Genomic DNA, 54,482 nt, shown 5'->3' with positions numbered 1-54,482 from the left:
CAGACCATTTAGGTGTAGTTCTTTCTGATCTAAGTCGCAGGAACGCAAAGGTGGTATCCATCTTTGAGGCTGTGGCAGGGAAGAGTCACTTAAAAGCCAATGCATCGGCCCAAAACCTGCTTGGCTTTTCAGGGGCTCTTAGAAACATGACCAAAGGGATTGGCATTTCTTGGGAAAGGACTGCTTTTACCTCTGAATTTTATGCAGTTCTAAAGGAGTAAAGAACCGAATATCGGGTCTTGCACCACGATTGAGGAGTAGATTCTAACAATGGCTAAAGAAAAATTTGACCGTTCAAAACCACACTTAAACATCGGAACTATTGGTCACGTTGACCACGGTAAAACTACGCTAACAGCGGCGATCACTACTACCCTTGCGAAAGCGATTGGTGGAAAGAACAAAGCTGTTGCTTATGACCAAATCGATAACGCGCCAGAAGAAAAGGCTCGTGGGATCACTATTGCAACGTCTCACCAGGAATATGAAACTCCTAACCGTCACTATGCACACGTAGATTGTCCAGGTCACGCTGACTATGTAAAAAACATGATCACTGGTGCTGCTCAGATGGACGCTGCGATCCTCGTAGTATCTGCAACTGACGGTGCTATGCCACAAACAAAAGAACACATCCTCCTTGCTCGCCAAGTTGGTGTTCCTTACATCGTGGTTTATCTCAACAAAGCAGACATGCTTGCTGCTGATGAAAGAGATGATATGGTTGAGATGGTAAAAGAGGAAATCAAAGACCTACTTAACAAATACAACTTTCCAGGTGACAAAACACCTTTCATCTCTGGTTCTGCATTAAAAGCTCTAGAAGGTGAAGATTCTGACCTTGGAATGAAATCCATTTTAAAACTAATGGAAGCTGTTGATACTTACGTTCCAAACCCTACTCGTATTGTTGACAAACCTTTCCTAATGCCAGTTGAGGACGTGTTCTCAATCACTGGTCGTGGAACTGTTGCAACTGGTCGTGTAGAACAAGGTGTTCTTAAGATCAACGACGAGATCGAGATTGTTGGTATCCGTGATACTTCAAAATCAGTTGTTACTGGTATTGAAATGTTCCGTAAACTTCTCGACCAAGCAGAAGCAGGGGACAACATTGGGGCACTTCTCCGCGGAACGAAAAAAGAAGACATCGAAAGAGGTCAAGTTCTTGCGAAACCGGGTACAATCACTCCACACAAAAAGTTTAAAGCGGAAGTTTACGTTCTTACTAAAGACGAAGGTGGACGTCACACTCCATTCTTTAACAACTACCGTCCACAATTCTACTTCAGAACTACTGACATCACTGGTGTTTGTAACTTACCTGGTGGAATGGAAATGGTTATGCCAGGTGATAACGTTACGATGTCAATCGAACTGATCCACCCGATTGCTATGGACCAAGGTTTGAAGTTCGCTATCCGTGAGGGTGGAAGAACGATTGGTTCTGGTGTTGTTGCGGAGATCGTTGAGTAATCGCAATGGCTGGACAAAGAATTCGCGTTAAGTTAAAAGCTTTCGATCATCGGTTGATTGACCAATCAACCTTTGAAATCGTTGCGACTGCGAAGAGGACCGGAGCTACTGTCTCCGGTCCAATCCCACTCCCAACGAAAAAAGAAATCTACACGGTATTACGTTCTCCGCACGTGAATAAAAAAGCTAGAGAACAGTTTGAAATGAGAACTCACAAGAGACTCATCGATATTTTAAATACGAATGAAGATACGGTAGAAGCCCTGATGAAGCTTCAACTCCCTGCTGGAGTTTCCGTAGATATTAAATCCTAAGGATAGGATCCATGGCTAAAGGTTTAATCGGCGAAAAATTGGGCATGGCCCACATATTCAATAACGACGGTAAGATGGTTACTGTAACCGTTTTACGCGTGGGTCCTTGTTTTGTGTCCCAGGTAAAAACAGAAGCAAATGACGGCTACGAAGCTGTGCAATTAGCATTTGGTGATGCCAAAGAGAAACACTTAACAAAGGCCGAGTTAGGACATATTAAAAAAGCGAATATCGCGACTCCTAAAAAAACTTTGGTTGAGTTCAAAGGGTTTGAAGGTGTGGCAGTGGGTTCAGAAGTGAAACTCGCAGATATCTTTGCTTTAGATGATACAGTAAAAGTGACCGGAACTTCTAAAGGGAAGGGAACACAAGGTGTTGTAAAACGCCATGGATTTGCTGGTGGTCCTGCAGGACACGGTTCTCGTTTCCAAAGACACCCTGGTTCGATTGGTTCGAACACAACTCCTGGACGTGTGTTCAAGGGTTTGAAAATGGGCGGAAGAATGGGTTCTGAGCAGACAACTGTTCGAAACCTGAAAGTAGTAAAAATTGATGCAGACGCCAATTTGGTATTTGTATCCGGTCCGGTTCCAGGAAGGGAACGTGGTATCGTTACGATAGAAAAAATCGGATAGATAGGTAGAACATGAAAGCGCGTAAATACAATAAAGAAGGCGTATTCGTAAGCGAAGTTGAACTTCCGGCAGAATTATTTGCTACCGGCATTTCGCTTGGAGCCATCTATGATGCGGTTAAAGCTGAAAATGCGAACAACAGACAAGGGACACATTCTACAAAGGATCGTTCCGAAGTTCGCGGTGGGGGAATCAAACCTTGGGCTCAAAAAGGAACTGGTCGTGCAAGACAAGGATCCATCAGAGCTCCACATTTCGTTGGTGGTGGTATCATTCATGGACCAAAACCAAGAGATTATTCTTCAAACCTGTCACGCAGCGTAAAGAAAAAGGCTGTTCTCTCCATCCTTAACAAAAAGGCAGAAGAAAACAGAATCGCGATCATAGAAGACGTAGAACCTTCTTCTTACTCCACAAAGTCCATCTACAACATTTTGAAGAACATGGACATTGCAGAGAAGGGTAACGTGGGTTTTGTGGTAGCTGGTGAAAACCAATTCCTCAAAAAATCCACTCGCAATATAGAGAACCTCAAATATGTGAACAGCAAACGAGTCGTTTGCCGAGACATCCTCTATAATAACAATTTAGTAATCTCTGAAAGCGCTTTAAAAGAGCTTCAGGCTCAGTATTCTAAGAAGGGATAAGACAGTGAACCTAGAGAATGTAATCTTATCACCAGTTGTAACGGAAAAGTCGCAAGACCTTCAATCAATTGGCGAACGTATGGGAAAAAGAACTGTCAAGTATACGTTCAAAGTCCACCCGGATGCGAACAAAACTTTGATCAAACAGGCTCTGAAACAAATGTATAACGTAGTTCCAACAAACGTAAACGTTGCCGTTTACCGTGGGAAAATGAAACGTTTTAGAAACATGCCGTCACAAAGACCTCACTACAAAAAAGCCGTAGTGACGTTCGCTGACGGAGCAAATTTGGATTTTGCTAAGGTTTAATTATGGGAATTAGAAAACTTAAACCCACAACGCAATCTAGCCGGTATTATTCCGTTTTAGATTTCAAAGAAATCACAGAAGTGGTTCCTTACAAACCGCTCACTGCCAATTTTTCATACAAGGCTGGCCGTGACAACAAGGGACGGATTGCTGTTAGACGCAAAGGTGGACGTAACAAAAGAAAGTTTCGTATCATCGATTTCAAACGTAACAAATTTGGAATCCCTGCAACGGTCAAAACAATTGAATACGATCCAAACCGCTCTGCATTCATCGCACTTGTTTGTTATGCGGATGGTGAATACCGATACATTTTAGCACCTAACGGTTTAAAAGTTGGTGATAAATTGGAATCAGGTCCAAATGCAGAAATCAAACTAGGGAACACACTTCCTTTAGATAAAATCCCTGCAGGAACAAACGTTCACAACATCGAACTCCATATCGGTAAGGGTGGCCAGATCGCAAGAACGGCTGGATCCTTTGCTGTGATCTCCGCAAAAGACGGAGACTATGTTTCACTCAAACTCCCTTCTTCGGAAATCCGAAAAGTTCGGAAAGAGTGTTTGGCGACTGTTGGAGAACTCTCCAATAAAGACCATAACTTAGTCATCATTGGAAAAGCCGGTCGTAACCGTTGGTTAGGAAAAAGACCGAAAGTAAGAGGGGTCGTTATGAACCCTGTGGACCACCCACTCGGTGGTGGTGAAGGTAGAACTTCCGGTGGACGTCACCCAGTGACTCCTTGGGGTAAACCTACGAAAGGATTTAAAACACGTAAGACAAGACCGTCTGATCGTTTTATTGTCCAAAGACGTAAGAAAAACAGGAATAGGTAGGGTCTAGATACTCATGGCTAGAAGCTTAAAAAAAGGTCCGTTCATCGACGACCACCTCATGAAAAAAATTACCAAGTTAAATTCTGAAGGGAAAAAAACACCCTTCAAGTCTTGGTCCAGAAGAAGTACCATTTATCCAGATATGATTGGTCATACAGTCATGATTCATAATGGCAAAGCGTTTGTTCCGGTGTATGTAAACGAAAACATGATCGGTCACAAACTTGGTGAATTTGCTCCCACTAGAACCTTCAAAGGTCATGGTGGAGACAAAAAAGTAGCGAAGAAATAGGTAGAGTGATGGAAGCAAAAGCAGTTGGAAAACACCTAAGAATTTCTGCCAGAAAAGCTCGCCTGGTTGCTGACGAAGTTCGTGGATACGATTACAAAGAAGCAATTGATATCTTGCGTTTCACAAACAAAGCAGCAAGTTCAATGATCATTAACCTTCTCAATTCAGCAGTGGCAAATGCCATTCAAATGAACGAAAGTTTGGATCCAAATTCACTTTTTGTTAAAAAAATCTATGTGGATGACGGCCCTATCATGAAACGTTTCCGCCCAAGAGCACGAGGTCGTGCATCTAGGATCCGCAAACGCCTGAGCCACATCACAGTTGTTGTATCTGAAATCGAAAAGAAGGTTAGCTAATTTATGGGTCAGAAAGTAAATCCAATCGGACTACGAATCGGAATCACACGTAACTGGGATTCGGTTTGGTTTTCCAAACAAGATTACATTAAAAATCTTCACGAAGATATCAAGATCCGTAGATTCCTTCTGAAGAAATTCAAAAATGCATCCGTTGTCAAAATCATAATCGAAAGATTCCCTGAAAAAATCAACGTGAACCTCCATACTTCTAAACCAGGTATGGTGATTGGTCAAAAAGGCCAAAACATCGAAGCGGTAAAACAAGAACTGAAAAAGTTCGCTGATAAGCCGATTGGAATGAACATCATCGAAGTGAAAAAACCAGAAGTAATTGCACAAGCGATTGCGGAAACAGTGGCGCTTCAAATCGAACAAAGGATGCCTTTCCGTCGTGTGATGAAAGCGGAACTTCGTCGTGCGATGCGCGGTGGAGTAGAAGGAGTCAAAATCCAAATCTCTGGACGTCTCAACGGAGCGGACATGGCAAGAACAGAAAAGTATATGGAAGGACGAGTTCCACTCCATACACTTCGTGCCAAAATTGATTTTGGATTCAAAGAAGCTCTCACGACTTTCGGACAAATTGGTGTGAAAGTATGGACTTATACAGGTGACTACTTCCCAACGAAGGAAGAGTCCGATGAAGATAAATACGCTGTAAAACGTAGAACGAGTTAAGAAGTACTAAAGAGAAACCATCATGTTAGCACCTAAACGAGTAAAATTTAGAAAACGCCAAAGAGGGCGCTTAAAAGGTAAGGACGAAAGAGGTTCTTACGTTGCGTTCGGAGAATTTGGTTTAAAAGCCATTTCTTCCGGTCGTATCACGGCGCGCCAAATTGAGGCTGCAAGGATCACCATCAACCGCCAAGTCAAACGAGGTGGGAAATTATGGATCAGGATCTTCCCTCATTTACCAATCACTAAAAAACCTGCCGAAACTCGTATGGGTAAAGGTAAAGGTAACCCTGAGTTCTGGATTGCTGAAATCCGACCAGGACGAGTTCTTTTTGAAATGGCTGGTGTTGATGAAGACACTGCTAGAAAAGCACTCCACCTAGCGGCGTTCAAACTGCCAGTAGAAACTTCATTTGTTAAGAGGAACGTTCTATGAAAGACGATTTCAAATCACTTTCTCCAGAAGATTTGAAGAAAGAAATTCTTTCCTCTTCCGAAGAAGTAAGAAAAGCAAGATTCCAATTTGGTGTTACAAGATCACTTGAGAACCCAAAAGTAATCCGCAATCATAAGAAGAGAATTGCCCAAGCACTCACTGTCCTTCGCGAGAAGGAACTCAGTGCAAAAGGTAAACTCAAACAAATCGCACCAAAGGCTGGTTCAGCTCCAAAAGCTGCCAAAACAAGCAAAGGTAAGAAGAAGTAGGTTATGGAAGATAAAAACTCTAAAAAGTCTTTAACCATCCAAGGTGTAGTTGTGAGTGATGCTATGGATAAAACCGTAGTGATCGAAATCATCACAAGAAAAGTACACCCACGGTTTAAGAAGATTATGACCAGAACTTCCCGCGTGAAAATTCACGATGAGAAGAACGAGTGTCAAGTTGGTGATCGAGTCATCGCTGTGGAAACAAGACCACTTTCTAAACAGAAACACCATAAACTTGTAAAGGTAATTGAGAAGGCGAAATTAGTATGATCCAACAAGAAACTATTTTACAAGTAGCCGATAACTCGGGTGTGAAAAAAGTCATGTGCGTTAAAGTGCTTGGCGGTTCCAAAAAACGCTACGCAACGCTTGGTGACGAAATCATCGTCGCTGTGAAGGAAGCACAACCTGCATACGGTCTTCGTGACGGGCAAGGGAAAAAAGTGCATAACAAAGCGGTTCAAAGAGCCGTTGTCGTAAGAACGAAAAAAGAAGTTCGTCGTCCAGACGGAACCTATATCCGTTTTGATGACAATGCGGTTGCCATCATCGATGATAAAGGCAATCCAAAAGGAACAAGGATCTTCGGACCTGTTGCCCGCGAACTTCGTGATAAAAAATACATGAAAATTATATCTCTAGCTCCGGAGGTTCTCTAAGATGGCGACTAAGTTAGCATATAGAGGTTCCGAGCCTACTAAATTCAAAAAAACAAAAATCAAAAAGGACGATGAAGTCCTTGTGATTTCTGGAAAAGAAAAAGGAAAAAAAGGGAAAGTTCTCGCTGTTGATAAACGCAAAGACCGCGTTTACATCGAAGGTGTGAACAAACGAAAAAGATTCGTTCGCCCAACTCAGGAAAACCCTGGTGGTGGTGCGATTGAAATCGAATTCCCAATCCATATTTCCAATGTGATGTTTCACGACGCAAAAGCAGAGAACAAAGCGAAGCCTAAGAAGAAAATTAAGGCTGTACGCTTGGGCTTTGCCAAGAAGGATGGTAAATCCGTACGAGTGACTCGACCTGAAGGGAAAGAAGTATAGATATGGTACCTAGGCTTAAATCAAAATACGAAAAGGAAATTCGTCCTACACTCCAAAAGTCACTCGGCTTTCAAAGTGTGATGCGAGTTCCTAAACTCGAAAAAATCGTAATCAACGTAGGGATGGGCGAAGCTCATACCAACCCAAAAGCAATGGAAGCATGCCTTGTGGAGATTGGCCAAATCACTGGCCAAAGACCGGTAAAAACCTTCGCAAAGAAATCAATTGCTGGTTTCAAAGTGAGAGAAGGTATGGTGCTCGGTTGCAAAGTGACCCTTCGTGGTCATCATATGTATGAGTTCCTTGATCGTTTTATCAACGTAGCCCTTCCAAGGGTTCGTGACTTTCGTGGTGTAAGCCCGAAAGGTTTTGATGGAAGAGGGAATTACAACCTTTCTGTCAGAGAACAGATCATTTTCCCAGAGATCCAATTTGATAAAATCAATACGATCTATGGAATCAATATCACTTTCGTAACGAACACGGAAGTGGACAAAGAAGCGTTCGAATTATTCCAAGCCTTCGGTATGCCTTACCGAACGGCAGGTAAGTAGGAGATTATTCATGGCGAAAAAATCAATGATGGAACGCCACGCCAAAGAGCAAAAATTCAAAGTGAGAGAGTACAATCGTTGCCCTCTTTGTGGTCGATCACGCGCTTACTTGCGCCGCTTTGATATGTGTCGTCTTTGCTTCCGGGACCTTGCTAGCAAGGCTCAGATCCCCGGTGTGAAAAAGTCCTCCTGGTAATTAGGTTAAGGTAAGATATGAGTCTTTCAGATCCAATCGCAGATATGCTAACAAGAATCAGAAATGCACAACAAGCGAAACATGAGCTTTGTGTGATTCCTGGTAGCAAAATCAAAAAGTCCATCCTAGATCTTCTAAAAGAAGAAGGTTTTGTAGATGATGTCCAAACTGTAAAAAATGGAAGTTTTGATGACTTCCAAGTAAAACTAAAATATGACACGGAAAAGAAACCAGTGATTCGTATGATCGAACGAGTATCCACTCCAGGTCGTCGCGTTTACATCCAATCTGGTGAAATCCGCCCGTTCCGTAACAATATCGGAACTCTCATCCTTTCGACTTCGAAAGGGGTGATGACTGGGAAACGTGCTCGTAAACTCAGAGTAGGAGGGGAAGTTCTCTGTAAGGTATTCTAGAGAACGATAACACTATGTCTCGAGTTGGAAAAAGTATCATCAAATTGCCTGCAAAGGTAGAAGTAAAAGCAGATGCAGAAGCCCTTACCATTAAAGGGCCGTTAGGGGAATTAAAAACTCCTATTTACGAAGGTGTCAGTGCCAACGTAGAAAACGGAGAATTGGTTTTTACTCGTAAAAGTGAAGACCAAAAGACTGTGGCACTCCATGGTCTTGTTCGTTCCCTTGCGATGAACTGCGTAAAAGGAGTCACTTCCGGTTGGGAAAAAAACCTAGAAATCACTGGGGTCGGTTACCGTGCACAAAAACGTGGTAAGGATCTCGTGATGGCACTTGGTTATTCTCATGAAGTGGTTTTCCCAGAACCAAATGGCATCAAAATTGAAGTCGCAGATCAGCTCAAAATCAAAGTATCGGGGATAGACCGACAACTGGTTGGACAAGTTGCGGCTGATATTCGTTCCAAAAGACCTCCTGAGCCTTATAAAGGCAAAGGGATCAAATACGCGAATGAATACATCCGTAGAAAGGCCGGAAAAACCGGTAAGAAGTAGAACGTCATGATCAACAAGACAGCTAAAAATACGAAAAGATTGAGAAGAGCGGAGAGAGTTCGATACAAACTCCGCCAAACATCGGAAAGACCTCGGTTAGTGTTCAACAAAACGAACCGTTACCTCACTGCACAAATCATTGATGATGCAAAGGGTGTAACATTAGTTTACGCAACTACCCTCGAGAAAGATTTTCCGAAACATGAAAATTCTAAGAAGAGTAAATCGGCTGCAACCGAACTCGGTAAAGTAGTCGCTGACAAGGCGAAAAAAGCAGGTGTTTCGCAAGTGGTTTTAGACCGTTCTGGAATGGTTTACCACGGAAGGATCGCTGCGTTTGCTGATTCTGCCCGCGAAGGTGGATTGGAGTTCTAAATGATGTTAGAAGAAGAAACAAAAGAATTTACTGAGAAGGTCGTAAAAATCGACCGAGTTGCCAAAGTTGTGAAAGGGGGACGTCGTTTCTCCTTTAACGCACTTTCTGTTGTGGGTGACTCCAAAGGGAAAGTAGGAATTGGTTTTGGAAAAGCAAATGAAGTTCCAGATGCCATCCGTAAGTCCATTGAATCGGCAAAAAAGAATTTAAAATCCATTCACTATATCGGTCACACTGTTCCACACGATGTGGTAGGACAGTTTAAATCGGCTCGAGTGATTTTGAAACCAGCTTCTCCGGGAACTGGGATCATCGCGGGAGCTTCTGTTCGTTCCGTATTGGAAAGAGCAGGGATCCAAGATGTGTTAACAAAATCATGGGGATCTTCAAACCCGATGAACATTGTTAAGGCGACTATGGATGCATTACAACAGTTGGAAACTCCGTCTATGGCGGTAAAACGACGTGGTGTTAGTCTCAAACATTTGTTTGGGCAAGATCTATAAAAAGGGAACTGACTATGGAAGAAGTGATCGTAACGCAAGAAAGAAGTTCTATTGGCATCATTCCAATGCACAAAAAAACTCTGATTGCTCTCGGCCTTAAAAAGAAAGGTCAATCCAAAAAACACAAAATGACTCCCCAATTGAAAGGGATGTTACGACAAGTAGGTTACTTGTTGAAAGTGGAAAAGGTATAATTGTATGGCACAAGATAGAATTGAACAAGGTCGTGGGTTCGGCGCAAAACGTCCGAAAAAATCCACATCTCTCGGCAACAAAAACTTGGTTCCGGTTCCGGAAGGTGCAAAAACATCTCCGAAACGTGTGGGCCAAGGCCCTGGATCTGGGATGGGAAAAACTTCCACTCGTGGGTCCAAAGGACAAAGAGCCCGTGCTGCTTCGATGAGACGTGGATTTGAAGGGGGACAGCTCCCTCTCCACAGACGTTTGCCAAAACGTGGTTTTACCAATATTTTCTCAGTTGAATTCCAACCAGTAAACCTAGTAGCATTGGCGAAAGCTGGTCTTACGGGGGAAGTAACTCCTGCCATTCTCAAAGCGAAGTCTTTGATTAAGTCCGAAGTAGGACCGATCAAATTACTCGGAACGGGAGAAGTGACAGCTGCCATCACCATTACGGTTGATGCTTTTTCTGCCTCAGCAAAAGAGAAAATCGAAAAAGCTGGTGGAAAGGTCATCATCAGAGAAAAGAAAAAAGAAGAGAAAACAAACTAGATAAACTATGTTTCAAACCATCGCTAACATCTTTCGAATCCCGGAATTAAGATCTAAAATCCTATTTACAATCGGTATGTTGTTACTTTTCAGAATGGGAACACATGTGACCATTCCTGGTATCAACAGTTTGATTGTGTCGGGCATTACTGCCGATTCCAGTGAAGGTTTCCTTGGAATGGTGGATTTGTTTGCTGGTGGTGCTCTTCTCAAATTTTCTATTTTTGCTCTTGGGATTATGCCTTACATCTCCTCATCCATCATCATGCAGCTTGTGATGGTTCTCATCCCTAGTTTGCAAAAGATGCAAAAAGAAGGGGAAGAAGGCAGGAAAAAAATCCAACAGTACACAAAGTACGGAACTCTCATCCTCTGTGCAATCCAGTCCCTTGCTGTGATCCAACTTGCAAATTCCTATTCAACAGGTGCTGGCAATAACGGAGCAGCAAGATACCCGGGTTTGATCAATCCATCCGTGGAAGGATACTTTTTACCGATTGCGATGCTTTCCATCACAACGGGAACGGTTCTTCTCATTTGGCTTGGGGAACAAATCACTGAGCGTGGGATCGGGAATGGAATCTCCCTCATTATCTTTGCTGGTATCATTGGTCGTATGCCGGAAGCACTCATTGCGATGTTTACCTCGGACACTTCTGACGCTCTTAGCATCCTTATCCTTATCATTATCTTTATCGTTCTCATCTCCCTTACGGTGATTTTGACCCAAGGGGTTCGCCGGGTTCCACTGAATTATGGAAAACAAATGGTAGGAAGGAAGATGGTTCAGGCTCGTAGCCAATCCATTCCTTTCAAAGTGAATAGTGCCAACGTAATGCCAATTATCTTTGCATCATCGCTGATCCTATTCCCACAAACAATTGTTCAGTGGTTGTCTTCGAAAGGCGGACAGTGGGCTGGTTGGGCTGTGATTATGGACTATTTCAATCCATTTTCACAAATCTGGTACCATGCCTTATTTTACTATGTGATTTATACTTCTCTCATCATCTTCTTTGCGTATTTTTATACAGCGATCCAGTTCAACCCGCAAGAGTTGGCTGATAACCTAAAAAAATACGGTGGGTTTATCCCAGGAGTCCGTCCAGGAAGCCAAACCAAAGAAATGATTGAGAAAATTTTGAATCGAATCACCTTACCGGGTGCTCTTTTCCTTGCAGGTCTTGCTCTTGCTCCTTATCTCATCATTAAGTTCTTAAACCTCGGTTCCAACACCGGTGGGGGAACATTGGTGTATACATTCGGAGGGACTTCTCTTCTCATTATGGTGGGTGTGGCACTCGAAACCTTAAAACAAATCGAAGCCCAACTCCTCATGAGAAACTACGAAGGATTCATGAAAAAGACTAAAATCAAGGGAAGAGTGTAACGAATGAAGAGACTCATATTTATGGGCCCTCCAGGTGCTGGTAAGGGAACACAAGCTGACATCATCAAAGAGAAATACAAAATCCCTCAGATTTCCACTGGCGATATCCTTCGGGCAGCCGTAAAAAATGGCACGGCTATGGGGATTGAAGCGAAAAAATTTATGGACGCGGGAGACCTTGTTCCAGATGCTGTCGTTATAGGCATAATTCGCGACCGGTTGGTCGAAGCAGATTGTGCAAATGGATTCATATTGGATGGATTTCCAAGGACGGTGGAGCAAGCAAAGGCTCTCGCGGAAATCCTCAAAGAGCTTCACATGGAGCTCGACTCCGTTGTCAACCTAGACGTTCCTGACGAAGAACTCGTCAAACGGTTGCTAGGTAGAGCGATCAAAGAAGGGCGCTCGGATGACAACGAAGAGACCATCAAAAACCGTCTGCATACTTACAACACCAAGACGTTGCCCCTGATTGACTTTTATAAAGGCACGGGGATCCTTCGGCAAATCAATGGTTTGGGAAGTATGGAAGAAATCACTAACACTATTTTAAAATCAATCCAGTAGGAGATAGACTCTGGCTAAGGAAGAAGCAATTACCATTGACGGGACCGTTTTAGAACCGTTACCAAATGCGATGTTCCGTGTGGAACTTGAGAATGGTCACAAAGTTCTAGCGCACATTTCAGGAAAGATGCGTATGCATTACATTCGTATTTTGCCTGGAGACAAAGTCACTGTGGAACTTTCTCCTTATGACTTAACCAAGGGCCGTATCACTTACAGAAAGAAATAGGAAACTATAATGAAAGTTAGAGCATCAGTCAAAAAAATCTGTCCAGAATGCAAAGTCATTCGCAGAAAAGGTGTAATCCGAGTGATTTGCACAAACCCAAAACACAAACAAAGGCAAAGATAGGAAGATATGGCACGTATCGCGGGTGTTGATTTACCATCAAACAAAAGAATTGTAATCGGTCTTACATACGTATTTGGTATTGGTAAGACCTCCTCTCAAAATATCCTGAAAAAAGCAGGAATTGACGAATCTATCAGGGTGAAGGACCTTTCGGACGAACAAGAAGCCGCGATCCGACGAGTCATTGAAGAATCATACCAGGTAGAAGGGGATCTTCGTTCTGAAGTCAACCTCAACATCAAACGATTGATGGATGTGGGATGTTACAGAGGTTTCCGTCACAGACGTGGACTTCCAGTCAATGGACAAAGAACCAGAACCAACGCAAGGACCCGTAAGGGCGTCAAGAAAACCGTAGCGAATAAGAAAAAGGCTACGAAGTAGAGGACTAATCCATGGCTGAAAAAGACGCAAAGAATAAAAAAGATACCAAAAAGGTTAAGAAAAAAGAAAAGAAAAACGTTCCACGGGGTAAGGTTTATATCCAAGCTTCGTTTAACAACACTATCGTATCCATTACGGATATGGCTGGTAACGTTCTTTCTTGGTCTTCTTCTGGAATGATGGGATTTCGTGGATCTAAAAAATCCACTCCTTATGCTGCACAAGTTGCGGCAACGAACGCTGCCGACAAAGCAATTGAAGCAGCTGGTTTATCAGAAGTGGATGTAATGGTTTCAGGTCCTGGGATTGGACGTGAATCTGCCATTCGTTCTTTGACCACAAAAGGTCTATCAATCAAACTCATTAAAGACGTAACTCCGCTCCCGCACAATGGGTGCCGACCACGAAAAAGAAGAAGGGTGTAGGAATTAGATATGGCACGTTACCGAGGTCCAGTTGTTAAATTGATGAGAAGAGAGGGGCTTAACCTCTTTCTCAAAAATAGTCATACATTACATAAAGAAAAATCTTCCCTTGAAAAGAGAAAGTACCCACCAGGCCTTCCTCCTAAGAAAAAAGGAAAGATCACGGAATACGGGGCACAGCTTCGTGAAAAACAAAAAGTCAAACGCGCTTACGGTGTTTTAGAAAAACAATTCCGTAGATACTTTGAAGAAGCATCTCACACTCCAGGGATTCCTGGTGAGAACTTACTCCAATTCCTCGAAAGAAGATTGGACAATGTTCTCTATCGTATGGGTTTCGCTGTGACTCGAAGGCAAGCTCGTAACTTTGTGGCACACAGACACATCCTTGTGAATGGCCACCGAGTGGACATTTGTTCTTATCGTGTGAATGTTGGTGATAAAATCGAAATTCGTGAGAAATTCCAAAAATCTGCGTTTATCGAAGAGAATATCAAACTAGCCCAAGCAATCAATCGAACTGCTTCTTGGGTGAGTGTGGATTATACCAAGTTCTCCGGAGAAGTGTTATCACTTCCAACAAGAGAGCATATTGATATCCCTGTGAAAGAACAGGTAATCGTAGAGTTGTACTCGAAGTAAGAATTTAGAGAAGAAGGATACGACATTGTCTCCAAAGAATTTATTAAAAGGTTTTAAAAGACCCAAAAAAATCGAATTCACAACTGATGTGAATACACCAAACTACGGTAAGTTTGTTGCAGAACCTTTCGAAAGAGGAATTGGTACTACGATTGGGAACTCCCTTCGTCGTACGCTAATGTCTTCGATTGAAGGTGCAGCAATTTCCGCGATTCGGATTGAAGGAGTCTCTCATGAGTTCTCCTATATTGAAGGTGTAGCAGAAGACGTAACTCGTATCATTCTTAACTTAAAACAAGTTCGAATCAAATACGAGCCGGAAGACAAAGAAGCAAGTAAAGTAATCCACCTTGAACTAAAGGGTGCAGGTTACTTCCGTGCGGCTGACCTTGCCGTAGATTCTTCCATTGAAATCATGAACCCAGACCTTCATATTGCGACTCTCAATGAGGATGCCAATTTGATTATGGATTTGGAAATCCAAAGAGGGCGCGGTTACGTCCCAGCGGAAGATAAAAAGAAAGACATCGAAGTTTTGGGAACGATCCCAATCGATTCTATCTTTTCTCCAATCCAAAAAGTATTGTTTGAAGTATCAGAAACTCGTGTTGCACAACGTTCTGATTACGAAAAACTTACTATGGAAGTTTGGACTGATGGATCTGTGTCCCCTGAAGACGCAGTTGCACAAGCTGCTAAAATTTTAAAAGACCACCTCACTGTTTTCATTAATTTCGAAGAAGAAATTGAAGAGGAAGAAGAAGAATTAGATGAAGCGGATGAAAAACTGAAAGCTGCTTTATCTAAACACGTGGAAGAATTAGAACTTTCAGTTCGTTCGACAAACGTGCTTCGCAGTTTGGAAATTGACTTCATTGGTGAACTCGTGAAGAGATCAGAAGATGAGATGACTAAATCAAAACATTTCAGCGAACAAAGTTTACAAGAATTGAAAGCAAAACTTTCCTCTATGGGACTTTCGTTCGGTATGAGAGATTTTTAAGATGAACAAACGAAATAAAGTTAAACAACTCAATAGATCCGCAGATCATAGAAAAGCTATGATCCAAAATATGGTAATCTCTCTCCTCCGTCATGAAAGAATTGAGTCTTCTGTGGCGAAGTTAAAAGTGGCTCGTTCTTATGCAGAACGAATCATCACTAGAGCGAAAAAAAATCTAGATGCCAACTTAGCAAATTTGGATGAACAAAAGAAAAATGCTGCGATCCTTCACAATACAAGATACCTTTACAGCCATCTTGGTGACCAAGAAATCGTAACAAAACTTTTGAAAGATCTTGCCAATCGTTATGCAGAAAGAGTGGGTGGGTATACAAGGATCATTCGACTTGTGAACCGTCCTTCAGATAACACTGCGATGGGCATTTTAGAACTTGTGGATCGCAAAACGCAAGACGAACTAAAAGCAGAAGTTAGAGCAAAACGTGAAGAGAAAAAACCGGCCAAAAAGGAAGAAAAACCGAAAAAGGCTAAAAAAGAAAAGGTAGCGGCTGCTAAATAAATTTAGTCCGCTAACACGAATTCTTTGCTAGAAAAACCTACTTAAGGGAAATCTTAGGTAGGTTTTTTTATTGCCTCAATCCATACTTCCATTAGCCTTTAACCTCCGAAAACTATGGAATCCTCTCTTCCTATCTCAGACCGAATTTGGTTTACCAGCTTTTCCGAAAGCCCGATTGGGATGGCCATCACTGATTTGCAAACGGGACTTTATGTGGAAGCAAACGAAGTCTACTGCCAGTGGCTTGGGAGAAAAAGGGAAGAGGTGATTGGAAAAACGACAGTTGATTTAGGGATTTATTCCAATCTTTCCGATCGCGACGTGATCCTCTCCAAACTAAAAACAGATGGATTTGTTTTAAACTTTGAAGTCCCACTGGTGACGAAAACCGGTGAAACCGTTACTGTCCTTTTTAGTGGAAAAATTGTGGAAGGTGGTAAATACCTTCTCAGTGCAGGGCAAAATATAACGGCTTTAAAAGAAAAAGAGAACTTGGCCAATGCCCTCCAAAAAGAACTCAAAATCAGCAAAGAATTATTTGAAAGTGTCTTCCGTTTGAACCCGGCGGCGGTGAGTTTATCCAATGCTGAAACGGGAAGGTATGATGATGTCAATGAAGCGTATTGCCGGCTAATTGGATTTAGCCGAGAGGAAATCATTGGTCGCACTTCCCACGATTTGAATATTTGGATCACAAAATTGGACAGGGCTCGGCTGATGGCGGAAGTCCAAAAGAAAGGTTGGAGCACAGGGATGGAGGCGAGTATCCGCATGAAGTCTGGTGAAATACGCCATGTGGTTTCTGGAAATACCCTTCTCAACCATGATGGAAGGATTACCTTACTTGCAATCTTAATCGATATCACAGAAGCCAAACAAAATAAGGAAGCTTTAGAGTTTGCCGTAAAAGAGCGAACCAAGGAACTGAATCGTATTCTAGAAGACCTTCAAAAAACCCAAGACCAATTGATCCTTTCTGAAAAAATGGCCACCCTTGGCCAACTGGTTGCGAGTGTGGCCCATGAAATCAACAACCCACTTGCCGCAATTTCTGCGTTTAGTGAACAGTTGCAAAACCGATTGACTGGTTTTGGGGAAAGGTTACTGGAAATTAGACAATGTATGGGAAAGTATTCGGATTCGGATGCAGACGAAATCATACGATGGATTACCGAACTTTTCCAAGTGAAACCCAAAACCCATAACTTTGCGGAAACCCGTAAAATCAAAAAGAATTTGGAGTCTCTCTTCCATTCAACAGGTATCGATACAGCGTATGATTTGGCAGACCGGATTGTCGATTTGGGTGTCTCTGACTATATATTAGAAAATACGAATTTCGTTTTGAAACTAAAGAATACTCCGATTCTCAGCATCATCCTAAATGAACTCCATGCCCTACGTAGTATCGAATCCATCCGTTTGGCCGTTGAACGAACTTCCAAAATTGTTTATAGTTTAAAAAATTATGGTAGGATGGATAGGGGATCGGTTAAAATTCCAACCAATGTTGTTGAGACAATTGAAACCGTACTTACCCTCTACCAAAACAAAATGAAATCAGGGATTGAATGCATTCGTTTGTACAATGCCAATCCAGTGGTTTCTGGTTACCCTGACGAACTCATCCAAATTTGGACCAACTTAATTTACAATGCCTTACAAGCGATGCAGTTCAAAGGAAAACTCACCGTGCAAGTAGAAGAAACAAACACCGATGTGGAAGTGTCCATCAAGGACAATGGTCCAGGGATTCCAACACCCATCCAAAAACGAATTTTTGAACCATTTTACACCACAAAAGAAAAAGGGGAAGGGACTGGACTTGGGCTTGGGATTGTAAAACAATCAGTGGAAGAAAGGCATAAAGGCCAAATTCGTTTTTATTCCGAACCTGGCCAAACGGTTTTTATCGTTTCGATCCCTAAACTCTAGCCAATTGTTTTTGTAACTCTTCGGCTACGAGATCAAAATCTTCATTTTGAATCACAGTTTTGTATGCGGACGCAACAATTGGGTGGCGTTTTTCATCGAGTTGGATGAGGTTTGGCAATACCTTTAATCCATAAAAACCGTTGGTGATTTTTTCGGGTCTTGTGCCATAGGCAAGGTCATACCCATACTTTCGATCCCTCGTGTCTGATCCAAAACAAGCCAACATAAAATCTGTCATACCCGACAAACCATTAAAAGTGGTAGGGTCTCCTCCTAGTAAAACTCCAATGGATACCATTTCATTAAAGAATCGGTTACTCAAATGGAATAGGGTATTGTCTACGTTTCCACCTAATTCACGTTTGAAATAACCTTCTACGAGTCCCATCGCAAGTGCATAAATAGTTTTCAATGCACCACCTAACTGTACTCCTTTGGTATCCCTAGAATTGATGGCAGGCCTAGTGAATACATAATTATTTGTCAAAAGTTCTTTTAGTTTGGGGATCAGGGAATCTTCAAATGCTGAAATTTCAAATCCGGAGATTTTTCGTTCCATGATTTGGTCTGGGTAACATGCTCCAGAGACCACAGCCAACCGATCCCTTTCGATCAGAAGCAGTTCGTTTAAATCTTCTAGGATGAGACCTTTTTTCGAACCAGTAAATCCTTTGATCACATTCACCATTGGGGATTTGTTTTTTTGTAAGTAGGTCCTGATTTTGGAATAAACTGCATCAAATTCCCATGGGTTTGTCCCTTGTACAAAAAGGGTTGCGGATTCTAAAACATCGGGACTATCCGAAAACTCTATGTTTGGTGGGAGTTTGTAAATTGGGTAGTGGATGATATCTCGCCTTTCTTCATTGCTACGAGTTACCATTTCCGAATCGGGATGGTAGATCGTAACTTTTACATTTTTGTTGGCAAGGATACAAGCGAAGGCCACAGACATGTTGGAAGAACCAATGATGACTACGTGTTCGTCTGGTTTTTTTGGTAGGGAAATGAGTTGGTTTGTTTCCCTTACATCACCCCGGTATAAGTTTCGATAGGTTCCATGTTTGTGTTTGTTGAGGTTACTGCCAACAAGAAGTGCCAGGTTATCGATGATGAACTGTTTTTTATCACCCGTTCCTGGAAATGAAATTTGTTCGATATGAGATGGAAAACTCTCCATCTCCTTTTTGGTTAATTCTCCAACTAGTACGGGTTTGCCGATGACAAGTTTTCCTACGGCTTGGTTGAAGAGAAGTCCTTCGATGGGTAGGATTTTTTCCGTTCCTTCCAGGGAAATGGGTAAAATGACTTTGTTGGCAACATAATGGTACACGGTGTCCACAAATGGCATGAGCCTTCCATCCCTTGACCTTGTACCTTCTGGGAAGATGGAGATGACCTTCCCATCGGACTGTAGTTTTTGGGAATTCCGAAAGGCACGCATATTGATCTTCGTCATTACATCGGAAAGGGAAGGATTGTCTGCCATGTCCTTTTTGGAACAAACAAGTAAGGTCCCGAACATATAAAGCCCAAGCCGAGTGAAGTCTGGTTCAAAGGCAAGGCGGCCTGCAATGAAGACTAGGGATTCCGCAATTTTACGGCCCTCGGGTCCTGAATTGTAGAGCAGTGTGAAGATAGCGGGAGCGTCCAAATGGCTTAAATGGTTTGAGATGAGTGTGACAGGGTATTTGCCGATGATGCCGTCCAGGAGTTTTAGGTTTTCAGTTCCCTCTACTTTGAATTTCTTCATGATTGGGTCGAGGAATTTGAGCATAAAGTCGCGAGGTTCCGGACGAATGTCTGTATAGACCCCGATTTCCTCCAAACGCTCTGGTTCTTGGAAGATTTCCATCACCTTAGGCTTTGGAGTGGCTTGTGATAGAACTAAGAATTCCTCTAAAATGGATTTTGCTTCAGATTCCGAAAGACCGGATTTTACAAATAAGTGAATGTTTTCAAAAAATTCTTTGTGCCAACGTCCCAAAGTGGCTTCTTTTTCTGTCATGTATGCCTCTAAACCGACATCAGCGTACTGAAAAGTTTCGATTTGTCTATTCGATTTTTACATTTGATTGCGTAAATCCAGGATTTCTCTAACCTGACTTCTTGGGTGATCGAGATCCCGGTATGAATCAAAAAAACAAATCAATTTCCTCGGAACAGAAATGGATTCCCGATGGATTTCATTTTTTAGGACCAGAAGAAAGTAAAAACCGGCGAATTTTACTACAAACATTTTCGGAACTCTTTGAAAGAGAAGGGTATTCTGAAATCACATTACCTAGTTTTGATTATTCGAATTCATTTCGTTCTCAGTTGCAAGATGGGGTCGAAAGTTTACTTGTCACGAAAGACTGGGATGGAAATGAACTTTCCCCTGGAGTTGACCTCACCTTACAGGTGGTAAAAGGTATGGCGGCAAGGTCCCATTGGGAAGAAAACCAAAACGTATACTACTTTGCTAAAAAAATAAGAGATCATAAAAAACGAAACGCCTCTCGCCGTGAGATACTTCAGATTGGAGTCGAAAGTCTAGGAAAAAGTGATACCAACCACTTAATTTCTCAAATCCAAATTTTAGAAAAACTTTGGAGTCATACTTTACCCAATCGATCTTTTACCATCGTGTTTGGTCATTCCTCATTTTTTCGCTCTCTTTTGCAAATCCTGGGATGGAATGAAGAACAAACAAAAGTTTTACGACAGTTTTTATATACAAAAAATATCCCGGAACTTTTGTCATTAGCAGCACGAGAGAATACAAAAGATTCTCATATGGAGATCATCCATTTATTGTTAAAACCAATTCCTTCTAGTGAAATTCAAACTTTCCTCAATCTTTTGGAGAAGGTTTTAACAAAAGAAGAGATGCTTTTGATCCAAGAAGAGATAAAAGGAATCACTTCTTTTTTTGAAGTATGGAATAAACAAATGAAATCCATTTCTTGTATATGGGACCCTTCTCTTGTCAGGGACATATCGTATTACACTGGTTTTATGTTCCAAGGGTATGTGGAACAAGATCCAGAGCCAGTATTTGCTGGTGGCGTTTATAATGAATTGTATGCGAGTTTTACTGGAATTCCAAAAGATGCATGTGGATTTGCGCTGCATTTGGATTCAATCGAAGTATTGTTAAATAAGGAAAAATGAGGGATTTATGCCTGCAAATTTAGTTGTTGGAGCCCAGTGGGGTGATGAAGGAAAGGCAAAAGTAATTGATTACCTTTCAAAAGATACAGATATCATTGTTCGGTACCAAGGTGGGGCCAATGCGGGTCATACTGTTGTTGTGGGTGGGAAAAAATACATCTTTCATTTGGTTCCCTCTGGAATCATTTACGATAATACCACTTGTGTGATTGGGAATGGGGTTGTTCTGGATCCAGAATATTTTTTAAAAGAATGTGCTGACTTAGAAACACATGGCTTTCGCGTGAAGGACAAGGTACTCATCAGTGATTCCTGCCATATTTTACTCCCTTACCATCGTTTGATCGATGAAGCAAGAGAAGCTGGTTCTTCCCCTGAACGTAAAATTGGAACCACGAAAAAGGGAATTGGGATGTGTTATGCGGACAAAATGCTTCGAAATGGAGTCCGTGCGGGGGATCTCCTCGATAAAGACAATTTAAAACGAAAATTGGGTCATATCTTGGAAGTGAAAAACCAAGAGTTAGTGAAGTATTACGATTTAGAACCTGTGAATCTAAATGAGATGTATGATTTCCTTTTGGATTTTGCAGATAAAATGGGAAAAAATATCGTGAACACGGTATACTACCTCAATTCGGAATTGGAAAAAGGAAAAAGGGTGTTACTGGAAGGAGCACAAGGGACAGGGCTTGATATCGATTTTGGAACCTATCCTTACGTAACAAGTTCCAATCCGACTACGGGTGGTGCACTTGCAGGTTCTGGTGTCAGTTTCCGGTATTTGCAAGATGTGATCGGCATTACGAAAGCCTATGCCACACGTGTGGGGGAAGGCCCTTTCCCTTCTGAAATTTTAGGTGAGGCAGGCGACGTGCTACGCAAGTTAGGTGGAGAATACGGCTCTACGACTGGTCGGCCAAGACGATGTGGTTGGTTTGATGTACAAATGATCAAACATGCTGTAACCGTTAACGGAATCAATTCACTCGTTTTAACAAAAATAGATGTTCTCAGCCATTATGATTCCATTCCAGTTGTGGTTGGATATGAATACAAAGGTAAAAAATTAGATTTTTTTCCTTCACAAGGATTGGAAGACGTCAAACCGTTGTTTGCTGAGTTTAAAGGATGGAAGGATGATATCTCTGGTATCAACTCATTCTCTAAGTTGCCGACACTTTGTCAGTCTTACATTAAGTCTTTACAAGACTTAGTAAAAACTAAAATTGGAATTGTTTCTACAGGACCTGATCGTGACCACACGATCATTATGGATTAAAAAAAAGAGGGACTCTCAATCTTTTTTTTAAGTAGTTGTTGACCGAGAAAGGTGGTTCGATATTCTTGGCTACAGAACGAGTCGTTAGCTCAGCTGGTAGAGCAATTCCCTTTTAAGGAATGGGTCCGGGGTTCGAATCCCCGACGACTCAAAAACAAGAGTTCTTAGAATTCTTGGTTCGTTCACAAAACGGTGCCATCGTCTAATGGTTAGGACACAAGGTTTTCATCCTTGCAATCGGGGTTCAATTCCCCGTGGCACTACCAAACAAACCTCATTCAACTCACATCCCTTACAAATCATTTCCTCATAACGACCTTTACACCGGTTGATAATCCCAACGCGGGTCAAATAAAAGTCGTATAACACTGGATCTACGGAATTTACCTTTCGGAAAAATTCGGTAAGTGCAAACGCATCTTGCAATTGGATATTGTTTTGTTTTTGAATGCCCAAAACTTTTATGAGTTTTTGGATGTGTACATCCATAGGATAGGGGATTTGGTTTGGTTTGATTTTTCTATACAATCCAAAATCAGGGTATTTTCTTCGGACCATCCATCTTAGAAAAAGAGAGATTCTTTTTTTGGGTGATTTGGATTTCCATTTACCAATTAAAAATTGTAATCCGTAAGTCAGGACTTTTGTTTTTGCGGTCAGAAGGATTTCTGATTCCCACTGTTTTTGGAAATTTTGAAATGAGCCATTCGGATCAAATTGGCCATTTTGATCTAAAAAGTATGATTCAAAGATGGGACTAGAATTCTTATTTTCGCTGAGGATTCGTTGCAAAGTCTTAAAAAATATGACTACATCCTCATTTGATTGGAAACGATAGCCTTTGCCAGTTTTTGGGAAATTGGAATTAGAGAAATGATGGTTCACAAGGAATTGAGAGGGTGAGTCTCCCATCGATTGGAAAATGGGATCTAAAAAATTTTGTATGTTTTTCACATTTCCATAAGCAAAAAGGCAAGAGATGAGTGAAACAATTTCGATATCGAGTGGATCTTTGTAACGTTTGGGAAAACAGATTGGGTCTGTTTCCAAGTAGGATACGTTTTTGTACTTTGCTATGAGTTGGTTGAGTTTGGATTTGAGTAGAGAACCATCATCCAACATTTTTTTTGGCAATGTAGGTTCGGGAATTCAGGTTTCTATCAAGTTTGGATTCCATAAATTGGCTCACTTGGACTAGTGTTTCCAAATTGATACCTGTTTCATACCCTTCCTTCGTTAAAAAATATACTAGGTCTTCGGTTGCTACATTCCCTGCTGCTCCTTTTGCATATGGACACCCTCCAAGCCCTCCTGCGGAACTATCAAAACTACGTATGCCCATCGTGAGAGCTTGTTTGGCATTGGCAATGGCCATTCCATAGGTATCATGAAAGTGGCAATTTAGAGAAGAGGCCTGGATCTTTTTTAGTAGCACTTCGAGTAAGGATTCCACTTCCGAGGGGACCGCAACACCAATGGTTTCCCCCAAGGAAATTTCATAAGCTCCTGCATCTAATAGGCGTTCTGCGACCTCTAATGTTTTTTCAGGTTTGATTTTCCCTTCGTAGGGACAAGAAATCACGGTAGAAATATAACCTCTCACTTTGACCCCATCCTTTTTGGCATTGTCAAAAATCGGTTGGAAGGATGAAAAACTTTCTAAGACCGTCATATTGATATTTTTTTTGGTAAAGGATTCTGAGGTGGCAGTGAAGACCGCGACTTCTTTAAATCCAGCGGCAAGGGCAGCTTCATATCCCTTTGGGTTCGGTGTGAGACAAGAAAATTGGACCTGGGATCCAAACTTAGGTAAGACCAGAGCGGCAAGTTCGGAAGCATCCCCCATCTGTGGGATTCGATCCTTTCTCACAAAGGAAGTGAGTTCAATGTGTTTGGCACCGGATTCTACTAGACGAGTTACGAATTCAAATTTATCCTGAGTGGAGAGAATGCTTTTTTCGTTTTGTAATCCATCTCTTGGTCCCACTTCTGTGATTTTTATCGTTTCCAATCGTTCTCTCTCCCTGATCCTACCCTTACACTTGTTTGGGAAATTTAGAATGCAATGATTTTATCGAAAGAGAGATATGTTTACGATTAAAAATCTTTCTGTATCCATTGGGCAAAGGAATCTATTCAATCAAATTTCTTTGCAAGCAAACACAAATGAAATCACTGGCCTTGTGGGTAGGTCGGGGTCTGGAAAATCCACTCTCTTTCGTTTGGCCTTAGGTCTACTAACCACCGAAGCAGGATACAAATGGGAGGGTGATATGGATTGGAAGGGAATCCCTCTTGGTAAAAAACCAACTCCGATCCTCCAACCCGTGTTCCAAGATCCCTTCGGAAGTTTTTCTCCATTTGGAAGTATTGGAGAATTATTACTCGAACCCATTCGCATCCAAAAAAAGTTTACTCTAAGTTCAAAAGAAAAGAAAGAAGAATGGGATAAGGTAGAAACGATTTGCCATTCATTTGGTTTACAAAAGGAACTATTTGATAAAACCAAAAACGAGTTAAGTGGTGGGCAATTACAACGATTTGCCATCGTACGAGCAATGTTGGCAAATCCCGAATATCTTTTGTTAGATGAACCTGTCACCGCATTGGATGTACTTGTGCAAAAAAAAATCGCGGAGGAATTAAAAGAAAGGAATCGGACTCACCAATTGGGAATGTTCATTGTCTCTCATGATATTGGTTTTTTATCGTTTATGTGTGACCAATTATTTGTTTTGGAAGGTGGGCAAATCACAGAATCGGGAAACCCAAAAGAGATTTTTAAAAATCCAAAATCAAACCTGATGCAAGAACTGATAAGAGCCAGGTCTCATTCATTTGGTGGAGACACTTCTTCTTCGGAGTCATCCAATTGAGTTCTTTTTGCTTCCGCAAACTTTTTCGCAATGTCTCTTCTCCTTGCGATGACTTTAGAAGATACTGTCGCAAAAAAAGGATCATTTGTAAAACTTAACATCTTTGTATACTGTTCTTCCGCAGTTTCATAGTCCGTTACTTTGGATGCAGTTTCTGCAAAGTAGTAGTGGAATTTTTTATCGTAAGGTTTTAATTTTCCTTCCCCTGTAGTCAAACTGGTTCGGTTAAAAATTTTATATGCGATATGATAATTTCCTTTTTCCATTTCCAATCGAGCAAACCCAAGTTTGACATTGGGACTTTCTTCTTCAATTTTTAAGGCTTTGTTCAAATACAGTAGGGCACGGTTTTTCAATCCTGTTTCTAAATAGTGGTCGGCAAGCCGGATCAGTGCCTCTGTATCATAAGGATTTTTTTCAACAGCCAATTTATAATTCATAATGGCATAATAAATTTGCCTTGTGATCTCTGATAAAATTCCAATATGCAAATAGGTTTTGTAATAGTCCGGCATTTCGGCTTTGGCATATTCAAATTCAACAAGTGCCTTTTCATATTTCATTTCTAACGAATACAAACGTCCTAAATTGTACCGAAAGGGAAAAAATTGTGGGTCAAAGCGGATGCCTGCTTCCAGTCGTTTGATCACTTCCCCGCGCATGTTCGGTTTTCCATTCAGAAGGATGTCAATGGTATCATTATTCCATTTGCCAGAGTTGGTAATGATTTCAGTTCCGTAGGTAAAACTCCCATTCGACTTGGGAGGCTCTCCTTGGTACAATTTCCCACGTGCTAAGATAAAGTCATCTTTATGATAGATAAAAGACCCATTGGGAAAATCAGAGGTATCAAATTCTTCATCCTTTCCCCAAAGTAACTCTGGGTATTCCTTGTTCCCGATGAGTTTTTGCCCCCAAACCAGAGTCGGAAATAAAAACAGAAGTGCGAATGTGAATAGGTGGTGAAACATGGTGAAGAATGGACCGAACCATTTTAGAAACAAATGGCCTCACTATTACTGTCGGCGAAAAAACCATCCTGCGAGAGGTGAACCTTCGTTTTTTTGAAAGAGGGATGTTTGCCATACTTGGGGAAAATGGTGTTGGTAAGTCCACTTTATTGAAAAAAATATACCATGATGCGAAAACATCTCCGAAATGGATTTGGCCAGATGGAAAAAAGAAGATAACTTACCTGGGCCATGAACTCGGTTTTTATTCATCGCTCAATTTGGAAGAAAACTTACGTTATTTTGCTGCCTTGGATGGGAATCACTCGCAGAAACGAAGGGAGGAACTCATCCAACTCTTTCGATTAGAAAAAAGGAAACTCGATCCCATCCATTTGTATTCCCGTGGGATGAAACAAAAAGTAGCCATCATGAGAGCCGTTTTGTCTTCTGCTGATATCATTTTATTTGATGAACCATTCACTGGGCTTGATGCCGAATCATCAGCTGTCTTCAGTAGGATTTTAAACGAAGAAAAAGAAAAAAAATTAATCCTCATTGTCCTGCATTCCGTTCCAAGCGAGTTACAATGTACTGGCCAAATTCTCATCAAGCAGGGGAAAGTCATTGTTTCTTAGCCTATTAAAAAAAGATTTTTTTCTCATTGGGAGATCTCTCGGGGGAATTGTCTCACTGTTCACTTTAAGTGTTTCAGTTGTGTTTATTTTTTATACTTCCATTGAAGTGAATGAGATTTTGTCTGCTCGGAGTATCCGTGGATTGAAATGGGCCATCATTTTCCTTTTGAACTTTGTCATCGTGAGCCAAAGCCTTTGGGAAGAAAGAGAATCAATGGGTTGGGAAGCAAGTTTGAGTTACGTAAGTCCCACTGCCTTGTACACCAGTAAATGTTTAGCGATTTGGTTTTGTACGATCCTTGTGAACGCATTCCTTGTCCTTGTACTTTCTGTTTTCTTTCAAAATATGAGTTTAGACCGAGGTTTGGGAGAGTGGCTCTTCGCGAGTTTGGGGAGTGGTTCGCTTGTATTTTTGGGTGTATCCCTTGGGATCATCGCCTTTGAAAGCCGACTCAAAGAAATCATCATTCCACTTTTGCAATTACCATTTTCGATCCCTTTGTTTTTGTTTGGTTTGGAAGCAGAGAATCGGTATTGGATGGAAGCCGGTTTTTATTTACCGTCTGTCGGTCTTTTGTTATTTTTCCTTTTGTTTTATGCAACATTGGGTTCTGTTATGGTAGAAACCTTAAAGAATGAGTAGTGGGATTCGATTTTCTCCTAGAATTTCTTATCCTTCCTGAAAATTTGGAAAAAAATGGAACGTAAAATACAATTACTTCACCCCACCATTGACTTATTGTTTTACTTGGTAGTCTGTTTTTCGTTAGTGATTGCAGTATTTGTTTCCATCCTCTATCCAAATGTGATTTTGGAGCAGGGCTTAAGCCACAGAATTTTTTACCTTCATGTACCAGTCGCATGGGTAGCGTTATATGGTCCTCTTCTCTCCTTTGTCTTTTCGCTTGTGTATTTGTTTCAAAAAAATTTACTTTGGGATAGGCTTGCCTTTACGGCAAACCAATTGGCTTTTGTATTTGCAGTAGGTGTTTTGTTTTCTGGACCCATTTGGGCTTACAGTGCTTGGGGAGTCCCTTGGGACAAAACAGATGCTAGGTTACAGTCCTTTTTTATCCTTTGTTTGTCCTTACTTAGTTATTTTATCTTTCGGTATCTCGTTCCTTCTCGTAAAAAAAAGGCAATTTTATCTGCTTACCTTTCTGTACTTTGTGCCATGAGTGCTGTTCTCACATGGGGCGCCATTCGGTGGATTGAGAATCCAGGCAATCATCCAGGCAGTGTGCTTGGCAAAGGGGGAATGGATTTAGATATGAAACGAACTCTTTGGTTAGGGGTGTTTGCCTATCATTTTTTGTTTCTGATATTATTCTTGGTTTCCAATCGGAATGAAAAACTCCAGGAATTAAAACACAGCCTAAGGGCGGAGATGGACTAAACCCAAATGGGCCAAACGGAAACACAACATACCATTCTCATCGTTGATGATGTTCCTGAAAATGTGGAACTTCTTAAGTATCTATTATTACAAGAAGGTTTTAAAACGTACACCGCTTATTCAGCAGAAGAAGCGCGTTTGGTTTTACTCAATACTAAGATCGATACACTACTTTTAGATGTCAATATGCCCGTCCAAGATGGATTTTCCTTTTGTCGGGAACTCCGTGAAATGGACCAATTTAAACTACTTCCTATTTTATTCATTACATCCATTGATAGGGAAGTGGGATTCCAAGAAGCAATGAAAAATGGAGGGGATGATTTTATCAATAAACCCTTTAACAAACGTGAGTTGGTTGCAAAAATCCATTCGGTGATTCGGTTAAAAGACCTACAAGATGAACTCTACCAACAAAAAAGTAAATACGAAAAGGAACTACAGACCGCAAGGCGTGTGCAAGACCAACTCATCCCTGAAAAAAGTTTTATTTGGAATGGGATCAAAGCCCAAACCTTATTCCACCCTTACCTTCAAATCGGTGGGGATTTTGTTGATACATGGATTGAAGAAAAAAAACTTCATATCGTAATTGCCGACTGTTCGGGGCACGGGCCTAGTGCCGCTCTCATTGGAGCCATGTTCAAAATGCAGTTATTCAATTTGGTTCCCAATATGGGTCTTAAAGAACGAGTGTCCCATTTGCGTAAAAATATGGAGTTAGTCCTACCTGAAGATTATGCCATTACTTTTTGTTACGCGATCATAGACCAAGATTTAAATCTTTCCTATATCAATGGTGGGCATCCGGCTCCAATTGTATTTATGGATGGGGAAACAAAATTATTAAAAGGTATGAGTCCTATGATCATGGGCATCAATATGGTTGCCAATGATGAGGTGCAAGCGGTTTCACTAAAACCAGGCTCCAAGTTTTTTATGTATACCGATGGTGCAAGTGAAGCGATGAATTCCAAATTGGAATACATCACAGAAGATGGAATGAAAGAAATTTTCCATTCTTCTGTCCAGTCGGGGAATGATATTTTACCAACAGTTCAAAATAAAATTTTAGAGTTTTGTGGTTCATCCACTCCGAGTGACGATATGGCAATGGTGTGTATCCAATTATGATTCCAAATCCGCATTATAAAGGTAAGGTGAGGGATGTGTATGATCTGGGTGATGAGTTATTACTTGTTGCAACAGATCGGATTTCGGCTTTTGATGTTGTCTTTTCAGAACCCGTCGAAGGAAAAGGAAAAATCCTCACTCGGATTTCCACAAAATGGTTCCATCATTTCCGTGAGATCCCAAACCACCTGGTCACGGATGATCCGAATTTATTTCCGAAACCCTACCAAAATCATGAGGCAGTTGTGGGTCGTTCTGTCCTTGTCAAAAAGGCAAAACGCATCGATTTTGAATGTGTGGTGCGTGGGTATTTGACTGGTTCCGCTTGGAAGGAATACTTACAAACGGGGACCATCGCGGAAACTCCCTATCCCAAGGGGTTGCAAGAATCCTATCAATTCCCCACACCAATTTTCACACCCGCACGGAAAAACGATTCTGGCCATGATGAAAATGTGAGTGAAGCCACAATGGAGAAAGAAGTGGGCACTGCTTTATTCCAGAAGGTAAAACAAATTTCCCTAAATTTGTATGCGGAGGCACACACTCTGATGGCAAAACAAGGGATCCTTCTTTGTGATACAAAATTTGAATTTGGACTATTGGATGGGGAACCCATTCTCATTGATGAAATTTTGACCCCGGATTCGTCCCGGTATTGGGATGCTTCCACTTATGTTTTGGGAAAAACACCTGCAAGTTTCGACAAACAAATCCTTCGGAATTGGCTCGAATCGACCTCTTGGGATAAAAATCCACCACCTCCCAAACTTCCCGAATCCTTGATCCTGGAACTGCGTAAAAAATACTTGGAATTGGAAGAGAAAATCAACTTATGTTTGTCGCAAAAATAAACGTCACCCTCAAAGAATCAGTCCTAGACCCACAAGGACAAACCGTTCTCCGTACCCTCCATGACCAAGGGAAGGGGCAAATCCAAGACTTACGTGTTGGAAAGTACATTGAAATCAAATTGAATGCCTCTTCCTTACAAGAAGCAGAATCAATTGCAAAAGAAATTTGTGAATCCGTGCTCGTAAACCAAGTGATTGAAACTTACAAATTGGTGGTAGAGTCACAATGAAAGTGCGAGTTGTTACCTTTCCTGGATCCAATTGTGATAAGGATGTGGGAACTGTCTTACAGGATACCTTTCAAGCCGATGTCAACTACACTTGGTACAAAGATTCCTTTGATGATGTACCAGATCTAGTCGTGTTGCCTGGTGGATTTTCCTTTGGCGATTACCTTCGTTGTGGGGCCATGGCAAAATTTAGCCCTTCCATGGAATCAGTGGTAAAGTATGCCAACAAAGGTGGGAAGGTACTCGGTGTTTGTAATGGTTTCCAAATTCTGACAGAATCTGGATTGTTACCAGGTGCCCTTTTGCACAATCGCACTCTCAAATACATTTGCAAAGATGTGGAACTTGTTCCTGTGAAAGAAAATGCATTTGCAAAGAAAATGCAAGGTAACCTTTCTATCCCCATTGCCCATGGCGAAGGTGCTTACTTTGCTGATGCAGAAACTTTAGAACGATTAGAAAAAAATGGCCAAGTGGTCTTTCGTTACAGCGAAAATCCAAATGGATCATTACATGACATCGCAGGGATCTGCAATGAAAAAGGAAATGTCCTTGGTATGATGCCTCACCCAGAACGAGCCATGAATCCTTACACAGGAAAAATGGATGGCAAACAAATCTTAGAAGCTCTTTTAAAAAATTAGAATCTTCGATTTCCTTTTCTTGCTTTTTCGTCAAATCTCCTTATAAGGATAGGTATGCGATTCCAAGAAGACTCAATTGACTGTGTGGATTTTATCCTCAAAAAAGATGAAGTCCTTACAATCATTCTAGGTGGGGGAAAGGGGACGAGGCTTTTGCCTCTGACTGAAAAACGATCAAAACCTGCCGTGAGTTTCGGTGGCAAGTATCGATTGATTGATATCCCAATCTCCAATTCTCTGAACAGTGGATTCGAAAAAATCTTCATACTCACCCAGTTTAACTCGTATTCGCTGAACCGCCACATCAACCGCACGTACGCGACTAACAACATCCACCAAAAGAGTTTTGTCGAAATCATTGCCGCAGAACAAACCGTTTCCAGCGCCAATTGGTTTGAAGGCACTGCCGATGCGGTAAGGAAAGTATTACCATACATCCGTGAACAAAAACCCAAATATGTTCTCATCCTCTCAGGGGACCAGTTGTATAACATGGATTTGGCGGATTTTATGCAAAGCCATTTGATGGACCCGGAAACACAAATTTCAGTGGCTACCAATGCGATTCCCGAAGACCAAATTTATGGACTTGGCATTGTGAAAGCAGGGATTGGGGGGACCATCCAGGAGTTTATCGAAAAACCACAAGACCTATCGCAAGTGGAATCCTGTAGGACAGAAAATGGAACCTTCCTTGCCAATATGGGGATTTATATTTTTAATACCTCTACCTTAATCGATGTATTAGAAGATAGAGGTTTGGCAGACTTTGGTAAGGAAATCCTACCGAAGGCCATTAAAGAACGAAAGGTGAAGGCGTATACTTACGATGGTTATTGGGAAGACATTGGAACCATCAAAGCATTTTACGAAGCCAATTTGATGTTAACCGATCACATTCCAAAATTCAATTTATACTTAGAAAAAACCCCAATTTACACGCGGGCGAGGGCTCTACCACCGTCAAAGATCAATCAGGCGGTCGTGAACCAAGCTTTGATCTCAGAAGGAACCATTCTTAACCAATGTGAGGTGCACCGTTCCATCATCGGTGTGCGCCAAATCATTGCTTCAGGGACAAAGATCTTTGATTCCATCATCATGGGCCTTGACCACTACGGTTACTTTGATCGGAAGTCAGGAAAAATCCCAATCGGCATTGGACCTAACTGTGAAATACGACGGACAATTGTCGACAAAGACTGTGCCATTGGCGCCAACGTTCGGCTGTTAAACGAACAAAACTTACAAGAATACGAAGACGAATACATCCGGATCCGCGACGGGATCATCGTTGTTCCAAGGCATTCTGCCATCCCGGATGGGTATTCTATTTGAGGCAAAATGACACAATTATGAATTCTGTGGGTCATAAATGGGTCGATTTTGTTTCAAATTTGTGGAAATTTTCTTGCCAGATTGGAACTCCCTTTTAGCTTGGAAGAAAGGGAACCATGTTCATAACGGAATCAACGGAAGGAAACCAGTTTTGGAACGAGACATATTTTGTCCCTCATTTCCAACCCATCGTCAATGCCATCAATCGCTCCATTTCTGCGTACGAAGTACTCGGCAGGCAGTTCAATCCCGAAGAAAACACCTATAAATCCTTAGGTGGTCTCTTCCACAATCGGGAACAAGACCCCGTTCCTGTTTATAACATTGATCGGATTTTACGGGAGAAGGCTGTACAAACCCTAAAGGAAAGTAACCTTCGGACGAAATTATTTTTTAATATGATGCCAAACTTCCTCTCGCGGGTGCATCATACGGATCTTTTTGCTGAGAATTTCCATATCATCCAACTCATTGAAAAGTATGGGATTGACCGCAACCAAGTGGTGATCGAAATCACAGAGGACGAATTTGATGGGTCCATTGACCGGCTCATCCAAATCGTCCAAATCTTTCGGGATTATGGATTAAAAATTGCCATCGATGATTTGGGGACTGGGTTTTCCAATTTGGAACGCATTGGTTACCTCCACCCCGACATCATGAAAGTGGACATTAAGATCATGCGAGAGAGTTTGAATAAAAATTCCTTCAAACAGGTCCTTGGTGCCATTTCCGAAATGAGCCAAAAACTAGGGAGCCAACTCCTCTTTGAAGGGATTGAGACAGAAGAAGAGGTAAACTTGGCCTTATCGATGGGAGCCAATCTCCTCCAAGGCTATTATTTTTCTACCCCAAACCCTCATTTTTTAAATCGCAATACGTTCTCTGACAAAATGAAATCCGTTTTGGAAAACTTTTCGGGGGTTCGCTCTAGAGAACTCAGAGAGAAGGGCATCCGAGAACAAAAAATCATCGACCAATTACAAGATTTGTTTTATGAACTTTCTGACTCCAGTGAGGAAGATTTCCCGTATCGTTTTGGGCAAATCCTTGGCTCTCTTCCCCGTGAGATCTTAAAGGTCTTTGTCTGTGATGCGGAAGGTTACCAAATCACACCTACTTATGATTTGGACCGAATGAATGGTGGGTATTTGGAACGGTCGAGGCAAATCGGAAATAATTATGCCTGGAAACCGTACTTCTTGAAACACAAAGAAGAGTCGGAACGTTTCCGTAAAAAATGGGGTGTGACCTATCCATTGTATGATATCAATAACCAAAACCAATATGTGATCTTTACCTTTTCTCTGATGGCAGGTAAGATCCTCGTTGCACAGGTGAGTTGGTCGGAATAGAATCTTGTTTTTTTTGGGTGGTCGATTTTCCTGGTAGCAGGGATTCGTCTATAATATAGAATCATTCTAAATAAAAAAACAGGATACCACCTTGTCCGCAATTCTCGAAATACAATCTCTACATGCCAGTGTGGGAGACAAACAAATCCTCCGTGGGGTCAACCTGACCATCGGAAGAGGAGAAGTCCATGCCATCATGGGTCCGAACGGATCAGGGAAAAGTACCCTTTCGAATGTGATCCTCGGCCATCCGAAATACACGGTGACCTCAGGGGACATTCTATTTTGTGGACAATCAATTCTCAAGATGACAACAGACGAAAGGGCAAGGCTTGGTCTCTTTTTGTCCTTCCAATACCCAACAGCTCTCCCTGGTGTGACCATCGGAAATTTTTTAAAATCCATTCTCAAGGCCCATCGTGGGAAAGAAGTACCTGTTAAAGAATTCAAACAAGAATTAAAATCTGCGATGGACCTTTTGGAAGTGCCTCAATCGTTTATTGGGCGTTATGTGAATGATGGCTTCTCAGGTGGAGAGAAAAAAAGGGCAGAAATTTTGCAAATGAGCTTGTTAAAACCAGTTTTATCCATTTTGGATGAAACTGATTCCGGACTTGACATTGATGCCCTGCGAATTGTCTCCGAAGGGATCAATGCAAACAGAAACCCAGAACGATCCATTTTACTCATCACACACTACCAAAGGATGTTAAATTACATAGTTCCCGATTTTGTCCATGTCTTTGCAGATGGAAGGATTCTGGAGACAGGAGGAAAAGACCTTTCTCTCAAATTAGAAGAAGTGGGTTATGATTGGATTTTGGAGAGAGAAGGGGTCAAATGAATTCCTCACTCAAAACAAATCAATTTACGATAAACCCAGCTCTCACACAAGAATTCTGCCAATCACTGAAGAAAGATTGGGAAACCATTTCGTTTCCTACGGAAAAAATGGAAAGTTTCAGAAAGTTTCCCATTAGCTCCATCCCGTGGGAAGAGGTTGGGTTTGATCCAACGAATCAAAAGATTGGCAACCTAACAGAGAACAAAGATCCAGGGGATAGTAAAACTGAACCTTTGTTATCCGAAACAAAACAAAAAGAAATTTTAGATTTAATCAAATCGTATTTACCAAAAGATTTTTTTGTTTATCTATCCATCCTAAAGGCTCCTCAGATTTCCATTTCCCTTTGTGATGGAAAATTCCATTTGGCAACGGAAACATTGTTTGGTGATGATGCAAAATTTCTTTTCCGAATCTTTTATGTGCCTAAAGGATGTTCAACTCAAATCCAATTGAAAACAGAAACAAAACATGAGACAGAGTCCCTTCATCTCTTATCTGTTTTTGATGTATGGATTGCCGAATCTGATTCGGTGGTTGAAATTTTGGACGAAGAAAATTTGGATGAGGATCTCATTCAGTTTCGATCCGTTTTCGTTTTGGCTAAGGAAAACGCATCGCTTAAGTTCCACCATTTCCCTTTTGGAGGGTTTCGTTCTAAATGGTTTTTGACATCTCATCTACTGGGAAAAGGTGGAGAAGTGACTGTGGACGGAGTGTCTGCCATCGGTAAAAGAAACCTAAAAGATATGGATATGGAAATGCACCACCATGCCGACCATACCACAAGTAAAATCAGTTATAAAGCCATTGTGACTGACAGGTCCCACCATGTATTTACAGGAAATTTGATCATTCCACCTAATCTAAGGAAAGTGGTGGCACACCAAGAATCTTTCAATTTATCTCTGAACAAAAAAGCAAGGGCTGAAGCCAATCCAAAATTGGAAGTGCTTGCGGAAGATGTATCTTGTACCCACGGGGCAACGGTTGGGGATATTGATGAAGAACAGTTCTTTTATTTATTGTCAAGGGGACTCACTCCCGAAGAATCAAAATCCCTACTCGTGACTGCTTTTTATGGGGAAACGATCCAATCCATTGGTTTCGATGAAGAAACAAAACGAAATTTAGAATCTTCCATTCATACCATTCTCGTGGGAGGGAAATGATGGCTTTTAAAAAGTTAGTCTCCATTCAGGAAATCGAAGTTGGTAAGTTGACTGTTATCAAAACTCGGCATTTTTCTGTTGCGGTCACCAAATGGGAGAATGAATACTATGCCTTTGAAGATTCGTGTACGCATGACGGAGAAGAAATTTCTTGTGGAAAATTGGAAGGTTGTGTGATCACTTGCCCACGCCATTTTGCAAAGTTTGACATTCGAAATGGAAGTGTTTTGGCACTACCTGCTACAGAACCACTAACCATCTTTCCAACAAAGGTCAACGGAAATGATTTAGAAGTGGATTTGGAGTCTGTATGAGTTTGGATCCTTACAAACTACGATTGGATTTTCCCATCCTTTCCCAAACCATGCCAAATGGAAAACCACTTGTGTATCTAGACAATGGTGCCACTTCCCAAAAACCGATATCTGTTATTCAAGCAACTAACGACTATTATGCTAAAGAAAATGCAAACATCCACAGGGGTGTGTATTACCTTTCCCAACATGCAACGGAACTTTTTGAAAGGACAAGGATCAAAACCTCTCATTTTTTCCAAGCCCAGTGTGCAAAAGCCATTATCTTCACCCGAGGGACAACCGATGCCATCAATTTGGTAGCACAAACTTATGGAAGGGCAAATGTTTCCGAAGGGGATGAAATCGTTTTATCTGTCCAAGAACACCACTCAAATTTGGTTCCTTGGCAAATGTTGGCCCAAGAAAAAAAAGCATTCCTAAAATTTTTCCCCATCTTGGAAGACACTACTTACGACTTATCAAAGTTAAATGAGATCATTACAAAACGTACAAAAATAGTTGCAATAAGCCAAATGTCGAATGTGACAGGCACAGTCCATGACCTATCCAAAATCATAGACCGAGCACGGCAAGTTGGCGCAAAAGTCCTTGTGGACGGTGCCCAAGCGGCTTGCCATATGCCTATCCATTTGGTGGATATGGATGTTGACTTTTATGCCTTTTCAGCTCATAAAATGTTGGGTCCTACTGGTGTAGGGGTTTTATTTGGAAAAGAAGCAATATTAGAAGCCATGCCACCGTGGTTAGGTGGTGGGGATATGATCGAGTCTGTGGAACTTGAAAGTTCTACTTATGCGGCACTGCCCGCCAAATTGGAGGCAGGAACTCCGAACATTGCTGGGGTCATTGGGTTTTCTCATGCATTGGATTACTTACAAAAAGTAGGGATGAAAAACATCAAAGACCACGAACGTATGTTAACTGAATATGCGTTAGACCAATTACACAAAGTGGGTGGTCTAACCCTTTATGGAACTGAGGATCTTGAAAAAAGAGGTGGGGTAGTGTCCTTTACGATGGATGGGATCCATCCGCATGATGTTGGTTCCATTTTAGATGAAGAAGGTGTTGCCATCCGAGTGGGCCATCATTGTTGCCAACCTCTCATGAAACAATTACAAATTCCTGGAACTTGCAGGGCTTCTTTTTATTTTTATAATACAAAAGAAGATATAGATATGCTTGTCCATTCCATTGGGAAAGTGAAATCGATATTTGGTCGTGTCGTTAGAAAGTAAATCATATGTAGATTTTCTGAAATGGAAATCGTATGCCAATTGGCAAATTCCGAAAGAACCGGTTTTGGAAGTGTCTGCACTGAATCCCCTTTGCGGTGACGAGGTGAAACTTTATTACCAGGATTTGGGGAACAAAAAAGTAAAGATACTCGCTGTCTCTGGAGAGTCTTGTTCCATTTGTTCTGCAGCCCTTGGTTTTTTGTACAAAAACCAATCACATTTTGAAATCACTTCCTTTTCTACCTATCTAACGGAACGAAAAAAAATCTTAGAAGGAAAGGAATCTTCCTTGTTTGGGGATTTAGAAGAGTTATCCTTTTTAGAAGCAGTGAAGTCACACCCAAGTAGACACAAATGTGCCCTTTTGCCTTGGCAAACCCTATTAAAAATCATTGAGGTAAACCATGATCCGAGAACCTGAAACTGAAAAAGAATGGGAAGTGTACCATAGCATCCGTTCTGTCGAAGACCCTGAAATCGGAATCTCCCTTGTCGAACTGGGACTCATTTACGATGTAAAAGTGGAAGGGGAAAAAGCTGAAGTCACGATGACCTATACATCCCTCGCTTGTCCTGCTGGCCCCCAGATGAAACAAGACATTGAAAACCATGCCCTGCGTGTGGATGGGATCAGTGAAGTAGTGGTTCAGGTGGTTTGGAATCCGAAATGGGAACCGAGACAAATGGCAAGTGAAGAAGCTAAAATGCAAATGGGGATATTCGATTGAGATTTTCTTTTTTTAGGAAACGTTCGGTCCTATTTGCCATTTTTATCCAGTTATCGTTTGTTCGTTGCGAATCAATCCAAAGTTTTTTAGAAGCAAATGTCAAATCAAATGGAAATGAAACAACACTTCCTCAAATCCAAGGTTCACAGGAAAAAAGAGATCGTTACGAACTAATTGGTCGTGAGTTTATGATTGCCACAGACCATCCACTTGCTTCGCAAGCAGGGGTTGAGATATGGAAAAAAGGTGGAAATGTAGTGGATGTATTTGCAGCTGCAAGTTTTGCCATTTCGGTTCTAAGGCCACATTCAACTGGACTATTTGGTGGTGGTTTTGCAATTGTATACCTTCCTAAAAAAGGAAAATGGGCTTATGACTTTCGGGAGCGTTCACCAAAAAAAGGTACCTCTTCTTATTATACGAATCCGGATGGATCTCCTAACACTGATAAGATCCTAAAAGGTGTGTATAGTGTTGGTGTTCCAGGGAATGTCCAAGGCATATTAAAAATCCAAAAACAACATGGCAAACTTTCTTTAGTGGATGTGATGGCGCCAGCCATGCGTTATGCGAAAAATGGTTATGCCGTTTACGCAGATTTGGCGAATGCTGTTGCAAAAGTTTGGCCAAATATGAATCCAGAGATGAAGAAGGTTTTTGGGATTGATAATCGTCCGATTCGGGAAGGTGAACTCCTCATTCAAAATGACTTATTCCAAACCTTAGAACGGATCACAGAAAATGAAGAAAAGGAATGGGTGGAAGGGGAAACAACCAAACTTGTTTCCTTGTTCTACCAAAATTTTGATGGCTTTATTCGTGACGAAGATTGGAAGGAATACCAGGTGAGGGAAACTGAACCACTCATCACAAACCTATGGGGTTACCAAATGATGACCATGCCTCCCCCTAGTTCTGGGGTACATTTGGTCACAATGATGCAACTTGTTACTGAGATGGCCAAACGAAAATCCTTTCCCACTGGCCTAGTGGGTGAGACCATTCAAATCACCGAAGCCATGCGGGTTTCTTACAGAGACCGTTCCGTTTTTGGTGGAGATCCAAAATTTACAGAAGTTCCAGTTTCCAAACTCACTTCACAAAGTTATATCCAAGAAGAAGTATCTGAAATTGAAAAAAAAGTTGTATCTGGCAACTGGAAACCGATTTCGAATCCGGCCCAACCAAAAGATTCGTACAACACAACACATATCTCTGTGATGGATAAAGAAGGGAATGCCGTTTCTTCCACTCAGTCGATCAATGGAATTTTTGGTGCCGTACAAATGGTACCGGGAACAGGCCTTGTTTTGAATAATACCATGGATGATTTTTCCATTGCCCCAGGTGTGCCCAATTTGTACGGACTTGTGGGTTCCAAAGCGAATGCCATAATGCCTGGGAAAACTCCCCTTTCGAGCATGAGCCCAACCATTCTCACCGAGGCCAATGGTATGACAAAACTAGTGATCGGGGCACCAGGTGGATCCCAAATTCCCACCTCAATTTTTAATGTATTGTACCATTATCTGGTCCAAAAAAGAAATTTATACGAAAGTGTTTCCTTCCCACGAATCCACCACCAGTTCCTGCCCGATACATTATTTTTAGATCCTGAATTAAAAGGTTATTTTCCTGAAACAGAACTACCATTTTACCAAGTCCAATATGGTAGGCACAGGGCCAAAGTATTCGTTGTGTCGAAAGAAGGGGACAAACTGATCGGAGTTTCTGATCCAAAAGGAGAAGGAGTTCCTTTAGGTTTTTAGTCGATGAAATCAAAATTATTAAAAACAAAACAAAAAAATTCAACCGTCACTCTCTTTGCAAAAGAATATAGAGATTGTTTGTTAAGTGCAAAACATGGTTTGGAGAGGGAAAGCATTCGCGTCAATGAAAATGCAAACTTAGCAAAAACTCCACATCCAAAAGAACTTGGGTCTAGCCTTACCCACCCGCTGATCAAAACTGATTTTGCAGAAGCCCAAGTGGAATATGCAACGAACATACATAAAACGATTCCAGATGCATTGGCTGAATTAACAGAACTCCATAGTTTTACAGCGAAACAATTGAAAAATGAATTGTTATGGCCGTTTAGTATGCCTCCAGTTTTACCACAAGATAACAAAATTGAGGTGGGACAGTATGGAACTTCAATTGAAGGTAGGAAAAAAACGATTTATCGTAATGGTCTTGGGCATCGGTATGGGAAAAAAATGCAAACAATCTCAGGAGTTCATTACAATGTTTCCTTTGATAGTTGTATGTTGTCGGTGGTTTCCGAAAAACGATTTCAAAAACCACTATCGATAGATACTAAATCTCAGATCTACTTTGATACCATTCGCAATTTTTATCGAATTTCACCAGCTTTATTGTATTTGTTTGGCAGTTCTAGTCTCACGGACGTAACATTTATAGATGAAGCAAAATCATATAAACAATTACAGAAACTAGACCCAAAAACCTTGAATGCCCCATACGCAACCACTCTGCGATTGTCAAACATAGGTTATACAAGTAAAGTACAGGGCAAATATCCAATTTCGGTGAATTCTTTAAAAGAATATGCATCGGATATGTGCCAAGTGGTTTCTAAAACGTACGCACCTTATAAAAAATTTAATACAAAAGCCACCAATCAATTGAATGATTACGTTTTACAATTAGAGAATGAATACTATTCCCTTGTGAGGCCAAAACAAGTCCCGAAAGGTGAAGAACGCGTAGTGGATGCTCTAATGGAGAGAGGGGTCGAATACCTAGAAATTCGATTGTTAGATTTGGATCCATTTTCGGCCATTGGAGTAGAAGAATCCAGGTTGTACTTCCTGCATATGGTTTTACTTTATTGTATGTTACATGAATCACCTAAGGCTGATTTGGTGGAAATGGCCCAATGGAGGAAAAACCAAGAAATTACCACTTGGTTTGGTCGAAAAAACGATACACTGGTTCATTTGATGGGAAAGGAAATTCCTCTCCGCGAATTATTATTCCAACTTTTTTTAGAATTACAACCAATCGCGGATTTATTAGATGAAAATGATGCCACAGGACCATATAGCCGTGCTTTGGAGATGCAATGGGAAAAATGGGATGATCCAACTTTACTTGGTGGGGCAATGACAGAATTGGATTTAAACATTCACAAATCTAGTTTCCGAGAGTTTGGGTTGGCACTTGCCAAATCTCATAAGGATGAGTTATTACAATTGAATCTTTCTCCGAATCGGATGAAATATTATGAAGATTTAAGTGAACAATCCATTTATGAACAAAAGAAAATGGAAACTTTGGAAGGCAGTCATTTAAAGAAAAATCAAAAACCCATCCAAATTAAACCGTTAAAACTTTGTAGTGAGGTTTGACGTGTCGTTGCCAAAACCTTTGCTCCCAGGTTGGGAAGACTTAGAAATTTCTACTCAAATCATCATTCGCGATGCAATCAAACGTGGGATCAGTGTCGATGTGATTGATCGCAAAGAAAATTTTTTACGTTTGAAACAAGGAAGTCACGTTGAGTTTGTCAAAGAGGCGAGTAAAACGAGACTCGATAGTCTTATGACCTATCTTGTGATGGAAAATAAAATCGCATCCAAACTTGTGTTAAGTGAACATGGTGTGAGAGTGCCCATTGGTCGAGATTATGGTTCGATGGATGGAGCACTTGGCGATTATGCTTTCTTTCAAAATAAAAAAAAGGTGATTAAACCTGTGACAACCAATTTTGGAATTGGCATTGGAATCTCAAACCGAAATGATCCTTTTGATTCATATGCCTATTATGTAAAAGAAGCATTTTCTCATTCAAGTTCGATCATCATTGAAGAATTTATGGAAGGCCCGGAATACCGTTTTCTCGTATTAGGTGAGGAAGTTGTGGCGGTTTGTAACCGTGTTCCAGCGAATGTGGTAGGAGATGGGGTTCACAGTATCGCCGAGTTGGTGCAAGAGAAAAACAAAGACCCACGAAGGGGAGAAGGCCATATCACTGCTTTGGAAAAAATCCAAATGACGGACGTGGAACAATTGGTTTTGTCTGGTTTGGGTTATGATTTTTCCACCGTCCCCAAAAACGGGGAACAAGTTTTTTTAAGAAAAAACTCCAATATTTCAACTGGTGGAGATTCCATTGATGTAACCGATTTGGTTCACCCGGAATTTAAAACAATCGCATTGCAAGCGGCAAAGGCTGCAAATGCCGTGATTTGTGGGATTGATATCATTTCGAGTGCAATTGAGGAGAAACCAAATCCAGAGCGGTATGCAGTCCTCGAGATTAATTTTAACCCTGTATTGTACATCCACGAGTTTCCTTATTCAGGGAAACCAAGGGAAGTGGGGGATAAGATCTTAAATTTATTGGGGTTTACTTAAATTTAGTTTTTAGGTAGGAGATGATGTCTAGGGATTCATACATTTTTGTTTCCCCATCCACTAAAAATGGCACTTGTGAAATCCCACCCAACCGAATCACTTCTTCACGGCCAGGGGTACCATTGCTTGCCTCTACCAAAAGATAGTCTTTTCCTTCTGTAAGACCAAGCCCTTCTATAGCCTGTCTCACACGGTAACAATAAGGACAAGAATCGTATTGGTAGAGTTTGAACATTCTGATTAACCTACTTTTTTCTTGAGTTCCCCAGATTGTGCCATTTGCACAGTGATGTCATGGCCTCCCACAAATTCGCCATTGATGTAGAGCTGTGGAATGGTTGGCCAATTTGTATATTCTTTGATTCCTTCCCGTACTTTCATATCTGATAGTACGTTGAAAGAACCAAAAGGAATTCCTTGTTGTTTCAGTGTTGAGACAACACCCGCAGAAAATCCACATTGTGGCATTTCAGGTGTCCCTTTCATAAAAAGAAATACCTTTTCTGATTTGATTAAAGATTCAATTTTATCTTTTAACTCTTGTTCCATGGTCATTCACTCCTAGTTTCCAATGCTAATGCATGGATTTCTTCTTTTAGTTCTTCTTTTAATGTTGCATACACCATTCGGTGTTGTTCGATGAGTCCCTTCCCTTCAAAACCTTTGTATGTCACAACGGCTTTGATATGGACGCCATCTCGGTAAGGATCTAAAATTTCTACCTTACACCCTGGTAATCCGGCTTCGATTTTCTTTTGGATTTCTGGAATGGTCATCCTAGAGTTTGCCTCCCATCCATGAATGATGCGCTTTGATAAATGCAATGTATTCTTCGGGCACTTCTGGTAAAACAGAATTCTTCACTGAAGGCAAAGAAAGTAAGGTATCACTCCAAACTTTTAGTTTGGAAAACCCACTCACCAAATCCCATTGTCCGTCTTTTTGTTTTAAAAAATCCAATCGCATGAAAAACGGTGCATAAGCCGTGTCTACTAGGTGCATCGATTCGCCAGCAAAGAATAGTTTTCCATTCTTTGGTTCTGGTAAAATGGATTCTAAGATTCGGAACTTAGATAGGATTTCTTCCTTTTTTTTCAAAGCTTCCTTTTCTTCCTTTGCCATCGTAAAACCATATTGGTCGACAAGGAGTGCACTCGCAAATTCCGCCCAGGCCCTATGTTTTGCTTTTTGTATTGGGTCTTTTGGATGGAGGCTTGGAAGGTTTGTTTCGTCCAGGTATTCATTGATGACAGCCGATTCAAAAAGCACATCGTCTCCAACAACAAGGACTGGCACCCTTCCAAATGGAGAAATTTTTAAAAACCATTCAGGTTTGTTTGCTAAATCAATGTATTTGATTTCATAATCCACCTTCTTTTCCAAAAGGTTGATCACCGATCTTTGCACATAAGGACAGAGTTTGAAACTAATGAGGGTAGGTTTTGTCATATCATTTAGACTCGAAAATTAAGGAGAAGAAAGGTCCATTTCTAGCGCATGGAGTCCTTTTTTGAACTCGGGACCAAGTATTTCATAGACGGCTCGGTGTTGTTCTACGGTAGATTTGCCTTGGAAAGAATCGGATTTCATTTTGATTCGAAAATGGGTTTCTTTGGAATCCTTTGTGATCCCCGGGTGGCCTGCATGTTCTAAAGATACATCTAATACAAGTAATTCTTCTGGTTGAAACGTTTCCCGTAATATGGTTTCCATACGAATTTTTCTTGTTTCTTTAATTTCTGATTCCATAACCAATTTTCATTAACCTAACATTGAGTAAAAAAAGTAACGTTGAGAGAAGAACAATAAACCCCAGGGAAAAAAATAAATTCACATCCGAGATACCAATGAACCCATACCGGAATAGGTTTACCATATAAAGGATTGGATTTAAATACGAAATGGTCTGCCAAAATTCAGGAAGGTTTTTTACAGAATAAAAAACTCCACCCAAATAGGTAAGGGGAGTTAAAATAAAGGTTGGGATGATGGTGACGTCATCAAACTTTTTGGCAAACAATGCATTAAAAAACCCACCTAAAGAAAATAAAATCGATGTAAGAATGACGGTAATGAAAATGATCAATGGATGTTGGAACTGAAGGTTCGTAAAAAATAAGGAAGTGAGTGTTACCAAAACTCCAACAAAAAGACCTCTAACAACTCCACCAAAACTATATCCCAACACAATCGTATAAGGTGATGTTGGTGAAACTAAAAGCTCTTCTATATTTTTTTGAAATTTACTGGAAAAAAACGAAGAAACCACATTGTTATATGAATTTGTAATGACACTCATCATGATAAGGCCGGGGACAATAAACTCAATATAGGTGAAATTTCCAATTTTACCGATTTGGCGACCCACTAATTCTCCAAAGATTAAAAAATACAGTGCCATGGTAATCACTGGTGGGATTAAGGTTTGCACCCAAATTCGGATGATCCGTATCCATTCTCTTCGGATTATGGTTTGTAGGGCAGTTAGATTTTTTTTCCACATAATCAATGTTTTCCTGTAAGTGATAAAAACAATTCTTCAAGTCGATTTGATTTGTTTCGAAGGCTCAAAACTTCCATTTTGTTTTTTGTAAGTTCTGCAAATAAATGATTCACCGATGTATTTTTGTCTAATTGTACTTCTAGACTATGGTCATCTAACCATATCCAACGAAAGATTTTAGAATTAGGTTTTGTTTTAAAGGATTTTTTAAGATCTATGATAAAGGTCTCTTTATCCAATCTTTGTAATAATTTTTTCATGGATGTGTTTTCGATGATTTCACCTTTATCGATGATGGCTATGTTTTTACAAAGGGATTCTGCCTCTTCCAGATAATGTGTTGTGAGGATGATTGTTTTTCCTTCTTGATTCAATTCCTTTAAAAATTCCCACATAGACCTTCTAATTTCAATGTCCACTCCTGCCGTTGGTTCATCTAAAATGAGTAGTTTCGGATCGTGAATGAGAGCCCTTGCGATCATAAGCCTTCGTTTCATCCCACCGCTGAGTGTCCCCGCTGCTGACTTACGTTTGTCATAAAGTGACAACTTATCCAAGTAATACTTCACTCGTTCTCTAGCCTCTTTCAAAGGCATGCCATAAAAACCAGCTTGGTTGATTAATATTTGTTCAACCGCTTCAAAGATACCAAAATTAAATTCTTGGGGAACAATTCCTAAATAGGTTTTGGCTAAGTTTGGATTTTCATCTATGTTCACACCGAAGATTTTGACATTACCACCTGTTTTATTCACTAGGGAACTAAGGATTCCGATGGTTGTGGATTTGCCGGCACCGTTTGGTCCAAGTAATGCAAAAAAATCACCTGCTTCCACCTTTAAATCAATGGAACGTAGTGCCTTCACTCCGTTTTGATAGGTTTTTTCCAGGCCTTCTAATTGGATTGCGTATGAAGTCATTTATTTACCTACCATTTTTCTTGTTAGGTGGTGAGATGGGTATTTGTGTTGTTTTCTGAGTTCCTGCCGTAATTTTTTTTGCGTTTCCTCAGGCAAACTGACAATTTCTTTACATTCATGAGAACAACAGCCTAAAAGGGATTCAGAACAGGACTCACATTGTACAATGAGAACATGGCATCCTAAATTGGCACAATTGGAATGTCTGTCAGAAGGTTTACCGCAAGTATAACAAACGGTCAGGACATCATCCGTGATCCGCTCGCCAAGCCTGTCATCAAATACAAAGTTTTTTCCCTTAAATTTAGATTTGAGTCCGTGGTCCGATATGGCCTTGGCATAATTGATGATCCCACCACGCAGTTGGTGTACTTTTTCAAATCCCTTGTATTTTAAGTAAGCACTTGCTTTTTCGCAACGAATGCCACCGGTACAATAGAGCAGGATTTTTTTGTCTTTGTCATTCTCTAATATTTTTTCAACTAATGGAAGTTCTTCGCGAAAGGTTCCCACATCTGGCAATATTGCGTTTTCAAAATGACCCACTTCTGATTCATAATTATTGCGAAGGTCCACAACAATCACACCTTCTTCCTCCAAAGTTTGATGGAATTCAAGAGGGGATAGATGAGTGCCAACATCGGAAGGATCAAATTGGGAATCATCCAATCCATCGGCTACGATTTTTCTACGAACCTTGATCGCAAGTTTGATAAAACTTTCTTTTTTGTCTTCAACGGCATCATTGAAGTAGATACCTTTTAATTCGGGAATGGTATCAACAAATTGGCGTAATTTTTCGTAGTTTTCAACGGGTATTGAGAACTGTGCATTGATGCCTTCGTTTGCCAAATAAATCCTACCCAAAATTCCCAAATCATCAAAGGTATCATACAAACGATTTCGAAAATCGATTGGATCCTCAATTTTCACATACCGATAAAAAGAAATGACCCGCCTTTCCCTTTTGTCTGCCAGAACTTTTTTGATGAGTGTGTCTTTGTCATATCGATTGAATAAAAATTTTTTCATCATTTTCCCTCGTTTAATTTTTGTTCTCGTACTTTTCGGAAGGCATTCCTTGTGATTTCTGAAATGGCTGGATGGATGTAAATCATATCCAAATAATCACTCAGTTTCGCTTTTAAAAACATACCCATTACAATTTGGTGGAGCAGGTTCGCCGCTTCCTCGCCGATGATATGGGCTCCAAGGACTTCTTCTGTTTCTTTTGAAACGAGTACTTTCACAAAACCATACTCCGATAATCGTGCCATGCCTGTGGCGCTTGCGCGATACGGATTGATGCCTTTATAGTAGGCGATATTCTCGTTTATCAATTCTCCTTCCGTTTTTCCAACACTTGCAATTTGTGGGTATGTGAAAATCGCCTCTGGCATTGGTGGGTATTGGATGGGTCCTTTTTTGTTTTCACCAAATAGGTGTTCGAAGAGATATTCTCCTTCAAAGTTGGCACTATGTCGAAAAAAATACCTTCCGATGACATCACCAAATGCATACACACCCGGTTCATTTGTTTGTAAGGTTTCATCAACAAGGATATATCCATCTGAATTTGTTTTGATATTTGTGTTTTCTAAGTGTAAGTCTTCTGTATTTGGTGTGATCCCCGTTGCTATGAGCAATTGTTCTGCTTCATAATGTAAGTCTTTGCCTTCATGATTTTTTGCCCTTACCTGGAATTTGTTGTTTTGGTAGGTCACAGAGTGGATGTCCAATCCAGTTTGGATCGGAAAAGGGAGGTGGGCCATGAGTTCTTTTTTGATATCAATGTCTGCATGTGATAACACTTCGCCTCGGGTGAGACCTGTGACTTCACATCCATAGGCCGAATAGGCGGCACCTAATTCAAGTGAGATGAATCCTGCTCCAATGATGAGAAGGGATTTTGGAAAAAATTTTGGTGAAAGTGCTTCTCTTGAAGTCCAATAGGGTGTTTCGAGTAATCCTGGTATTTTCGGAAGTTTTGGTCTTGTGCCAGTCACAACAAATATGTGTTTGGCGGTGTATTCGTCTACACCATCAGTGATGATTTTTGGTGCCTGAAACCAAACCTTTTTTGGATAGTAGTGAATATTGGGATTTTTCTCATAAGCAATGGGAATCGAATCTGCATCGAATTTGACCGTTTCATTTACCCTTTGGAATATTGAACCCACTTGAAATTTAGGTTTCTCGTCCCATTGGATTCCAAATCGTTTCGATTCTTCCCCTAAACGAAGCAGTTCCGAAGGATAGATGACCATTTTGGAAGGGATACAACCTCTGTTGAGGCACGTCCCCCCAGGAGTTTCCTTTTCGAACACGGCCACTCGTTTGCCTATTTGGGAGGGTGGGGTGACAAGTTTTGTACCAGCACCGGCTCCAATCACCAAGATGTCATATTCCTTCATCATGGTTCCAGACTCACAACTAGGCTGATTCTGTAAATGAAGCTATCTTTGTTTTGGCAATTTTAGAATTTGATTTTTTGCATCTTTGGCACCACTTGGGACATTATGGGAGTGGGATTTCACCTTCCACAAATGGATTTTTGATTTTTTGGAGTCGTTCTATGATTTCGTTTTTACGAATTTCAAAGGTATCGGGAGGGTCCGCTTTGTGCCATGCCAAGTAGAGCTCCCGTTTCCCTTCGGGGATTGGGATTTGGTATCTCCATTCCATATAAAAGTAAATGCGAGCGATATCCCCTCTGATCTCTGGTTTAGGTTCTGCTAACGATTCTTTGAAGTTCACCTCAAAATCACAGAGGCCGTAAGCCCTTGGTTCTCCGTCGATTTCACCAAAGGGATAGATCCCTCGATCTGCATTGATTTCACCAGGGACGGGTACGATATTATGGAGGTCTGCTTCGATGAGATTGAATTCGGGATCGGTGGCACTACAACACTTTCGTCCTTTTAAAATTTTGGCGTTCACTTCACAGTTTGGTTTCGTCCAACACTCACGATTCTTTCCAAAACTATAAGCGGGAACGATATGTTCCCACTCAATCCATGTTTGGCGTTTCGGATCTTTCCTTGCTTGCAAACCACATGACTCTTGTTTGATTTTGAAACGGCCAAGTTCCTCGTCATCCTTTTCAAACTCACATCCACAATAAAAATCTTTTCCAATTTGTTTGTAAAAACGTTTTAAGACTCGTTTGGCTTTTTGGAAGTCGGTGATTCGGTTTTTGCCACTGGTTTCTGTTTCCATGTTTTGAGAGAAGGTAGCAATGGCCCAAATGATAACTGTGATGGAGATGAGAGAAATGAGGAAGGTTCTCAACTGAAAATAGGTTCCTTTATTTGTATAATGGTAAAATGTACATTCCTAAGTTACAAAAAAAAGCCAATGCCCAAACCGTAACAAATGCCTTTGCTAAAAAAATTTGGCCAATCGATACCAAAAGACTGACGATGAGTAATGTCATAAACTTAACGTTACAAAGCCATGATCCATTTGTAAAATGAAAATTTTACCAATGGTCTCTTAGTTTTCGTAATGCCAAAAATATAGACCTGTTATCTGTAATCGTTTCACCTAGTTCTGTTAGTCGGGATTTTAGTGAGTTTGATTCAGGCCGGAAAAAAGGACTGATTTTCTTTTCCCATCCAATGGTTGCTATAAACTGATCTTTCCTTGTTTTTTGGAATGATTCGCGAAACTCGTGGTTTGGTTCTACGTGGGTCGCAAATGCCAAGTTGTTTTCCAGGTAGTCATGCCCTGGATAGAGGAGGCAGGAATCAGGAAGAGAAGCATACTTTGTTTGAATTGTATCATACAAAACATTTGGATCACCACCTCGGAAACAATTTCCGACACCAACATTGAATAAGGTATCACCTGAAAAAATTCCAAGTATTGTCTTTGGATTTTTATGAACAAAACTTAGATGGGAGAAGGTATGGCCTGGTGTGTCCCAAACTTCAATGGTTTCTCCTTCCACTGAGAAACATACATCCCCTTCTTCTAACGTTTTGTCTAGGCCTGGGATCTTTCCTTTTGCAAGTTTGTGCCCATACACAAGGCAATTGGTTTCTGCTTTTAATTCCAAATTCCCTTCTGTATGGTCTCCATGTTCATGGGTATTCAAAATTCCTTTTAGTTTTAATCCTAAATTTTTGATTTGATTGATGATGAGTGGGGCATTGTAAGGATCCACACAATACACCTCACCAGTTCGATGGGAGAAAATCAAATAGGTAAAATTGCGAAGGGGAGAGTTTGTAAAAATGGGAAGGACTTCTATCATCAGGATTCCATCCTTCCCGTTTTGTTAGTAGAGGATTCGAGTTCGAATCGAATGTTTATGGGCTTTGATTTTGTTTTTTAATTCATCACCCAAGTTTTTATCGATTTCCATGCTTAAGTAACCAATATTAGCTGATGTGCTTAAGTTCTGTGTGAGGATATTTCCCCCCATATCGGAAATGATGGAGTTAATATCGCGAAGGAAACCCGGTTGGTTTTGGTGGATATTCAAAATGCGGTGGTAACCAGACTTCAAACTTCCCAGTTCAATATTCGGAAAGTTAACCGAAAATGTAGTGGATCCATTGTTGATGAATTTTAAAAGTTTTTCCGCAACTTCCGTTCCAATATTTTTTTGAGCTTCTTCTGTGGAACCACCAATATGTGGTGTGAGGATCACATTGGGAAGTCCTTGCAAAGGGCTGATGAATGGATCATCATTGGATTTCGGTTCTTCCGGAAAAACGTCAACTCCGGCTCCGGCAATTTTACCGGACTTGATACCTTCCACAAGGGCATCAATTTCCAAGACCTTACCTCGGGACAAATTTAAGACATAGGCTCCATTTTTGAGTAGGTTCAAGTGTTCCTTACGGAATAGGTTTTTTGTTTCATCTGTTTCTGGAACATGGAAAGAGATAAAGTCTGATTGTTTTAAGAGTTCTTCGTAACTCGGGGCAGCAGTGGCATTTCCCAGAGGTAATTTGGAGATGATATCGTAGAAAACCACTCGCATCCCCATGGATTCAGCAAGTACAGACACTTGGGTTCCAATATGACCATAGCCAATGATTCCCAATGTTTTCCCACGGACTTCAAAACACCCTTTTGCAATTTTATTCCACTTACCTAAGTGAACATCCTTTGATTGGTCAGAAGCTTTCCTTGCAAGCATAATGATTTCAGCAATCACGAGTTCTGCGACAGACCTTGTATTGCTATAAGGAGCATTGAAGACTGGGACTGCTTTTTTTTCCGCTTCTTCCAATTCCACTTGGTTCGTTCCAATGCAGAAACATCCGATCGTCATTAATTTTTTCGCGTGTTCCAGAGCTTTCTTTGAGACATTGGTTTTGCTACGGATTCCTAGCACATGCACATCACCAATTTTGGCAATGAGCTCGTCTTCTTCCATTGCATCCTTGACAAGAGTCACATCAAAACCATCTCGGTGGAAAAGTTCGTAAGCATCCTTATGGATGTTTTCCAGAAGTAGGACTTTTATTTTACCTTTGGGATAAGATACCATAGGAACAGGATTTTTTCCTTTGCCAAACCTTGCATCTCGAAAAAGGTTGGGTGTATCATGGAAAGAATCTTCTCTTTGACCCGAATTTCCTCCATTTTCCTCCTTTTTTTGGTCCTTGTTTCCTGTTCTGGAACAAAGGCCTTTGTGGTGACCCCGGAACCCACTTTGGAACAACAAACGGCAATTTCGAAAGACATTTGTATGCAAAAATACCTTTGGGTATTTCCAGGAAAGAGGCCTTGTGTTTACTTCAAAGCGGAAAGGGACAATGGCACTGGTGCTGTAACGTATTTTCTCCTTTATGAAATTGGAACCTTTGATGTGGACATTCCAATCGGAGTTTCTCTTAAGTTAGGTGAAACCTGGTACAACCTTAAAAAAACAAACACTGATTATTCGGATACGATTGTTGTGACTTCTGCACTTACCCAAGAAATTTTACCAAAAATTGGGGAAAACCAAAATATCACAATTAGTTACACAAATAGAAAGGAAACCATCAATTACCAATTGTCAAGTAGCCAAACTGCTGCCTTTCAAAGTAATTTATCAAAACTCATTCGTGTGATTGAATCAGAACCAAAATTGAATATCAACAAACGATAATCCTTTTTTACCGTGGAATTTACATTCTTTCGTATTCCGCGGAAAGATTCATTTCGCACGTAGTAATCTTTCAGAAAGGCAATCCATTTCAAAATCAAAAACCTCTCCGAAATCTTTGGATTGGGAGAGGTTTTTGATTTGGTCAAAAGATTTGGTTGGATGTTATTCAGGTCTCATCAGTGGGAATAGGATCGTATCACGGATGGAATGAGAATCTGTGAGTAACATCACAAGCCTGTCGATTCCAATGCCAAGACCACCTGTTGGTGGAAGACCATATTCTAATGCACGGATGTAATCATCATCCATCATAAAGGCTTCATCGTCCCCAGCTTCCCTTTGTTTTACCTGTTCTTCAAATCGTTCCCTTTGGTCGAATGGATCGTTTAGCTCCGTAAAAGCGTTTCCAATCTCACGTCCCGCCACATAGGGTTCAAATCGTTCCACGTATTTCGGATCGTCTTCCCTGGATTTTGCAAGAGGGGAGAGTTCTTTAGGAAAATCAGTAATAAAAATCGGTTGGATGAGATGTGGTTCCACAAGGGAGCTAAACACATCATCACAAACTTTCCAAATGGAAACTGAATCTGAGGAATCCACACCTTTGGATTTTGCCTTTTCAATGGCTTCTTTGACATCGGTAATTTGGCTAAAATCGATTCCAGAATACTCTTTGATGATGTCGATGTACTTCACTCGTTTCCATGGAGGAGTGAGGTCAATTTGGTCTTTTCCATAAGGAAATTTTAATCCTTTCCCAATGGCAGTGGCTACCGTTACAATCATCCTTTCTGTTAGGGACAACATGGTTTCCATATCGCCAAACGCCATATAGGCTTCCATCATCGTAAATTCTGGATTGTGTTTCGTGGAGATACCTTCATTTCGAAAGTTGCGATTCAGTTCAAACACTCGGTCCATACCACCGACAATGAGGCGTTTCAAATAGAGTTCTGGAGCGATCCGAAGGAATAGTTCCATATCAAGTGTGTTGTGGTGGGTGACAAAGGGTCTAGCGGCAGCACCACCGGCGATGGGCTGCATCATCGGAGTTTCTACTTCCAAAAAGCCTTCATTCGTTAAAAACTTACGGATCTCAGAAATGATCCGTGAACGCATTTTGAATGTTTCCCGAACGTTTTCGTTTACGACGAGGTCCACGTACCGCATTCGGTATCGTTGTTCTACATCAGAAAATGCATCATAAACAACACCGTCCTTTTCTTTGACAACGGGTAGAGGACGGATACATTTTGCGAGTAGTTGAACGTTTGTTAAATGGAGCGTAGTTTCCCCTTTTTGGGTTTGGAAAAGCCAACCTTCAAGTCCAATCCAATCCCCAAGGTCAAGTGATTTGAAAAGGGAATAGTTTTCTTCTCCCAAGTCATCACGAGTCGCATACAATTGGATAAGGCCTTCCGCATCTTTTAAATGTGCAAAACTTGCTTTCCCCATCACACGTTTGGCATGCAAACGGCCACCAAGTTTAAAAGATTTTTTTTCGGTACTGTTTGGATCAAAACTTTCTAGGAGTTGTTTTGAATTGGAATCTGGAAAAAAACGAAGGGGGTATGGATTGATTCCTTTTGTTTTTAAATCGTTTATTTTTTGAATTCGTTGTTCTATGAGTTCGTTTGAATCTTTAATTTCATCCATGTTAAAGGATACCTCTAATGTAAGAATAAATATAACGTACAAATTCGATTGAAATTTCTTTTACACCCGATTCCGACAAAAACCAATTGGAATGAGAAACTTCAGAGGGAAAACTGTACGCTGTGACCTTCACGGGCAAACTGGTTAGTGTTTTTTTGTAAATATTCAGAACACGTCGTTTTTCAAACTCTCGTGTCAGAAGTAAAATCGACCCTAAGTTGTCAGAAACAGCTATTTTTAATAGGTTTTTCGATGCCTCATCCGTGTCACCCATTTTGGATGTGCTGATCAAAACCGTGGCAATTTGAGAACCAGGTATTCCGTTAGAAATAAGGATTCCTTTGGTTTTTTGGTCCATCTCAAAGGGACCTATCAATTGGTTTTGTGTTTTATCTTCTTTGCTAACAAGGATTAGTTTCTTGAAATCGGATTTTGTATATAACGATGCAATTGCTTTTAAATGTTTGAGTGTGGGGGGATGGTCTGTGATTTCAAGGACGGCAACATCCGATTTTTGGTATGGTTCACTGGAAGTGAGCCAATAGGGTGCGGAAAATAACAGTCCCAGAGTGATGAAGACAGGGGATAGAAACCCAAGGAAAAGTAATTTGAAACGAAATGTAAGATCGGATACTTGCATACTTGCCCCTACAACCTACCGAATTTAGAGTCGCAGTGACAAGAGAAAATTCATGTCCTTGACGAAAGAACCCGTTTTCCTAACCTGTCCTACATACACACCCGCTCGGATGGTGGAATTGGTAGACACGCTACTTTGAGGTGGTAGTGCCGCAAGGTGTGGGGGTTCGAGTCCCCCTTCGAGCAGAGGAAATCACCAAAGCCAACAGTTTTAGAACCTCCCAAAGTTAGTAATTCCTTCAGTTCAGGCACAAACCTTA

The 54,482-nt window shown here is 40.9% G+C and carries 74 protein-coding genes and 3 tRNA genes (1 of these 77 running past the window's edge); 58 read left to right on the top strand and 19 right to left on the bottom strand.

Features of this window, described 5'->3' with window-relative positions:
- From EHQ62_RS00805 to EHQ62_RS00645, 33 genes are all read left to right on the top strand, one after another.
- A protein-coding gene (locus EHQ62_RS00805; RefSeq protein ID WP_135640374.1) for an elongation factor G-like protein crosses the window boundary here: on the top strand, nt 1-221 show its final stretch. 1,729 nt of this gene lie to the left of the window's left edge; 221 of the gene's 1,950 nt are visible here — the last part of the coding sequence; its start codon lies beyond the left edge, outside the window; its stop codon occupies nt 219-221.
- A 49-nt stretch (nt 222-270) separates the two neighbouring features.
- Complete coding sequence (gene tuf, locus EHQ62_RS00800) at nt 271-1,476, top strand: elongation factor Tu (protein WP_015678070.1); 1,206 nt, start codon at nt 271-273, stop codon at nt 1,474-1,476.
- 5 nt (nt 1,477-1,481) lie between these two features.
- On the top strand, nt 1,482-1,790 hold the full coding sequence (rpsJ, locus tag EHQ62_RS00795) for a 30S ribosomal protein S10 (protein WP_002974412.1): 309 nt from the start codon (nt 1,482-1,484) through the stop codon (nt 1,788-1,790).
- An 11-nt stretch (nt 1,791-1,801) separates the two neighbouring features.
- A complete protein-coding gene (gene rplC, locus EHQ62_RS00790) occupies nt 1,802-2,425 on the top strand; it encodes a 50S ribosomal protein L3 (RefSeq protein WP_012388940.1) in 624 nt (207 codons plus the stop codon).
- Between the two features lie 11 nt (nt 2,426-2,436).
- On the top strand, nt 2,437-3,072 hold the full coding sequence (gene rplD / locus EHQ62_RS00785) for a 50S ribosomal protein L4 (RefSeq protein WP_012388939.1): 636 nt from the start codon (nt 2,437-2,439) through the stop codon (nt 3,070-3,072).
- 4 nt (nt 3,073-3,076) lie between these two features.
- Complete coding sequence (locus EHQ62_RS00780) at nt 3,077-3,382, top strand: 50S ribosomal protein L23 (RefSeq protein WP_135640373.1); 306 nt, start codon at nt 3,077-3,079, stop codon at nt 3,380-3,382.
- Between the two features lie 2 nt (nt 3,383-3,384).
- Nucleotides 3,385-4,221 carry a 50S ribosomal protein L2 gene (rplB, locus tag EHQ62_RS00775; protein WP_135640372.1) on the top strand — a complete coding sequence of 279 codons (837 nt, stop codon included), beginning with the start codon at nt 3,385-3,387 and terminating at the stop codon, nt 4,219-4,221.
- 13 nt (nt 4,222-4,234) lie between these two features.
- Complete coding sequence (rpsS, locus tag EHQ62_RS00770; protein WP_002974021.1) at nt 4,235-4,513, top strand: 30S ribosomal protein S19; 279 nt, start codon at nt 4,235-4,237, stop codon at nt 4,511-4,513.
- Nucleotides 4,514-4,521: 8 nt separating this feature from the next.
- Nucleotides 4,522-4,872: a 50S ribosomal protein L22 gene (gene rplV / locus EHQ62_RS00765; protein ID WP_012476297.1), complete on the top strand. Its 351-nt coding sequence runs from the start codon at nt 4,522-4,524 to the stop codon at nt 4,870-4,872.
- 3 nt (nt 4,873-4,875) lie between these two features.
- Complete coding sequence (gene rpsC / locus EHQ62_RS00760) at nt 4,876-5,553, top strand: 30S ribosomal protein S3 (RefSeq protein WP_135640371.1); 678 nt, start codon at nt 4,876-4,878, stop codon at nt 5,551-5,553.
- A 22-nt stretch (nt 5,554-5,575) separates the two neighbouring features.
- Nucleotides 5,576-5,989: a 50S ribosomal protein L16 gene (rplP, locus tag EHQ62_RS00755; RefSeq protein WP_015678382.1), complete on the top strand. Its 414-nt coding sequence runs from the start codon at nt 5,576-5,578 to the stop codon at nt 5,987-5,989.
- Nucleotides 5,986-6,258 carry a 50S ribosomal protein L29 gene (gene rpmC, locus EHQ62_RS00750; RefSeq protein WP_015678229.1) on the top strand — a complete coding sequence of 91 codons (273 nt, stop codon included), beginning with the start codon at nt 5,986-5,988 and terminating at the stop codon, nt 6,256-6,258. The genes rplP and rpmC overlap by 4 nt, the downstream gene beginning before the upstream one ends.
- A gap of 3 nt (nt 6,259-6,261) precedes the next feature.
- Nucleotides 6,262-6,531: a 30S ribosomal protein S17 gene (gene rpsQ / locus EHQ62_RS00745; protein WP_012388932.1), complete on the top strand. Its 270-nt coding sequence runs from the start codon at nt 6,262-6,264 to the stop codon at nt 6,529-6,531.
- Entirely contained in the window at nt 6,528-6,920 is a 393-nt protein-coding gene (gene rplN, locus EHQ62_RS00740) for a 50S ribosomal protein L14 (protein ID WP_002974152.1), read from the top strand. The genes rpsQ and rplN overlap by 4 nt, the downstream gene beginning before the upstream one ends.
- A gap of 1 nt (nt 6,921) precedes the next feature.
- Nucleotides 6,922-7,305, top strand: a complete 384-nt coding sequence (rplX, locus tag EHQ62_RS00735; protein WP_012388931.1) for a 50S ribosomal protein L24 — start codon at nt 6,922-6,924, stop codon at nt 7,303-7,305.
- A gap of 2 nt (nt 7,306-7,307) precedes the next feature.
- Nucleotides 7,308-7,859 (top strand): 50S ribosomal protein L5, encoded by a 552-nt coding sequence (gene rplE, locus EHQ62_RS00730; protein WP_015678219.1) that lies wholly within the window; start codon nt 7,308-7,310, stop codon nt 7,857-7,859.
- A gap of 10 nt (nt 7,860-7,869) precedes the next feature.
- Nucleotides 7,870-8,055: a type Z 30S ribosomal protein S14 gene (locus tag EHQ62_RS00725; protein WP_012476296.1), complete on the top strand. Its 186-nt coding sequence runs from the start codon at nt 7,870-7,872 to the stop codon at nt 8,053-8,055.
- Nucleotides 8,056-8,072: 17 nt separating this feature from the next.
- Nucleotides 8,073-8,471, top strand: a complete 399-nt coding sequence (rpsH, locus tag EHQ62_RS00720; protein WP_002973604.1) for a 30S ribosomal protein S8 — start codon at nt 8,073-8,075, stop codon at nt 8,469-8,471.
- Nucleotides 8,472-8,485: 14 nt separating this feature from the next.
- On the top strand, nt 8,486-9,025 hold the full coding sequence (gene rplF, locus EHQ62_RS00715; protein ID WP_015677958.1) for a 50S ribosomal protein L6: 540 nt from the start codon (nt 8,486-8,488) through the stop codon (nt 9,023-9,025).
- A gap of 6 nt (nt 9,026-9,031) precedes the next feature.
- On the top strand, nt 9,032-9,400 hold the full coding sequence (gene rplR, locus EHQ62_RS00710) for a 50S ribosomal protein L18 (protein ID WP_012388928.1): 369 nt from the start codon (nt 9,032-9,034) through the stop codon (nt 9,398-9,400).
- 3 nt (nt 9,401-9,403) lie between these two features.
- A complete protein-coding gene (gene rpsE, locus EHQ62_RS00705; RefSeq protein WP_002973816.1) occupies nt 9,404-9,907 on the top strand; it encodes a 30S ribosomal protein S5 in 504 nt (167 codons plus the stop codon).
- A gap of 14 nt (nt 9,908-9,921) precedes the next feature.
- Nucleotides 9,922-10,101, top strand: a complete 180-nt coding sequence (gene rpmD, locus EHQ62_RS00700; protein WP_002974048.1) for a 50S ribosomal protein L30 — start codon at nt 9,922-9,924, stop codon at nt 10,099-10,101.
- A 4-nt stretch (nt 10,102-10,105) separates the two neighbouring features.
- Nucleotides 10,106-10,639 (top strand): 50S ribosomal protein L15, encoded by a 534-nt coding sequence (rplO, locus tag EHQ62_RS00695; RefSeq protein ID WP_135640370.1) that lies wholly within the window; start codon nt 10,106-10,108, stop codon nt 10,637-10,639.
- Between the two features lie 7 nt (nt 10,640-10,646).
- The gene (gene secY, locus EHQ62_RS00690; protein ID WP_135640369.1) at nt 10,647-12,029 is read left to right on the top strand and encodes a preprotein translocase subunit SecY; all 1,383 of its coding nucleotides are present in this window, start codon (nt 10,647-10,649) and stop codon (nt 12,027-12,029) included.
- Nucleotides 12,030-12,032: 3 nt separating this feature from the next.
- Entirely contained in the window at nt 12,033-12,596 is a 564-nt protein-coding gene (locus EHQ62_RS00685; protein ID WP_135617271.1) for an adenylate kinase, read from the top strand.
- Between the two features lie 10 nt (nt 12,597-12,606).
- Nucleotides 12,607-12,825, top strand: coding sequence for a translation initiation factor IF-1 (gene infA / locus EHQ62_RS00680; protein ID WP_012476295.1), 219 nt, complete (start codon nt 12,607-12,609; stop codon nt 12,823-12,825).
- A gap of 9 nt (nt 12,826-12,834) precedes the next feature.
- Nucleotides 12,835-12,948: a 50S ribosomal protein L36 gene (rpmJ, locus tag EHQ62_RS00675; protein WP_002974084.1), complete on the top strand. Its 114-nt coding sequence runs from the start codon at nt 12,835-12,837 to the stop codon at nt 12,946-12,948.
- A 6-nt stretch (nt 12,949-12,954) separates the two neighbouring features.
- Complete coding sequence (rpsM, locus tag EHQ62_RS00670; RefSeq protein WP_035983662.1) at nt 12,955-13,332, top strand: 30S ribosomal protein S13; 378 nt, start codon at nt 12,955-12,957, stop codon at nt 13,330-13,332.
- Nucleotides 13,333-13,343: 11 nt separating this feature from the next.
- Nucleotides 13,344-13,757, top strand: a complete 414-nt coding sequence (gene rpsK, locus EHQ62_RS00665) for a 30S ribosomal protein S11 (protein ID WP_012388922.1) — start codon at nt 13,344-13,346, stop codon at nt 13,755-13,757.
- Nucleotides 13,758-13,766: 9 nt separating this feature from the next.
- Nucleotides 13,767-14,399: a 30S ribosomal protein S4 gene (gene rpsD / locus EHQ62_RS00660; protein WP_135580130.1), complete on the top strand. Its 633-nt coding sequence runs from the start codon at nt 13,767-13,769 to the stop codon at nt 14,397-14,399.
- Nucleotides 14,400-14,424: 25 nt separating this feature from the next.
- On the top strand, nt 14,425-15,402 hold the full coding sequence (locus EHQ62_RS00655; RefSeq protein ID WP_002974165.1) for a DNA-directed RNA polymerase subunit alpha: 978 nt from the start codon (nt 14,425-14,427) through the stop codon (nt 15,400-15,402).
- Between the two features lies 1 nt (nt 15,403).
- Entirely contained in the window at nt 15,404-15,922 is a 519-nt protein-coding gene (gene rplQ, locus EHQ62_RS00650; protein WP_135640368.1) for a 50S ribosomal protein L17, read from the top strand.
- Between the two features lie 114 nt (nt 15,923-16,036).
- Nucleotides 16,037-17,857: a PAS domain-containing sensor histidine kinase gene (locus tag EHQ62_RS00645; protein ID WP_135640367.1), complete on the top strand. Its 1,821-nt coding sequence runs from the start codon at nt 16,037-16,039 to the stop codon at nt 17,855-17,857.
- Here the strand turns inward: EHQ62_RS00645 and EHQ62_RS00640 are convergent.
- Entirely contained in the window at nt 17,847-19,865 is a 2,019-nt protein-coding gene (locus EHQ62_RS00640) for a 1-acyl-sn-glycerol-3-phosphate acyltransferase (protein WP_135640366.1), read from the bottom strand. The genes EHQ62_RS00645 and EHQ62_RS00640 overlap by 11 nt on opposite strands.
- Nucleotides 19,866-19,987: 122 nt before the next feature.
- Here EHQ62_RS00640 and EHQ62_RS00635 point away from each other — a divergent pair, with 122 nt between their 5' ends.
- From EHQ62_RS00635 to EHQ62_RS00620, 4 genes are all read left to right on the top strand, one after another.
- Nucleotides 19,988-21,013, top strand: coding sequence for an ATP phosphoribosyltransferase regulatory subunit (locus tag EHQ62_RS00635; protein ID WP_135640365.1), 1,026 nt, complete (start codon nt 19,988-19,990; stop codon nt 21,011-21,013).
- Between the two features lie 7 nt (nt 21,014-21,020).
- Nucleotides 21,021-22,295, top strand: a complete 1,275-nt coding sequence (locus tag EHQ62_RS00630) for an adenylosuccinate synthase (protein WP_135640364.1) — start codon at nt 21,021-21,023, stop codon at nt 22,293-22,295.
- Nucleotides 22,296-22,373: 78 nt separating this feature from the next.
- Nucleotides 22,374-22,446: transfer RNA gene (locus EHQ62_RS00625), tRNA-Lys, on the top strand.
- Nucleotides 22,447-22,486: 40 nt separating this feature from the next.
- Nucleotides 22,487-22,561, top strand: a tRNA-Glu gene (locus EHQ62_RS00620).
- On the opposite strand, the gene EHQ62_RS00615 is transcribed toward EHQ62_RS00620, so the two are convergent.
- Entirely contained in the window at nt 22,521-23,417 is an 897-nt protein-coding gene (locus EHQ62_RS00615) for a TIGR02757 family protein (RefSeq protein ID WP_135640393.1), read from the bottom strand. The two genes, EHQ62_RS00620 and EHQ62_RS00615, sit on opposite strands and share 41 nt — an antisense overlap.
- Nucleotides 23,407-24,306, bottom strand: coding sequence for a hydroxymethylglutaryl-CoA lyase (locus tag EHQ62_RS00610; RefSeq protein ID WP_135640363.1), 900 nt, complete (start codon nt 24,304-24,306; stop codon nt 23,407-23,409). The genes EHQ62_RS00615 and EHQ62_RS00610 overlap by 11 nt, the downstream gene beginning before the upstream one ends.
- A 76-nt stretch (nt 24,307-24,382) precedes the next feature.
- On the opposite strand from EHQ62_RS00610, the gene EHQ62_RS00605 reads away from it, so the two are divergent.
- Entirely contained in the window at nt 24,383-25,171 is a 789-nt protein-coding gene (locus EHQ62_RS00605; RefSeq protein ID WP_135640362.1) for an ABC transporter ATP-binding protein, read from the top strand.
- Here EHQ62_RS00605 and EHQ62_RS00600 read toward each other — a convergent pair.
- Nucleotides 25,126-26,142 (bottom strand): tetratricopeptide repeat protein, encoded by a 1,017-nt coding sequence (locus EHQ62_RS00600; protein WP_135640361.1) that lies wholly within the window; start codon nt 26,140-26,142, stop codon nt 25,126-25,128. The two genes, EHQ62_RS00605 and EHQ62_RS00600, sit on opposite strands and share 46 nt — an antisense overlap.
- Before the next feature lie 8 nt (nt 26,143-26,150).
- Here EHQ62_RS00600 and EHQ62_RS00595 point away from each other — a divergent pair, with 8 nt between their 5' ends.
- The 18 genes from EHQ62_RS00595 (at nt 26,151) to gshAB (ending at nt 42,392) form a co-directional block, all read left to right on the top strand.
- Nucleotides 26,151-26,759, top strand: a complete 609-nt coding sequence (locus EHQ62_RS00595; protein WP_135640360.1) for an ATP-binding cassette domain-containing protein — start codon at nt 26,151-26,153, stop codon at nt 26,757-26,759.
- On the top strand, nt 26,749-27,402 hold the full coding sequence (locus EHQ62_RS00590; protein WP_135640359.1) for a heme exporter protein CcmB: 654 nt from the start codon (nt 26,749-26,751) through the stop codon (nt 27,400-27,402). Before EHQ62_RS00595 ends, EHQ62_RS00590 begins: the two co-directional genes overlap by 11 nt.
- 54 nt (nt 27,403-27,456) lie before the next feature.
- Nucleotides 27,457-28,155 carry a cytochrome c biogenesis protein CcsA gene (gene ccsA, locus EHQ62_RS00585; RefSeq protein WP_135640358.1) on the top strand — a complete coding sequence of 233 codons (699 nt, stop codon included), beginning with the start codon at nt 27,457-27,459 and terminating at the stop codon, nt 28,153-28,155.
- Nucleotides 28,156-28,161: 6 nt separating this feature from the next.
- On the top strand, nt 28,162-29,289 hold the full coding sequence (locus EHQ62_RS00580; RefSeq protein WP_135640357.1) for a PP2C family protein-serine/threonine phosphatase: 1,128 nt from the start codon (nt 28,162-28,164) through the stop codon (nt 29,287-29,289).
- Nucleotides 29,286-30,143 carry a phosphoribosylaminoimidazolesuccinocarboxamide synthase gene (locus tag EHQ62_RS00575; protein ID WP_135640356.1) on the top strand — a complete coding sequence of 286 codons (858 nt, stop codon included), beginning with the start codon at nt 29,286-29,288 and terminating at the stop codon, nt 30,141-30,143. Before EHQ62_RS00580 ends, EHQ62_RS00575 begins: the two co-directional genes overlap by 4 nt.
- Nucleotides 30,125-30,373: a phosphoribosylformylglycinamidine synthase subunit PurS gene (gene purS / locus EHQ62_RS00570; RefSeq protein WP_135640355.1), complete on the top strand. Its 249-nt coding sequence runs from the start codon at nt 30,125-30,127 to the stop codon at nt 30,371-30,373. Before EHQ62_RS00575 ends, purS begins: the two co-directional genes overlap by 19 nt.
- Nucleotides 30,370-31,017 carry a phosphoribosylformylglycinamidine synthase subunit PurQ gene (purQ, locus tag EHQ62_RS00565; protein WP_135640354.1) on the top strand — a complete coding sequence of 216 codons (648 nt, stop codon included), beginning with the start codon at nt 30,370-30,372 and terminating at the stop codon, nt 31,015-31,017. The genes purS and purQ overlap by 4 nt, the downstream gene beginning before the upstream one ends.
- Nucleotides 31,018-31,071: 54 nt before the next feature.
- Nucleotides 31,072-32,355: a sugar phosphate nucleotidyltransferase gene (locus tag EHQ62_RS00560; RefSeq protein ID WP_135640353.1), complete on the top strand. Its 1,284-nt coding sequence runs from the start codon at nt 31,072-31,074 to the stop codon at nt 32,353-32,355.
- A gap of 116 nt (nt 32,356-32,471) precedes the next feature.
- Entirely contained in the window at nt 32,472-33,710 is a 1,239-nt protein-coding gene (locus EHQ62_RS00555) for an EAL domain-containing protein (protein ID WP_135640352.1), read from the top strand.
- Between the two features lie 91 nt (nt 33,711-33,801).
- Nucleotides 33,802-34,554 (top strand): Fe-S cluster assembly ATPase SufC, encoded by a 753-nt coding sequence (gene sufC, locus EHQ62_RS00550; protein ID WP_135640351.1) that lies wholly within the window; start codon nt 33,802-33,804, stop codon nt 34,552-34,554.
- Nucleotides 34,551-35,726, top strand: coding sequence for a SufB/SufD family protein (locus tag EHQ62_RS00545; RefSeq protein ID WP_135640350.1), 1,176 nt, complete (start codon nt 34,551-34,553; stop codon nt 35,724-35,726). The genes sufC and EHQ62_RS00545 overlap by 4 nt, the downstream gene beginning before the upstream one ends.
- The gene (locus tag EHQ62_RS00540) at nt 35,726-36,040 is read left to right on the top strand and encodes a Rieske (2Fe-2S) protein (protein ID WP_167482818.1); all 315 of its coding nucleotides are present in this window, start codon (nt 35,726-35,728) and stop codon (nt 36,038-36,040) included. Before EHQ62_RS00545 ends, EHQ62_RS00540 begins: the two co-directional genes overlap by 1 nt.
- Nucleotides 36,037-37,281, top strand: coding sequence for a cysteine desulfurase (locus EHQ62_RS00535; RefSeq protein ID WP_135640348.1), 1,245 nt, complete (start codon nt 36,037-36,039; stop codon nt 37,279-37,281). Before EHQ62_RS00540 ends, EHQ62_RS00535 begins: the two co-directional genes overlap by 4 nt.
- Nucleotides 37,265-37,702 (top strand): iron-sulfur cluster assembly scaffold protein, encoded by a 438-nt coding sequence (locus EHQ62_RS00530; protein ID WP_135640392.1) that lies wholly within the window; start codon nt 37,265-37,267, stop codon nt 37,700-37,702. Before EHQ62_RS00535 ends, EHQ62_RS00530 begins: the two co-directional genes overlap by 17 nt.
- Entirely contained in the window at nt 37,686-38,009 is a 324-nt protein-coding gene (locus tag EHQ62_RS00525) for a metal-sulfur cluster assembly factor (protein WP_135640347.1), read from the top strand. Before EHQ62_RS00530 ends, EHQ62_RS00525 begins: the two co-directional genes overlap by 17 nt.
- Entirely contained in the window at nt 38,006-39,778 is a 1,773-nt protein-coding gene (gene ggt, locus EHQ62_RS00520; protein WP_135640346.1) for a gamma-glutamyltransferase, read from the top strand. Before EHQ62_RS00525 ends, ggt begins: the two co-directional genes overlap by 4 nt.
- Nucleotides 39,779-39,781: 3 nt before the next feature.
- A complete protein-coding gene (gene gshA, locus EHQ62_RS00515) occupies nt 39,782-41,383 on the top strand; it encodes a glutamate--cysteine ligase (protein ID WP_135640345.1) in 1,602 nt (533 codons plus the stop codon).
- A gap of 1 nt (nt 41,384) precedes the next feature.
- Nucleotides 41,385-42,392, top strand: coding sequence for a bifunctional glutamate--cysteine ligase GshA/glutathione synthetase GshB (gshAB, locus tag EHQ62_RS00510; RefSeq protein WP_135640344.1), 1,008 nt, complete (start codon nt 41,385-41,387; stop codon nt 42,390-42,392).
- Here the strand turns inward: gshAB and EHQ62_RS00505 are convergent.
- The 13 genes from EHQ62_RS00505 to serA all read right to left on the bottom strand — a co-directional run bounded on the left by EHQ62_RS00505 (nt 42,385) and on the right by serA (nt 51,321).
- A complete protein-coding gene (locus EHQ62_RS00505) occupies nt 42,385-42,627 on the bottom strand; it encodes a glutathione S-transferase N-terminal domain-containing protein (protein ID WP_135640343.1) in 243 nt (80 codons plus the stop codon). The genes gshAB and EHQ62_RS00505 overlap by 8 nt on opposite strands.
- A 5-nt stretch (nt 42,628-42,632) precedes the next feature.
- Nucleotides 42,633-42,941: a Grx4 family monothiol glutaredoxin gene (gene grxD / locus EHQ62_RS00500; protein ID WP_015678202.1), complete on the bottom strand. Its 309-nt coding sequence runs from the start codon at nt 42,939-42,941 to the stop codon at nt 42,633-42,635.
- Between the two features lie 2 nt (nt 42,942-42,943).
- Nucleotides 42,944-43,168, bottom strand: a complete 225-nt coding sequence (locus EHQ62_RS00495) for a BolA/IbaG family iron-sulfur metabolism protein (RefSeq protein WP_135640342.1) — start codon at nt 43,166-43,168, stop codon at nt 42,944-42,946.
- 1 nt (nt 43,169) lies between these two features.
- A complete protein-coding gene (locus tag EHQ62_RS00490) occupies nt 43,170-43,841 on the bottom strand; it encodes a glutathione S-transferase family protein (protein WP_135640341.1) in 672 nt (223 codons plus the stop codon).
- 18 nt (nt 43,842-43,859) lie between these two features.
- Nucleotides 43,860-44,141: a BolA family protein gene (locus tag EHQ62_RS00485; RefSeq protein WP_244241571.1), complete on the bottom strand. Its 282-nt coding sequence runs from the start codon at nt 44,139-44,141 to the stop codon at nt 43,860-43,862.
- The gene (locus EHQ62_RS00480; RefSeq protein WP_135640340.1) at nt 44,125-44,895 is read right to left on the bottom strand and encodes an ABC transporter permease; all 771 of its coding nucleotides are present in this window, start codon (nt 44,893-44,895) and stop codon (nt 44,125-44,127) included. Before EHQ62_RS00480 ends, EHQ62_RS00485 begins: the two co-directional genes overlap by 17 nt.
- A gap of 2 nt (nt 44,896-44,897) precedes the next feature.
- Nucleotides 44,898-45,815, bottom strand: coding sequence for an ABC transporter ATP-binding protein (locus tag EHQ62_RS00475; protein ID WP_135640339.1), 918 nt, complete (start codon nt 45,813-45,815; stop codon nt 44,898-44,900).
- A complete protein-coding gene (gene trhO, locus EHQ62_RS00470; RefSeq protein WP_135640390.1) occupies nt 45,816-46,847 on the bottom strand; it encodes an oxygen-dependent tRNA uridine(34) hydroxylase TrhO in 1,032 nt (343 codons plus the stop codon).
- A complete protein-coding gene (locus EHQ62_RS00465; protein WP_135640389.1) occupies nt 46,847-48,229 on the bottom strand; it encodes a dihydrolipoyl dehydrogenase in 1,383 nt (460 codons plus the stop codon). Before EHQ62_RS00465 ends, trhO begins: the two co-directional genes overlap by 1 nt.
- Before the next feature lie 103 nt (nt 48,230-48,332).
- Nucleotides 48,333-49,067 carry an endonuclease gene (locus tag EHQ62_RS00460; protein WP_425269512.1) on the bottom strand — a complete coding sequence of 245 codons (735 nt, stop codon included), beginning with the start codon at nt 49,065-49,067 and terminating at the stop codon, nt 48,333-48,335.
- Between the two features lie 55 nt (nt 49,068-49,122).
- Entirely contained in the window at nt 49,123-49,251 is a 129-nt protein-coding gene (locus EHQ62_RS18775; RefSeq protein ID WP_279638320.1) for a hypothetical protein, read from the bottom strand.
- 45 nt (nt 49,252-49,296) lie between these two features.
- Complete coding sequence (locus tag EHQ62_RS00455; RefSeq protein ID WP_135640338.1) at nt 49,297-50,073, bottom strand: MBL fold metallo-hydrolase; 777 nt, start codon at nt 50,071-50,073, stop codon at nt 49,297-49,299.
- Nucleotides 50,074-50,097: 24 nt separating this feature from the next.
- The gene (serA, locus tag EHQ62_RS00450; protein ID WP_135640337.1) at nt 50,098-51,321 is read right to left on the bottom strand and encodes a phosphoglycerate dehydrogenase; all 1,224 of its coding nucleotides are present in this window, start codon (nt 51,319-51,321) and stop codon (nt 50,098-50,100) included.
- Between the two features lie 57 nt (nt 51,322-51,378).
- Between serA and EHQ62_RS00445 the strand changes: the two genes are divergently transcribed.
- Nucleotides 51,379-51,927 carry a hypothetical protein gene (locus EHQ62_RS00445; RefSeq protein ID WP_135640336.1) on the top strand — a complete coding sequence of 183 codons (549 nt, stop codon included), beginning with the start codon at nt 51,379-51,381 and terminating at the stop codon, nt 51,925-51,927.
- A 162-nt stretch (nt 51,928-52,089) separates the two neighbouring features.
- Here the strand turns inward: EHQ62_RS00445 and lysS are convergent, their stop codons facing one another.
- Both lysS and EHQ62_RS00435 read right to left on the bottom strand, forming a co-directional pair.
- On the bottom strand, nt 52,090-53,574 hold the full coding sequence (lysS, locus tag EHQ62_RS00440) for a lysine--tRNA ligase (protein WP_208720592.1): 1,485 nt from the start codon (nt 53,572-53,574) through the stop codon (nt 52,090-52,092).
- 10 nt (nt 53,575-53,584) lie between these two features.
- The gene (locus EHQ62_RS00435) at nt 53,585-54,223 is read right to left on the bottom strand and encodes a hypothetical protein (RefSeq protein WP_135640334.1); all 639 of its coding nucleotides are present in this window, start codon (nt 54,221-54,223) and stop codon (nt 53,585-53,587) included.
- A gap of 103 nt (nt 54,224-54,326) precedes the next feature.
- On the opposite strand from EHQ62_RS00435, the gene EHQ62_RS00430 reads away from it, so the two are divergent.
- Nucleotides 54,327-54,408: transfer RNA gene (locus tag EHQ62_RS00430), tRNA-Leu, on the top strand.
- Nucleotides 54,409-54,482 lie beyond the last annotated feature (74 nt).

It is taken from the genome of Leptospira jelokensis (assembly GCF_004769635.1).
Taxonomy (GTDB): Bacteria; Spirochaetota; Leptospiria; order Leptospirales; family Leptospiraceae; genus Leptospira_A; species Leptospira_A jelokensis.
This window is presented reverse-complemented; position numbering and strand designations above follow the sequence as displayed.

Bases quoted from the DNA above. Each gene is read 5' to 3' on its own strand.
- rplV (WP_012476297.1), top strand. From the start codon at position 4,522: ATGGAAGCAAAAGCAGTTGGAAAACACCTAAGAATTTCTGCCAGAAAA.
- EHQ62_RS00505 (WP_135640343.1), bottom strand. From the start codon at position 42,627: ATGTTCAAACTCTACCAATACGATTCTTGTCCTTATTGTTACCGTGTG.
- EHQ62_RS00540 (WP_167482818.1), top strand. From the start codon at position 35,726: ATGGCTTTTAAAAAGTTAGTCTCCATTCAGGAAATCGAAGTTGGTAAG.
- rplB (WP_135640372.1), top strand. From the start codon at position 3,385: ATGGGAATTAGAAAACTTAAACCCACAACGCAATCTAGCCGGTATTAT.
- EHQ62_RS00575 (WP_135640356.1), top strand. From the start codon at position 29,286: ATGATTCCAAATCCGCATTATAAAGGTAAGGTGAGGGATGTGTATGAT.
- EHQ62_RS00445 (WP_135640336.1), top strand. From the start codon at position 51,379: ATGGAAAGAATCTTCTCTTTGACCCGAATTTCCTCCATTTTCCTCCTT.
- rpsD (WP_135580130.1), top strand. From the start codon at position 13,767: ATGGCACGTTACCGAGGTCCAGTTGTTAAATTGATGAGAAGAGAGGGG.
- EHQ62_RS00435 (WP_135640334.1), bottom strand. From the start codon at position 54,223: ATGCAAGTATCCGATCTTACATTTCGTTTCAAATTACTTTTCCTTGGG.
- EHQ62_RS00580 (WP_135640357.1), top strand. From the start codon at position 28,162: ATGGGCCAAACGGAAACACAACATACCATTCTCATCGTTGATGATGTT.
- serA (WP_135640337.1), bottom strand. From the start codon at position 51,321: ATGGTATCTTATCCCAAAGGTAAAATAAAAGTCCTACTTCTGGAAAAC.
- rplD (WP_012388939.1), top strand. From the start codon at position 2,437: ATGAAAGCGCGTAAATACAATAAAGAAGGCGTATTCGTAAGCGAAGTT.
- EHQ62_RS00605 (WP_135640362.1), top strand. From the start codon at position 24,383: ATGTTTACGATTAAAAATCTTTCTGTATCCATTGGGCAAAGGAATCTA.
- rplR (WP_012388928.1), top strand. From the start codon at position 9,032: ATGATCAACAAGACAGCTAAAAATACGAAAAGATTGAGAAGAGCGGAG.
- rplE (WP_015678219.1), top strand. From the start codon at position 7,308: ATGGTACCTAGGCTTAAATCAAAATACGAAAAGGAAATTCGTCCTACA.
- rpsS (WP_002974021.1), top strand. From the start codon at position 4,235: ATGGCTAGAAGCTTAAAAAAAGGTCCGTTCATCGACGACCACCTCATG.
- rplP (WP_015678382.1), top strand. From the start codon at position 5,576: ATGTTAGCACCTAAACGAGTAAAATTTAGAAAACGCCAAAGAGGGCGC.
- EHQ62_RS00535 (WP_135640348.1), top strand. From the start codon at position 36,037: ATGAGTTTGGATCCTTACAAACTACGATTGGATTTTCCCATCCTTTCC.
- EHQ62_RS00640 (WP_135640366.1), bottom strand. From the start codon at position 19,865: ATGACAGAAAAAGAAGCCACTTTGGGACGTTGGCACAAAGAATTTTTT.
- rpsQ (WP_012388932.1), top strand. From the start codon at position 6,262: ATGGAAGATAAAAACTCTAAAAAGTCTTTAACCATCCAAGGTGTAGTT.
- EHQ62_RS00485 (WP_244241571.1), bottom strand. From the start codon at position 44,141: ATGGAATCAGAAATTAAAGAAACAAGAAAAATTCGTATGGAAACCATA.
- tuf (WP_015678070.1), top strand. From the start codon at position 271: ATGGCTAAAGAAAAATTTGACCGTTCAAAACCACACTTAAACATCGGA.
- EHQ62_RS00635 (WP_135640365.1), top strand. From the start codon at position 19,988: ATGAATCAAAAAAACAAATCAATTTCCTCGGAACAGAAATGGATTCCC.
- EHQ62_RS00455 (WP_135640338.1), bottom strand. From the start codon at position 50,073: ATGATAGAAGTCCTTCCCATTTTTACAAACTCTCCCCTTCGCAATTTT.
- EHQ62_RS00645 (WP_135640367.1), top strand. From the start codon at position 16,037: ATGGAATCCTCTCTTCCTATCTCAGACCGAATTTGGTTTACCAGCTTT.
- EHQ62_RS00600 (WP_135640361.1), bottom strand. From the start codon at position 26,142: ATGTTTCACCACCTATTCACATTCGCACTTCTGTTTTTATTTCCGACT.
- rplC (WP_012388940.1), top strand. From the start codon at position 1,802: ATGGCTAAAGGTTTAATCGGCGAAAAATTGGGCATGGCCCACATATTC.
- rpsJ (WP_002974412.1), top strand. From the start codon at position 1,482: ATGGCTGGACAAAGAATTCGCGTTAAGTTAAAAGCTTTCGATCATCGG.
- EHQ62_RS00685 (WP_135617271.1), top strand. From the start codon at position 12,033: ATGAAGAGACTCATATTTATGGGCCCTCCAGGTGCTGGTAAGGGAACA.
- rpsK (WP_012388922.1), top strand. From the start codon at position 13,344: ATGGCTGAAAAAGACGCAAAGAATAAAAAAGATACCAAAAAGGTTAAG.
- EHQ62_RS00545 (WP_135640350.1), top strand. From the start codon at position 34,551: ATGAATTCCTCACTCAAAACAAATCAATTTACGATAAACCCAGCTCTC.
- EHQ62_RS00595 (WP_135640360.1), top strand. From the start codon at position 26,151: ATGGACCGAACCATTTTAGAAACAAATGGCCTCACTATTACTGTCGGC.
- EHQ62_RS00525 (WP_135640347.1), top strand. From the start codon at position 37,686: ATGATCCGAGAACCTGAAACTGAAAAAGAATGGGAAGTGTACCATAGC.
- rpsH (WP_002973604.1), top strand. From the start codon at position 8,073: ATGAGTCTTTCAGATCCAATCGCAGATATGCTAACAAGAATCAGAAAT.
- EHQ62_RS00465 (WP_135640389.1), bottom strand. From the start codon at position 48,229: ATGAAGGAATATGACATCTTGGTGATTGGAGCCGGTGCTGGTACAAAA.
- rplQ (WP_135640368.1), top strand. From the start codon at position 15,404: ATGAACAAACGAAATAAAGTTAAACAACTCAATAGATCCGCAGATCAT.
- EHQ62_RS00560 (WP_135640353.1), top strand. From the start codon at position 31,072: ATGCGATTCCAAGAAGACTCAATTGACTGTGTGGATTTTATCCTCAAA.
- rpmD (WP_002974048.1), top strand. From the start codon at position 9,922: ATGGAAGAAGTGATCGTAACGCAAGAAAGAAGTTCTATTGGCATCATT.
- EHQ62_RS00475 (WP_135640339.1), bottom strand. From the start codon at position 45,815: ATGACTTCATACGCAATCCAATTAGAAGGCCTGGAAAAAACCTATCAA.
- rplO (WP_135640370.1), top strand. From the start codon at position 10,106: ATGGCACAAGATAGAATTGAACAAGGTCGTGGGTTCGGCGCAAAACGT.
- gshA (WP_135640345.1), top strand. From the start codon at position 39,782: ATGAAATCAAAATTATTAAAAACAAAACAAAAAAATTCAACCGTCACT.
- trhO (WP_135640390.1), bottom strand. From the start codon at position 46,847: ATGAAAAAATTTTTATTCAATCGATATGACAAAGACACACTCATCAAA.
- EHQ62_RS00615 (WP_135640393.1), bottom strand. From the start codon at position 23,417: ATGTTGGATGATGGTTCTCTACTCAAATCCAAACTCAACCAACTCATA.
- ccsA (WP_135640358.1), top strand. From the start codon at position 27,457: ATGGAACGTAAAATACAATTACTTCACCCCACCATTGACTTATTGTTT.
- grxD (WP_015678202.1), bottom strand. From the start codon at position 42,941: ATGGAACAAGAGTTAAAAGATAAAATTGAATCTTTAATCAAATCAGAA.
- EHQ62_RS00630 (WP_135640364.1), top strand. From the start codon at position 21,021: ATGCCTGCAAATTTAGTTGTTGGAGCCCAGTGGGGTGATGAAGGAAAG.
- EHQ62_RS00490 (WP_135640341.1), bottom strand. From the start codon at position 43,841: ATGACAAAACCTACCCTCATTAGTTTCAAACTCTGTCCTTATGTGCAA.
- rplX (WP_012388931.1), top strand. From the start codon at position 6,922: ATGGCGACTAAGTTAGCATATAGAGGTTCCGAGCCTACTAAATTCAAA.
- purQ (WP_135640354.1), top strand. From the start codon at position 30,370: ATGAAAGTGCGAGTTGTTACCTTTCCTGGATCCAATTGTGATAAGGAT.
- rpmJ (WP_002974084.1), top strand. From the start codon at position 12,835: ATGAAAGTTAGAGCATCAGTCAAAAAAATCTGTCCAGAATGCAAAGTC.
- purS (WP_135640355.1), top strand. From the start codon at position 30,125: ATGTTTGTCGCAAAAATAAACGTCACCCTCAAAGAATCAGTCCTAGAC.
- EHQ62_RS18775 (WP_279638320.1), bottom strand. From the start codon at position 49,251: ATGACATTACTCATCGTCAGTCTTTTGGTATCGATTGGCCAAATTTTT.
- rplF (WP_015677958.1), top strand. From the start codon at position 8,486: ATGTCTCGAGTTGGAAAAAGTATCATCAAATTGCCTGCAAAGGTAGAA.
- EHQ62_RS00495 (WP_135640342.1), bottom strand. From the start codon at position 43,168: ATGACCATTCCAGAAATCCAAAAGAAAATCGAAGCCGGATTACCAGGG.
- rpsE (WP_002973816.1), top strand. From the start codon at position 9,404: ATGTTAGAAGAAGAAACAAAAGAATTTACTGAGAAGGTCGTAAAAATC.
- rpsC (WP_135640371.1), top strand. From the start codon at position 4,876: ATGGGTCAGAAAGTAAATCCAATCGGACTACGAATCGGAATCACACGT.
- rplN (WP_002974152.1), top strand. From the start codon at position 6,528: ATGATCCAACAAGAAACTATTTTACAAGTAGCCGATAACTCGGGTGTG.
- EHQ62_RS00725 (WP_012476296.1), top strand. From the start codon at position 7,870: ATGGCGAAAAAATCAATGATGGAACGCCACGCCAAAGAGCAAAAATTC.
- rpsM (WP_035983662.1), top strand. From the start codon at position 12,955: ATGGCACGTATCGCGGGTGTTGATTTACCATCAAACAAAAGAATTGTA.
- EHQ62_RS00555 (WP_135640352.1), top strand. From the start codon at position 32,472: ATGTTCATAACGGAATCAACGGAAGGAAACCAGTTTTGGAACGAGACA.
- secY (WP_135640369.1), top strand. From the start codon at position 10,647: ATGTTTCAAACCATCGCTAACATCTTTCGAATCCCGGAATTAAGATCT.
- rpmC (WP_015678229.1), top strand. From the start codon at position 5,986: ATGAAAGACGATTTCAAATCACTTTCTCCAGAAGATTTGAAGAAAGAA.
- EHQ62_RS00480 (WP_135640340.1), bottom strand. From the start codon at position 44,895: ATGTGGAAAAAAAATCTAACTGCCCTACAAACCATAATCCGAAGAGAA.